Origin of the sequence: Enterobacter sp. 237C8 (assembly GCF_034106865.1) — a bacterium.
GTDB lineage: Bacteria > Pseudomonadota > Gammaproteobacteria > Enterobacterales > Enterobacteriaceae > Enterobacter > Enterobacter asburiae_B.
Genome location: NZ_JAWNDF010000001.1, coordinates 2000208 through 2057878, shown reverse-complemented (window position 1 = coordinate 2057878; position 57671 = coordinate 2000208). Strand labels below are relative to the sequence as shown.

Here is a 57671-nt window from a genome sequence, read left to right as displayed (position 1 = left end):
CACAATTCGATATATCTTTTATAGGGACTGTGCATTCATCGAGATACGAACAAGTAAAAAAAATATGTTGTGGCTTTAGGTGTTATGTATTTTTCTATTGCCCGAGTTATATCGTTTTCTTATTTAAAAAATATATAACTCGTGAGATTAAAAGAGTTTCGCTTAAAGATGTTTCATTTAGCTCTCTGAGTAAAAAAGATGTTGTTTCGGTAGTTATCAATTCCAGATGTATTCTTGATATATCTCACCCATTACAACAAGGACTTACCATGCGCTCTATAGAAACATTGGGGGCTAAGCGCAAACTAATCACAACTAATAAGAATATCTGTGATTATGATTTTTATAACGAAGACAATATACTTGTAATTGATGGTTCGGTTACAAAAAAACAAATTCAAAACTTCCTGCAAAAAAACTATAAAGCATTAACGGCAGAGTTGTATAATAAATATTCTGTTGATTACTGGGTTAAAGATTTCTTGAGAGATAATTAATGAAAATTATTCCTATAATTATGGCTGGCGGCAGCGGTTCGCGGCTGTGGCCACTTTCGCGTTTGACTTATCCCAAGCAGTTCTTAACGCTTGAAGGTGAGCAAACTATGCTTCAGCAAACAATTTCACGACTAAATAAGCTTGAAATTGAATGTCCAGTTATTATTTGTAATGAAGAACATCGATTTATTGTTGCTGAACAGCTTAGGCAAATAAATGCTCTCAACGAAATCATTCTTGAACCCATAGGCCGCAATACTGCTCCTGCAGTTGCGTTAGCTGCAATTCAGTGTTTAAAAGAACTTGCTGATAATGAAGACGCCCTTTTATTAATTTTAGCGGCAGATCATATTATTAAAGATAACGCTGCCTTTATTAACGCCATTAAGATTTCCACATCCTATGCTATAGATGGTAATTTAGTTACTTTCGGTATTGAGCCTTCCTCGCCAGAAACAGGTTTTGGTTATATTCAGGCTGGTGATGAAATAAGCGTTGATGGAGTTTCTGGTGCCTTCAAAGTTAATGCATTCGTTGAAAAACCAGAACGGATAGTAGCAGAAAGTTTTTTATCTGACGGCGGTTATTATTGGAATAGTGGTATGTTTATGTTTGGTGCTCGGAAGTATCTCTCTGAGCTGCATAAATTCTGCCCTGATATTTATGATTCTTGTAGTAAAGCGATACAATCGCCTGACAAGGATCTGTGCTTTATCCGCATTGATCACGAGATCTTTTCTCGTTGCCCTGATCTTTCTATTGACTACGCCGTGATGGAACATACAGCTAATGCCGTTGTTGTACCGATGAGTGCGGGTTGGAGTGATGTGGGATCATGGTCTTCATTATGGGACATTAGTGATAAAGATGAACGAGGAAATGTTTTAATTGGTGATGTCATAACTCATAATAGTTCAAACAATTATGTCCATGCACAATCTGGACTTGTGACTATGCTTGGTGTTGAAGATTTAATTGTTGTCCAAACTAAAGATGCCATCTTAGTAACCAAACACAATGCCGTCCAGGATGTTAAAAAAATTGTTGAAGAGTTGAAAACGACCGGTCGTAGTGAATACAGAGTCCATCGAGAAGTTTATCGACCATGGGGGAGGTGTGATTCTATTGATACTGGTAAGCGGTATGAAGTTAAAAGAATCGAAGTAAATCCAGGTGAAGGTATCTCACTTCAAACACATTTCCATCGATCGGAGCATTGGGTTGTCGTTGCTGGTACTGCGAAAGTAACTCTACAGGAAAAACAATTCTTATTAGGTGAAAATGAATCGGTGTATATTCCGGTAGGAGCGGAGCATTGCCTTGAAAATCCAGGCAAAATTCCACTAGAAATTATTGAGGTTCGCTCTGGTCCTTACCTTGGGGACGATGACATCGTTCGGATAGCTGATCGATATGGCCGAGTTTAATATATATACCATGAATACATTATCTTGTTTTAAAGCCTACGATATTCGCGGCAAGCTGGGCGAAGAGCTGAATGAAGACATCGCGTGGCGCATTGGCCGCGCGTACGGCGAATATTTAAAACCGCAGACCATCGTGCTGGGCGGCGACGTGCGTCTGACCAGTGAATCCCTCAAGCTGGCCCTGGCGAAAGGGCTGCAGGACGCGGGCGTGGACGTGCTGGATATCGGCCTTTCCGGGACCGAAGAGATTTACTTTGCCACCTTCCACCTGGGCGTGGACGGCGGTATCGAAGTGACGGCCAGCCACAACCCGATGGACTACAACGGGATGAAGCTGGTGCGCAAGGGCGCCCGCCCTATCAGCGGCGACACGGGCCTGCGCGACGTGCAGCGCCTGGCGGAAGCCAACGATTTCCCGCCGGTGAACGACGCGAAGCGCGGCAGCTACAAAAAAATCAACCTGCAGAAAGAGTACATCGACCACCTGCTGGGCTACATCAACGTGGCGAACCTCAAGCCGCTGAAGCTGGTCATCAACTCCGGTAACGGCGCGGCCGGTCCGGTTGTGGATGCGCTGGAAGCCCGCTTTAAGGCGCTGAACGTGCCGGTGACCTTCGTCAAGGTGCACAACACCCCGGACGGCAACTTCCCGAACGGTATTCCTAACCCGCTGCTGCCGGAGTGCCGCGACGACACCCGCAACGCGGTGATTGAGCACGGTGCGGACATGGGCATCGCCTTTGACGGCGACTTCGACCGCTGCTTCCTGTTCGACGAGAAAGGGCAGTTCATCGAGGGCTACTACATTGTCGGCCTGCTGGCGGAAGCGTTCCTTGAGAAAAACCCGGGTGCGAAAATCATTCATGACCCGCGCCTTTCCTGGAACACCGTCGACGTGGTGTCAGCGGCGGGCGGCACGCCGGTGATGTCCAAAACCGGCCACGCCTTCATCAAAGAGCGCATGCGCGAAGAAGACGCCATCTACGGCGGCGAGATGAGCGCCCACCACTACTTCCGTGACTTTGCCTACTGCGACAGCGGGATGATCCCGTGGCTGCTGGTGACCGAGCTGCTGTGCCTGAAGGGACAGACGCTGGGCGAGCTGGTGAGCGACCGTATGGCGGCGTTCCCGGCGAGCGGGGAGATCAACAGCAAGCTGGCGCAGCCGGCCGAGGCCATTGCCCGCGTGGAGCAGCACTTTGCGATCCACGCGCTGGAAATTGACCGTACGGACGGCATCAGCATGGCGTTCCCGCAGTGGCGCTTCAACCTGCGCTCGTCCAACACCGAGCCGGTGGTGCGCCTGAACGTGGAGTCCCGTGCTGACACGGCGCTGATGGAAGAGAAAACGCAAGAAATTCTGGCTTTGCTCAGGAAGTGAGGGTCTGCCGCCAGCGTATTTCTGGCGGCTTGACTGTACCTGGATTGTGCAATCAGTGTGACATAGATCAGCAAAAGCTATTCATGTCACCTAATACTGAGTTAACATCTCAACCACATTTCAAGCCGCGCATAAGCCGTGGTGACCACACCTGACAGGAGTATGTAATGTCCAAGCAACAGATCGGCGTTGTCGGTATGGCAGTGATGGGGCGCAACCTGGCGCTGAACATCGAAAGCCGTGGTTATACCGTCTCCGTTTTCAACCGCTCCCGTGATAAGACCGAAGAAGTCATTGCCGAGAACCCTGGCAAGAAACTGGTTCCTTTCTATACGGTGAAAGAGTTCGTTGAGTCTCTGGAAACGCCTCGTCGTATCCTGTTAATGGTGAAAGCTGGCGCAGGTACCGATGCAGCTATCGACTCCCTGAAGCCTTACCTCGAAAAAGGTGACATCATCATTGATGGCGGTAATACCTTCTTCCAGGACACCATTCGTCGTAATCGTGAACTTTCTGCTGAAGGCTTTAACTTCATCGGTACCGGTGTTTCCGGTGGTGAAGAGGGCGCACTGAAGGGCCCATCCATCATGCCTGGTGGACAGAAAGAAGCATACGAACTGGTTGCGCCTATTCTGACTAAAATCGCTGCCGTTGCCGAAGATGGCGAGCCGTGTGTGACTTATATCGGTCCGGACGGTGCTGGTCACTATGTCAAAATGGTGCACAACGGCATCGAATACGGCGACATGCAGCTGATTGCTGAGGCTTATTCCCTGCTGAAAGGCGGTCTGAACCTCTCTAATGAAGAGCTGGCTGAAACCTTTACCGAGTGGAACAAAGGCGAGCTGAACAGCTATCTGATCGACATCACCAAAGATATCTTCACAAAGAAAGATGAAGAGGGTAAATACCTGGTTGATGTGATTCTGGATGAAGCTGCGAACAAAGGTACCGGTAAATGGACCAGCCAGAGCTCTCTGGATTTGGGCGAACCGCTGTCTCTGATCACCGAATCCGTCTTCGCGCGTTACATTTCTTCTCTGAAAGAGCAGCGCGTCGCGGCATCTAAAGTGCTGTCTGGCCCGCAGGCTAAACCAACGGGTGATAAAGCCGAATTCGTTGAGAAAGTGCGCCGTGCACTGTACCTGGGTAAAATCGTTTCTTACGCGCAGGGCTTCTCTCAGCTGCGTGCAGCGTCAGACGAGAACAACTGGGATCTGAACTACGGTGAGATCGCGAAGATCTTCCGCGCGGGTTGCATCATTCGTGCGCAATTCCTGCAGAAAATCACCGATGCCTATGCTGAAAACGCCGGTATCGCCAACCTGCTGCTGGCACCGTACTTCAAGAAAATTGCGGATGAATATCAGCAGGCGCTGCGTGACGTGGTTGCCTACGCTGTCCAGAACGGTATCCCGGTTCCGACCTTCTCTGCTGCAGTAGCCTACTACGACAGCTACCGTGCTGCTGTGCTGCCAGCTAACCTGATTCAGGCACAGCGTGACTACTTCGGTGCGCATACTTACAAACGTACCGATAAAGAAGGCGTGTTCCATACCGAATGGATGGAATAAGTTAACTTACTCGCTGTAATCAAAACCCGGAGCTTGTCTCCGGGTTTTTTTATGCAAAAAGTGTCGCCTGTTATTCGAAGTAGTCTGAATCTCGCCCCGCTCGTAGTGATTACTCCTGGTTTGCCTTGACAGTTCAGTTTGCCAGGAGGTACAAAGCCCAACAGTTATGTTTATCGCGATGGTCTGGCGGCCATCAGTACAGTTAACTCACAGAAGTCATTAGCGAATGAAAATAACAATCTCCGGAACAGGGTATGTCGGTCTTTCTAACGGCATTCTGATTGCCCAGAATCATGAAGTGGTTGCGCTGGATATCGTGCAGGCCAAAGTGGATATGCTCAATCAGAAAAAATCGCCGATTGTGGATAAAGAAATTCAGGACTATCTCAGCAATAAATCGCTGAATTTCCGCGCCACGACAGATAAAGAAGATGCATACCGCGATGCTGATTACGTCATCATTGCGACGCCTACTGACTACGATCCTAAAACCAATTACTTCAACACCTCAACTGTAGAGGCGGTGATCAAGGACGTTATCGCGATCAACCCTGATGCGGTGATGGTTATTAAATCGACCATTCCTGTTGGGTTTACCAAATCTATTAAAGAAAAGTTCGGTATTGATAATATCTTCTTCTCGCCTGAATTCCTGCGTGAGGGGAGAGCGCTTTACGATAACCTGCATCCTTCGCGTATCGTCATTGGCGAACGTTCAGAGCGCGCTGAACGCTTTGCTGCGCTGCTTCAGGAAGGCGCAGTGAAGAAAGATATTCAGGTGCTGTTCACAGACTCCACCGAAGCTGAGGCGATTAAGCTCTTCGCGAATACCTACCTGGCAATGCGAGTGGCTTATTTCAATGAGCTGGACAGCTATGCAGAGAGTCTTGGCCTGAATACCCGCCAGATTATTGAAGGTGTGTGTCTCGACCCGCGTATTGGCAACCACTACAACAACCCGTCATTTGGCTACGGCGGCTATTGCCTGCCAAAAGATACTAAACAATTGCTGGCAAACTATCAGGCTGTGCCGAACAACCTCATTTCGGCGATTGTTGACGCTAACCGTACACGTAAAGATTTCATCTCCGATTCCATCCTTGCGCGTCAACCGAAAGTGGTCGGCGTATACCGTCTGATCATGAAGAGTGGCTCCGATAATTTCCGCGCCTCTTCCATTCAGGGGATCATGAAGCGCATTAAGGCGAAAGGGGTTGAGGTTGTTATCTATGAGCCTGCCATGCCGGACGATCAGTTCTTCAATTCCCGGGTGATCCGCGATCTGGATGCCTTTAAGAAAGAAGCCGATGTCATCATTTCAAACCGCATGGCGGAAGAGCTGGCTGACGTGGCGGATAAGGTTTATACCCGCGATCTGTTTGGTAGCGACTAATTCTCTGCGTTATTTTGTAAAAAACCCGGCTGAATTGCCGGGTTTTTTATTTTCAAACCTTGTAGAAATCGCGGTACCAGCCGACGAAGTTCTTCACCCCATCTTTAACCGAGGTTTGAGGTTTAAATCCGATCACCTCATAAAGCGCCTGGGTATCGGCACTGGTTTCCAGAACATCGCCTGGCTGAAGAGGTAGCATGTTTTTCTCTGCTTTTTTACCCAGCGCGTCTTCCAGGGCGGTAATGTAATCCATCAGTTCGACTGGCGAGCTGTTACCGATGTTGTAGACCCGGTAAGGCGCTGAGCTGGTCGCCGGGGAGCCGGTCTCAACGCTCCAGTTTGTGTCTGATTGAGGAATAACATCCTGCAGACGAATAATTGCTTCAGCGATGTCATCAATGTACGTGAAGTCGCGCTTCATCTTACCGTAGTTATAGACTTCGATGCTTTTGCCTTCAATGATCGCCTTAGTAAACTTAAACAACGCCATGTCCGGGCGTCCCCACGGACCGTACACGGTGAAGAAGCGCAGGCCGGTGGTCGGCAAGTTGTACAGATGCGAATAGGTGTGCGACATCAGCTCATTGGCTTTCTTGGTCGCGGCATAGAGTGAGACCGGGTGATCCACGGAATCGTCAGTGGAGAAGGGCATCTTGCGGTTGAGGCCGTATACTGAGCTGGACGAGGCATAAAGCAGGTGCTGCACGTTATTATGGCGGCAGCCTTCCAGCACGTTGAGATGGCCGATAAGGTTGGCATCTGCATACGCGTGAGGGTTTTCAAGAGAGTAGCGTACACCCGCCTGCGCGGCCAGATGAATCACACGATCAAACTTCTCACTGGCGAAAAGCGTGGCCATACCTTCCCGGTCAGCTAATTCCAGCTTGTGGAAGGTGAAACGCTCAGATTTTAACAGTTCCAGGCGCGCCAGCTTCAGGTTGACATCGTAGTATTCATTGAGGTTATCGATACCAACAACCTGATGACCAGCCTCAAGGAGGCGTTTACTGACATTCGCACCGATAAAACCTGCAGCGCCCGTGACTAAAAATTTCATAGCTTCCCTCATAAACCCTATTCTATAGATGCCGTAACGCATCACATGGCGTCTATGATAGCGCGAAGGGTGTAAGTTACATAACCCATCTTTCCGATATTACTCATCGGATTCTTATAGAAAAATCGCCAATAATAGATAAACTATACAAACTTAATTATGTTTGCCCTTTTTTTATCAGTTAGGGATTGTATGACGCAAAATAACAATAGCCAGGTCAGCCGAAGCAATGACCCGGAGCAAATTGATTTACTTGATTTAGTGCTGCAGCTGTGGCGTGGGAAGTGGGTGGTAGCAGCCTTTGTTGTTGTTTGTATCGCCCTGGCAATTGGATATTTATCCGTTGCTAAAGAAAAGTGGACCTCTAGTGCAATCATTGCACAACCTGACGCAGCTCAGATTGCCACCTATTCTAATGCGTTGAATATTCTGTACGGTACCGCCGCACCTACAATGACTGACAACCAAACGCGCGCTATCGGCCGTTTTAGCGCCTCATTCTCGGCATTGTCACAGGCGCTTGAAAATCAGGCTGAGCCTGAAAAACTGACGATTGAGCCCAAGGTTAAAGATCAGCCGCTCCCGTTAATTGTATCGTATACCAGTACATCGGCAGAAGCCGCGCAAAAGCAGCTAGCGCAGTACATTCAGCAGGTTGATGAGCAAACGGCTAAAGAACTCGCCGCTGACCTTAATGACAATATTAAGGAGCAGATAAAGACCCTGAACGATTCTCTGAAAAACCAGGAGAAGGTCGCTCAGGAACAGAAAGATCTGCGTATCAAACAGATTGCTGAGGCACTCAAGAACGCTGAAGCAGCGAAAATTACCTCGCCGCGCCTCCAGCAAACCCAGGAGGTGACTCAGGAAACCATGTTCCTGCTGGGAAGTGAGGGGCTGAAATCAATGATTGACAACGAAGCTTCTCTCCCGTTGGTCTTTCCCAGAGCTTATTACCAGACCAGGCGAAATCTGCTGGACATCCAGAATCTGAGCGTTAACCCGGACACGATCCACGTTTACCGTTATGTCATGAAGCCGGAACTCCCTGTGCGTCGTGACAGCCCGAAAAAAGCAATTACTCTTATTCTTGCTGTACTGCTGGGCGGGTTGCTTGGTTCCGGTTTTGTGCTTGGCCGCAACGCATTGCGCAACTACAAACCAAAAGCCTGATTTGCAGATAAAAAAAACCGGGGATATCCCCGGTTTTTTTATTTGTGCCGTTTGCGAAGATTTTCAATCACCGCCGTCAAATCCAGCTCCTGATCCTGCAGCAGCACCAGCAGGTGATACATCAGGTCCGACGCTTCATTCGTCAGCTCCTCGCGGTCATGCACCGTTGCGGCCAGCGCGGTTTCAACGCCTTCTTCTCCCACCTTCTGTGCGATGCGCTTGGTTCCGCTGGCGTACAGTTTCGCGGTATAGGAACTCTCGGGATCCGCAGTCTTACGCTCTGCCAGCAGCTGTTCCAGTTGATACAGGAACAACCACTGGTGGCTCGCCTCGCCGAAGCAACTGCTGGTACCTTTATGGCAGGTTGGACCGATTGGGTTTGCCAGCACCAGCAGGGTATCGTTATCGCAGTCAGGCGCCATGCTGACCACGTTCAGGAAATGACCCGAGGTCTCGCCTTTGGTCCACAGGCGTTGTTTGGTGCGCGAGAAAAAGGTGACTTTACCGCTGTCGAGCGTTTTTGCCAGCGCGTCCTGGTTCATATATCCCAGCATCAGCACTTCACCTGAAACAGCATGCTGTACAACTACCGGCAATAATCCGTCAGTCTTTTCCCAGTCCAGCTGCGCCTGTTGTTGCTCTGTTAACATACCCTGATCTCCACGCCCTGGTCGGCCAGGTACGTTTTTAACTCACCAATATTAATAATTTGTTTGTGGAACACGGACGCGGCCAGCGCGCCGTCCACGTTTGCATCGCGGAAGGCTTCAAGGAAATGCGCCATTGTGCCCGCGCCGCCGGAGGCGATCAGCGGCACATGGCACACGTCGCGCACTTTTTTCAACTGCTCGAGGTCATACCCGTTACGCACGCCGTCCTGGTTCATCATGTTGAGGACAATCTCGCCAGCGCCACGCTTCTGCACTTCCTGTACCCAGTCGAGCGTTTCCCACTGCGTCACGCGCGTGCGGTTTTCATCCCCGGTGTACTGGTTCACGTGGTACTTGCCCGTTGCGGCGTCATACCAGGTGTCGATCCCAACCACAATACACTGCACGCCAAAACGATCGGCGAGGCGGGTGATCAGCTCCGGGTCGGCCAGGGCAGGGGAGTTAATCGAAATCTTGTCGGCGCCAAACGAGAGAATTTTGGCGGCGTCGTCAGCGGACTTAATCCCGCCCGCCACGCAGAACGGAATGTCGATCACTTCCGCCACGCGTGCCACCCAGCTTTTATCGACCACGCGGCCATCGCTGGAGGCGGTGATGTCGTAAAAGACCAGCTCGTCGGCGCCTTCATCGGCATAGCGTTTTGCCAGCGGAACGATGTCGCCAATGATCTCGTGGTTGCGGAACTGCACGCCTTTCACGACCTGACCATCGCGTACGTCCAGGCAGGGGATTATCCGTTTTGCCAGCATTGAATCGCCTCCGTCACAGTAAATTTACCTTCCAGCAGGGCCCGGCCCACAATCACGCCCTGCACACCGGTACCGCGCAGCGCGGCCACGTCGCCGATATCACCGATACCGCCCGAAGACTGGAACGCTACCTGCGGATAACGCGCACAGACCTCTTCATACAGCGAGACGTTGGAGCCCGCCAGCGTCCCGTCGCGGGAGATGTCCGTACACAACACGTGCTTCAGGCCAACGGGCAGATAGATATCGACCAGCTCTTCCAGCGTCACGCCGGAGTTTTCCTGCCAGCCGCTAACGGCCACCTGCTTATTACCCTGTTCGTCAATACGTACGTCCAGCGCCAGCACCAGGGCATCGGCACCAAAGCGGCGGAACCAGCCTTTCACCGTCTCAGGATCTTTCACGGCGGTTGAGCCCACCACCACGCGGGCCACGCCAGCGTCCAGCAGCGCCGCGACGTCATCTTCCGTACGCACGCCGCCGCCGACCTGGACGGGCACATCAACGCCCGCAACAAGTTGTTTAAGCAGCGGGATCTGGCGTTTCGCCGGGTCTTTCGCGCCCGTCAAATCCACCAGGTGCAGTACCTGCGCACCCTGAGCGGCATAATCCTGCAGACGCGGCAGCGGGTCGTTTCCGTAGTCGCGCTGCTGGCCGTAATCGCCCTGATGCAGACGGACAACTGTACCGTCAATTAAATCTAACGCGGGAATAATCATCACATCTCCAGGAAGTTTTTCAGCAGCTGCGCGCCAGCGGCGCCAGAGCGCTCCGGGTGAAACTGCACGCCGAAGAAATTATCTTTCTGTACGGCCGCCGTAAACGCCTCGCCGTAGGTGCACTGGGCGATCGTATTCACGTTCACCGGCATGGCGTAGCTGTGCACGAAGTAAAAATACGCGCCGTCTTCGATGCCGCGAAACAGCCGGTCGCCCGCTTTGGCGTAGACGCGGTTCCAGCCCATATGCGGCAGAGGCAGGCCGCGATCGGTCATTTTCGGCACGTCTTCATCAATAATGCCCAGCAGGTCAACGCCGTTGCTCTCTTCGCTGCGGCGGCCCAGGATCTGCATGCCCAGACAAATGCCCAGCACCGGCTGGGTACAGGCTTTGATCAGGCCGACCAGCTCTCGTTCGCGAATCTGATCCATCGCCGCCTGCGCGGTGCCCACGCCCGGTAAAAAGAGTTTGTCGGCGCGCAGCACCACGTCCGGGTCACGGCTTACCACCGGCTCATAGCCGTGGCGCGCAATGGCCGATTTCACGGAGTTCAGGTTGGCGCATCCGGTATCCAGAATGACCACGTTCATTACAGCACTCCTTTCGATGAAGGCAGGGCGTCACCTTCCACGCGAATTGCCTGGCGCAGGGTACGGCCAAAGGCTTTAAAGAGACTCTCCACGCGGTGGTGGTCGTTCTTGCCCTTGGTCTTCAGGTGCAGCGTCAGGCCCATGGTGTAGGACAAGGAGCGGAAGAAATGCTCCACCATTTCGGTGCTCAGATCGCCCACGCGCTGGTAGGTGAAATCAGCTTTGTATTCCAGGTGCGGACGGCCGGAGATGTCCATCGCGCAGCGCGCCAGACACTCGTCCATCGGCAGGACAAAGCCGAAACGGTTAATGCCGCGCTTGTCGCCGAGCGCCAGCTTCAGGGCTTCACCCAGCGCCAGGCCGGTATCTTCCACGGTGTGGTGATCGTCTATGTAGAGATCGCCTTTTACCGTAATTTCCATGCGGAAACCGCCGTGGGTGGCAATCTGGTCCAGCATGTGATCGAAGAAACCGACGCCGGTGTGGATCTTGCTGCCGCCTTCACGGTCCAGCCAGACCTTCACATCAATCTGCGTCTCTTTGGTGTTGCGCTCTACGTGGGAATAGCGGTCGCGTTTTGTCAGCTGCTCGCCAATCTTCGCCCAGTTCAGGTTGTTGCGGTCGTAGCGCAGCCCCGCGATGCCCATGTTTTCCGCCAGCGTGATATCGGTGATGCGATCGCCGATGACATAGCTGTTGGTTTTATCCAGCGCATCTTCAGCCAGGTAGCGCTCTACCAGCTTCACCTTTGGCTTACGGCAGTCACACTCGTCGGCCGGCATGTGCGGGCAAATCAGCACTTCATCAAATACCACGCCCTGAGAGGTTAGCACCTGCATCATCAGATTATGCGGGCCGTCAAAGTCCGCCTGCGGGAAGCTGTCGGTACCCAGACCATCCTGGTTGGTGATCATCACCAGCTTAAAGCCTGCTTTTTGCAGCTTGAGCAGCACCGGGATCACGTCCGGTTCAAAAGCCAGCTTGTCGAATCGGTCGACCTGAAAATCGGCTGGTGGCTCCGAAATAAGGGTGCCGTCACGATCGATGAAAAGGATCTTCTGGGTCATACTTTCTCCGCTTTCAGGGCGTCAATCACGCGCTGGCTCTCTGCACGGGTGCCTACGGTAATGCGCAGGCACCCGCTCAGAGAAGGTTGTTTATTCTGGTCTCGTAAGATAATGCCCTGATCCCATAAAGATTTAAATACGGCACTCGATGCGGTGAAGCGCACCAGGATGTAGTTAGTTTCCGAGTCGAATACCTGCTCCACGCAAGGGATATCCTTCAGGGCGGTCACCAGATACTGACGTTCCTCCAGGATTTGCGCCACGCGCTCGCGCATCGCGTTGATCCCCTGAGGCGTCAGCGCCTGTGCCGCAATATCGGCAACCGGCGTCGAGAGCGGGTACGGGGCGATCACTTTCAGCAGCAGGTCGATGACCTCTTTATTCGCCAGGGTGAATCCGCAGCGCAGACCCGCAAGGGCAAAGGCTTTTGACAGCGTACGCAGCACCACCAGGTGTGGATATTCTTCCAGCCAGCCAGCCAGCGTCGCCTGCGGGCAAAACTCGATGTAGGCTTCGTCTGCCACCACCAGAGCTTTACCGCGCGTCATCTCCAGCAGGGTGCGGATATCCTGCGGGTTGATAATCTGTCCGGTCGGGTTGTTCGGGCTACAGACAAATACCACTTTTACCCCATCGAGATTGTCGGCGATCCCCTGAAGATCCAGCTGCCAGTTCTCCAGCGCCTGCACGTTGCGACACGCTACGCCGAAGGTTTCCGCGCTGACGCTGTACATGCCGTAGGTAGGCTGGCAGTACATCACCGCGTCTTTGCCCGGCTCGCAGAAGGCGCGGATCAGCAGTTCAATGCCCTCATCCGCGCCGCGGCTGACCAGCACCTGCTCTGGCTTCACGCCCGCGTAATGCGCGTAGTTTTCAATAACGGCCTTTGGCTGACACTCCGGATAGCGGTTCAGCGTTTGCTGCGACAGTTCAAACTGCACCGCCGTCGGGAATTCGTTGGCGTTCAGCCAGACATCCCCTTTACCGCCCAGACGACGCGCCGACTGGTAAGGCGTCAGACGACGGACATTTTCGCGGGCTAACTCTTCAATGTTCATGCTTGCTCCTTCAGGGCTGCAACGCGCAGCGTAACGGCATTTTTGTGGGCGGTCAGCCGCTCGGCGGCGGCCAGGGTTTCAATAGTAGACGCCAGTGACGCAAACCCTTCGCGGGAGAGCTCCTGCACGGTCATGCGTTTCTGGAAATCCGCCAGGCCCAGGCTCGAACAGGTAGAGGTGTAGCCATACGTGGGCAGCACGTGGTTGGTGCCGGAGGCGTAATCGCCCGCGGACTCCGGTGACCAGTCGCCGAGGAACACCGAGCCCGCGCTGGTAATGCTGTCAACCAGATCGCGCGCGTTGCGGGTCTGAATGATCAGGTGTTCCGGGCCGTACTGGTTGGAGATGGTAATACACTGGTCCAGGTCGCGCGCCACAATCAGGCGGCTGGCCGCTAGCGCCTGACGTGCCGTGTCGGCGCGGGGCAGGTCGGCAAGCTGGCGCTCAACGGCTTCGCCCACGCGTTTCGCCATATCGGCGTCCGGCGTTAGCAGGATGACCTGCGAGTCCGGGCCGTGTTCCGCCTGAGAAAGCAGGTCGGAGGCCACGAAGTCCGGCGTTGCGCCGCTGTCGGCAATCACCAGCACTTCAGACGGGCCGGCAGGCATATCGATGGCCGCGCCGTCCAGACGCTGGCTGACCTGTCGCTTGGCTTCGGTCACGTACGCATTGCCCGGGCCAAAAATTTTGTCGACCTTCGGAATGGATTCCGTGCCGAACGCCAGTGCCGAAATCGCCTGCGCGCCGCCCACTTTATAGACCGCCTGCACGCCGCAGAGCTTCGCCGCATAGAGGATCTCGTCGGCAATCGGTGGCGGTGAGCACAGCACCACTTTCTGACACCCGGCAATTCGCGCGGGTGTCGCCAGCATCAGTACGGTGGAGAAAAGCGGGGCAGAGCCGCCAGGGATATAGAGGCCAACGGACGCAACCGGGCGCGTGACCTGCTGGCAACGCACGCCGGGCAGGGTTTCGACATCCACGGTCTGCAGCTTTTGCGCGGTGTGGAAGGTATCAATGTTTTTCACCGCGATGGCCATCGCCTGCTTGATATCGTCACCCAGACGATTGCTGGCATCAATGATTTCCTGCTCGGTAACCTGTAATGCACCGACTTCCGTCTTGTCAAACTTCGCGCTGTATTCACGCAGCGCGTCATCGCCACGGGCTTTGACGTTATCCAGGATCTCCGCCACGGTGCGTGAGATGCTCTCAGAGGCGGAAATCGCCGGGCGCATCAGTAGCTCGCGCTGCTGTGCGTCGCTACAGGTATTCCAGTCGATGATTGTGTTAAAGCTCATGGCCATTACTCCATCATCTTCTCAATAGGCAGCACCAGGATGGAGCTTGCGCCCAGCGCCTTCAGTTTTTCCATGGTTTCCCAGAACAGGGTTTCGCTGCTCACCATGTGCATCGCCACGCGCTGCTGATCGCCCGCCAGCGGCAGGATGGTTGGACGCTCAGCGCCCGGCAGCAGGGCAATCACTTCATCCAGACGCTCGGTTGGGGCGTGCATCATGATGTATTTGGACTCACGAGCCTGAATCACGCCCTGAATGCGGGTCAGCAGCTTGTCGATCAGCTGCTGCTTGGCGTCGGCCATGTCGCCGTCGCGCTGAATCAGGCACGCTTTAGAGCGGTAGATCACTTCCACTTCGCGCAGACCGTTGGCTTCCAGCGTCGCGCCGGTAGAGACGAGGTCACAGATGGCGTCCGCCAGACCCGCACGCGGCGCCACTTCAACGGAGCCGTTCAGCAGGCAGGATTTAAACTGCACGCCTTTCTGGTCGAGATAACGCTTTAACAGGTGAGGGTAAGAGGTGGCGATACGTTTGCCGTTCAGCGCGGCCGGGCCGTCCCACGCTTCGTCAACCGGCGTAGCCAGCGACAGGCGGCAGCCGCCGAAGTCCAGACGACGCAGGGTGAAATAACGCGGATCTTCGCCCTGCGCGCGGCGGGTCAGAAGCTCTTCTTCCAGCACGTTTTCCCCGATAATGCCGAGGTCAACGACGCCATCCATGACCAGGCCGGGAATATCGTCATCACGCACGCGCAGAATGTCGATGGGCATGTTTTCAGCCAGAGCAATCAGGCGCTGGGTGTGCAGGTTAATTTTAATCCCGCAGCGGGCCAGCAGTTCGCGTGAGTCATCGCTCAAACGGCCTGATTTTTGAATAGCTATGCGTAAGCGTGAGTTATCTAACATTCTTTATTCCTCGTTAACCTGTTTTAACCTGTCTGAATTTGGTCCAAAAAAAAGCCCCCGGAAGAAGATCTTCCGGGGGCTTTTTCATGCGTTCATGCACCACTGGAAGATCCAAACGTCTTCCAGCACACATCGCCTGAAAGACTAGTCAGGATGATGGTGATGATGGTGGTGTTTAAATTGAACGCGTGTCATATAAATTCTCGATGAATGCTTATTCATTTGATGTCTTTTAACCTAAACCAGTTGTACGACATATTGCAAGGGCTTTTTTTGATCATTAATTCATTTCATATTGATGCTATGAATTGTGTGTTCTGCCGGGCTGGCGTAGCCTTATAAAAGACGAGTGAGAGTCAGGAGAATTCGCATGAAAAAGGTCGCAATTGTCGGTTTAGGGTGGCTGGGAATGCCGCTGGCGATGTCATTAGCCGCGAAAGGCTGGCAGGTGACCGGGAGCAAAACCACGGCGGATGGGGTAGAGGCAGCGCGCATGTGCGGTATTGATGGCGTTGAGCTGCGCCTTGAACCGGAGCTGGTGTGTGATGCTGACGATCTGGACACGCTGATGAACGTCGATGTGCTGGTGATCACGCTCCCCGCGCGGCGCAGTGGCCCGGGCGAGTCGTTTTATCTGCAGGCGATGCAGGAGATCGTCGACAGCGCGCTGGCGCACCATGTTCCGCGCATCATTTTTACCAGCTCGACGTCGGTGTATGGCGAAGTTGAGGGCGTGGTGAAAGAGAGTTCCGAGCGCCGTCCCGTGACGGCGAGCGGTCAGGTTCTGAAAGAGCTGGAAGACTGGCTGCATAATCTTCCCGGCACGCAGGTCGATATTGTCCGTCTGGCGGGGCTGGTGGGCCCTGGCCGCCATCCGGGACGCTTTTTTGCCGGTAAGTCTGCGCCAGACGGCCAGCATGTCGTCAATCTTGTTCATCTTGACGATGTTGTTGCTGCGATTGAGCTACTCTTACAGGCTCCGAAAGGTGGACACATCTATAATATATGTGCACCTTCTCATCCGGCACGCAGCACGTTTTACCCGCTGATGGCACGTCAGCTGGGCCTGGCTCCGCCGGTTTTTGGTGAGGCAAAGGATGACAGCAAAGGCAAAATTGTTGATGGCAATCGCATTTGTCATAAGCTGGGGTTTGAGTATCAGTATCCCGATCCGCTGGTGATGCCCATGGAATAAGACCCGCAGCGGAGACGATCGCGCACCAGAAGGGGGCGAGCATGAAACCGCTGCTGGATGTTCTTATTATTCTGGATGCTCTGGAAAAAGAGGGGAGCTTTGCCGCTGCGTCAGCAAAGCTCTACAAAACCCCATCTGCGTTGAGCTATACCGTTCAAAAACTGGAAAGCGATCTCAATATCCAGATCCTCGATCGCACCGGGCACCGCGCACGTTTCACCCGTACCGGACAGATGCTGCTGGAAAAAGGCCGTGAAGTCCTCCATACCGTTCGTGAACTCGAAAAGCAGGCCGTAAAACTCCATCAGGGGTGGGAAAACGAGCTGGTTATTGGCGTGGATGATACCTTTCCGTTTTCTCTCCTGACGCCGCTGATTGAAGCCTTTTATCAACACCACAGCGTGACCCGGCTTATTTTTATCAACGGCGTGCTGGGGGGCTCCTGGGATGCCTTAACGCAGGGCAGGGCGGATATCTTTGTCGGTGCGCTCCATGAGCCTCCCCAGCTGAGTGATTTTGGTTTTGCCCGGCTGGGCGTGCTGGAGCAGGTATTTGCCGTGGCGCCCCATCACCCGCTGGCTCAGGAACCCGAGCCGCTTAACCGTCGCGTGATTAAAGGCTATCGCGCCATCGTGGTCGGGGACAGCTCTCGTCCGGAATGCTCGGTCTCCTCGCAGCTGCTTGATGAGCAGGAGGCCATTACCGTTTTCGACTTTAAAACCAAGCTGGAACTGCAAATAAGCGGCCTGGGCTGCGGCTATTTACCGCGCTATCTGGCGCAGCGGTTTATTGACAGCGGCGCGCTTGTTGAAAAACAGGTACTTGCTCAAAGCAGTAATGAATCGGTGTGGGTAGGCTGGAATGAACAAACTGCCGGGCTTGCAAGCGCCTGGTGGCGAGACGAGATTTTAGCAAATAGTGCTATCGCCGCCGTTTACTCTCAGCCCGACGTCCAGAAATCAGCCAGTTAGTAAAAAGAAAATTGTCCCATGCTTTGCAAAGTATTGCCTTTTGTATCCGATGTGGGGCAAAATGCGGCCGCTGCAACCAAATGAATAATCGACGATATAAAAGGCGTCGGTTATTTTTTTTTGCATGTACGAAACGAAACTAAAAACCAAGAGGCCGGGCTTCGTACCGGATAGATATTTACTAAAATCCGACAGTTGTTGTCGCTGAGGAAGAAAGAAATGGGGCAATTTTTCGCTTACGTGGCGGTTATCACCGTAAAGGAGAATAACTATGTCGCATAACGCAACTCCAAACACCTCTCGCGTGGAATTACGTAAAACGCTTACGTTGATTCCGGTTGTTATGATGGGCCTTGCCTATATGCAACCGATGACGCTGTTCGATACATTCGGTATCGTATCAGGCCTCACAGACGGTCATGTGCCGACGGCTTATGGCTTCGCGCTGATTGCGATCCTCTTTACCGCGCTGAGCTATGGTAAACTGGTGCGTCGCTATCCGTCTGCTGGTTCCGCCTACACCTATGCCCAGAAATCCATCAGCCCGACTGTTGGCTTTATGGTGGGCTGGTCTTCGCTGCTCGACTACCTGTTCGCGCCGATGATCAACATTCTGCTGGCAAAAATTTATTTTGAAGCGCTGGTGCCGTCGATTCCATCCTGGATGTTCGTCGTGGCGCTGGTGGCCTTTATGACCGCCTTTAACCTGCGCAGCATTAAGTCCGTTGCCAACTTTAACTCCGTTATCGTTGTGCTTCAGGTTGTCCTGATTGCCGTTATTCTTGGCATGGTGATTTACGGCGTGTTCCACGGCGAAGGCGCCGGCACTCTGGCGAGCAGCAAGCCGTTCTGGTCTGGTGATGCCCATGTGATCCCGATGATTACCGGGGCAACCATTCTGTGCTTCTCCTTTACCGGTTTTGACGGCATCAGCAACCTGTCTGAAGAAACGAAAGACGCAGAGCGCGTGATCCCTCGCGCCATCTTCCTGACGGCGCTGATTGGCGGTCTGATCTTTATTTTCTCGACCTATTTCCTGCAGCTGTACTTCCCGGATATCTCTCGCTTTAAGGATCCGGATGCATCTCAGCCGGAAATCATGCTCTATGTGGCGGGTAAAGCGTTCCAGGTTGGCGCGCTGATCTTCTCCACCATTACCGTACTGGCGTCCGGTATGGCCGCGCATGCAGGCGTTGCGCGTCTGATGTACGTGATGGGCCGCGATGGCGTATTCCCGAAAAGCTTCTTCGGTTACGTTCATCCAACCTGGCGTACTCCGGCGATGAACATCATTCTGGTCGGTGCCATTGCGCTTCTGGCGATTAACTTTGACCTGGTGATGGCAACGGCGCTGATTAACTTCGGTGCGCTGGTGGCGTTCACCTTTGTTAACCTGTCGGTTATCTCTCAGTTCTGGATCCGTGAAAAGCGTAACAAGACGCTGAAAGATCACTTCCAGTATCTGTTCCTGCCGATGTGCGGTGCCCTGACCGTGGGCGCGCTGTGGGTTAACCTGGAAGAGAGCTCTATGGTGCTTGGCCTGATTTGGGCGGGTATCGGCCTGATTTACCTGGCCTGCGTCACGAAGAGCTTCCGTAACCCGGTTCCTCAGTACGAAGACGTCGCGTAATGACTCGCCGGGTGGCGCTTGCCCGGCCTACAAAACGACACACCCGTTGGCCTGTGCCAGCGGGCAAAAAAAAGCCGGAGACATCGCCTCCGGCTTTTTTTATACCGCTCGCTCAGACAATCTCTTGAGCGTACTGGAACAGGGATTTCAACAGCGCCTGTTTCTCAGCATTCCCCTCATACTGGCCATAAAGCATTTCCAGCTCCTGGGCATAGCTATTAAGGAACTCAGGGGTAAAGACATTGCGACGGTGCTGCAGCCAGCGTTCCTGCTCTGCCTCGTCCAGCGTGCCGGGGAAATTACGTGCGCGGTAGTTAAACATCAGCTTTTCGATGCGTTTATCGGCGAAAGTAATATCCAGCGCCGGTAAGTTACGCGGCTCGGTTTGCAGAACGATATTCATCGCCGCGCGGTCGGCATCGCTGAAGAAGCCGTTGTAGAGCTGGGCATCCACGTTTTCAGACGGCACGAACGGCTCCGCCTCGGCAAAGATAGCAACTACTTTCTCGCGCACCTGCGGGTTATCGCGCAGCACTTTCAGGTTATCGAGGCAGCGCTGACGGTTAATGCCCAGTCTGTCCGCATCTTCCGGGCGCAGCGTATTCGCCTGCGCGAGTACCGGACATTTATTGATATGCACCAGTTTGACCGGCACCGCGGGCAGATCGCCGAGTTCATTTTTCGGGGTATAGAGCCGTTCGCGCAGGGTATCGCTGTCGAGCTCCAGCAGCGGCGAAATATCGCCAGCTAAATCCACCATGATGACCGCATTACGGTTGTCCGGATGCCAGGCCAGCGGGGCGACCCAGCTGGTATTACCGCGCCAGGCGCCAAACATGCCGGAGATATGCACCAGGGGTTTCATCTGCGGTACGTCGATAAGGGTCATGAGCTTCTGCTTGCTGCGGTGGCTCAGCAGATACTCAAACAGCCGGGGCTGCGCGTTTTTCACCAGCTTCGCCATGGCAATGGTGGCATAGACGTCCGCCATCGCGTCGTGGGCATTGCTGTGCTCGATGCCGTTGGCGCGCGTCAGGTGTTCTAGCCGGAAGCTGGTCAGCCCTTCCTCGTTTTCCGGCCAGTTAATGCCCTCAGGACGCAGGGCATAACAGGCGCGCATGATGTCGAGCAAATCCCAGCGTGAATTGCGGTTCTGCCAGCTCCAGGCATAGGGATCGTAGAAGTTGCGATAGAAGATGTTGCGCGTTACTTCGTCATCGAAGCGGATGTTGTTGTAACCGACCACGCAGGTATTGGGGACGGTAAACAGATCGTGGATGCGTCGGGCGAATTCTGCCTCGTTAACGCCTTTCTCGCGCGCTTCCTGAGGCGTGATCCCGGTGACCATGACCGCCCCGGGCTGCGGCAGGTAGTCATCAGCCGGTTTGCAGTAAAAGACCTCAGGCTCGCCAATAATGTTGAATTCGTCGTCGGTACGGATGGCGGCAAACTGCGCCGGTCGGTCCAGCGCCGGGTGCGTGCCAAAGGTTTCGTAGTCATGGAATAAAAAAGTCGGGCGAGCGGCAGAGTCAGACACCAGTAATACCATCCTGTTAAAAAATGACGTCACTATGGTAAACGATCGTGCGGTTCAGACCGAATAAAAAGCACCGCCGTCGAGCAAATTTGCGCGCCAGCTTCAGAGAAAAATCTGTGCTCTGTCACATTTTTTTGCAATTAAGCCAGGTAACGACATCAGAACTCCCGTAAAAAGGTCATCGATTTTTAATGACCTGAGGATATACCGTTGAAACGCCGTCTGTTTATTGCTGTTTCTTTACTCGCTTCGAGTGTCTCATCTGCTTTTGCGGCCGAACCACTGGATTTTTCGCCGCAGCCTCCGGCCATTCAGGCTGGCTCCTGGGTGCTGATGGACTACACGACTGGTCAGATCTTAACGGCGGGCAACGAACATCAACAACGTAATCCGGCGAGCCTGACCAAGCTGATGACGGGGTATGTGGTTGATCGGGCCATTGATAGCCATCGCATTACGCCGGACGACATTGTCACCGTCGGGCGTGACGCGTGGGCAAAAGGCAACCCGGTTTTTGACGGCTCATCGCTGATGTTCCTGAAAGAGGGCGATCGCGTCTCCGTGCGTGATTTAAGCCGCGGTCTGATTGTCGATTCCGGCAACGACGCCTGCGTGGCGCTGGCCGATCACGTGGCGGGCGGTCAGCCGCAGTTTGTGAAGATGATGAACGACTACGTGCAGAAGCTGAACCTGCGCGATACGCACTTTGAAACCGTCCACGGGCTGGACGCGCCGGGCCAGCACAGCTCGGCCTATGACCTGGCCGTACTCTCCCGGGCCATCATTCACGGCGAGCCTGAGTTTTATCATATGTACAGCGAAAAGAGCCTGACCTGGAACGGGATCACCCAGCAAAACCGTAACGGCCTGCTGTGGGATAAAACCATGAACGTGGACGGGCTTAAAACGGGGCACACCTCGGGGGCGGGCTTTAACCTGATTGCGTCCGCCGTTGACGGCCAGCGCCGTTTAATCGCGGTGGTGATGGGGGCGGACAGCCCGAAAGGCCGTGAGGACCAGGCCCGAAAACTGCTGCACTGGGGGCAGCAGAACTTCGATACGGTGCAAATCCTGCATAGCGGTAAAAAAGTGGGGACAGAGCGTATCTGGTACGGCGATAAGGAGCAGGTGAAACTGGGCACCGACCAGGACTTCTGGCTGGCCTTGCCGAAAGCGGAAGTGCCGAACATCAAAGCCAAATACGTGCTGGATAAAAAAGAGCTGGAAGCGCCGATTGCTGCGCATCAGCGGGTCGGGGAGATCCAGCTCTATGACCGTGACAAGGTGGTGGCGCACTGGCCGCTGGTGACGCTGGAAGCCGTTGATAAGGGCGGACTGTTCTCTCGCATGAGCGATTATCTCCACCACACGCTTTAACTGCTGATGGGCGGACTGGCAGGGTTGCGAGTCTGCTCACATAATAAACACTCCTCGTTTGCCGATAATAGTAATCCAGCTTTATAGTGTATAAATATACAGTAATAAATGGAGGCAGCATGGACTACAGCATCAAGCAGCAACAGAAACGTAAGATTGCCGGTTTTCATTTGGTCGGACCGTGGGAACAAACGGTTAAACAGGGCTTTGAACAGCTAGTGATGTGGGTGGACGGGCGCCACATTGAGCCGCTGGAGTGGGTTGCGGTCTACTACGATAACCCCGATGAGGTCCCGGCAGAAAAACTGCGCTGCGATACGGCCGTTACGGTGCCGGACGATTTCGTTATTCCGGAAAACAGCGAAGGCGTCATGATGACGGAAATCGCGGCCGGGGATTATGCCGTGGCGACGGCGCGCGTGGAAAACTACGACTTCGCCACGCCGTGGTATCAGTTCTTCAACTCTCTGCAGCAGGACAATAAGTACCAGATGGCGCTTAAACCCTGCTTCGAACGCTATCTCAATGACGGTAATGCAGACGGCTACTGGGATATCGAAATGTATATTGCGGTAGAGCATAAAACGGCTTAAGCCTGCTAAATGAAGGGTTTTTCAGCCGGGAGCGAGCCGCCCGGCTGAAAACACAGTACAATTGTGATTTGCCGTGTAGCTGGAGAGCGGGTGTGCGTCCCGACAAATCATTAACCCCTTTTGAAATTCGCTTGTACAAACATTACCGCGTGGTGCACGGGTGCCGCATCGCGCTGGCGTTCGTATTGACGTTTGTACTGGTCCGTTTGCTTGATGTTCCGGAAGGGACGTGGCCGCTGATCACCCTGGTGGTGGTGATGGGGCCCATCTCGTTTTGGGGGAACGTTGTTCCGCGCGCCTTTGAGCGAATTGGCGGGACGGTTTTAGGCTCGGCCCTTGGGCTTATTGCCCTGAAGCTGGAGCTCATCTCATTTCCCGTGATGCTGGCATGGTGCGGGGCCGCCATGTTCCTGTGCGGCTGGCTGGCGTTGGGCAAAAGACCGTATCAGGCCTTGCTGATTGGGATTACTCTCGCGGTAGTTGTCGGTGCGCCCGCCGGGGATATGACCACGGCGCTGTGGCGAAGCGGGGATGTTATCCTGGGGTCACTGCTGGCCATGCTCTTCACCGGTATCTGGCCGCAGCGCGCTTTTCTGCACTGGCGTATTCAGATGGCGAACTACGTCACCGCCTTTAACCGCGTCTATCAGGCCGGTTTTTCTCCGAATCTGGTCGAGCGTCCCCGGCTGGAAAAGCATCTGCAAACGATCCTCAACGACGTGGTCAAAATGCGCGGCCTGATCACGCCCGCCAGCAAAGAAACCCGTATTCAGAAATCGATTTTCGAAGCCATCCAGACGGTAAGCCGCAATCTGGTCTGCATGCTTGAACTGCAAATCAACGCCCACTGGGCCTCGCGTCCCAGCCATCTGTTGATGCTTAACGCGCAGACTCTCAAAGAGACTCAGCAGATGACGCAGCAAACGCTGTTGACCATTGCCCATGCGCTCTATGAAGGGAATCCGCAGCCGATACTGGCCAACAGCGAGCGGCTGAATGAGATCGTTGCGGAGCTGAAGCAGTTAATCAATGAACGCCAGAGCGATAACGTTGCGGAAACGCCTATTCATGGCTACGTCTGGCTGAGCATGGAACTGGCGCGGCAGCTTGAGCTGTTATCGCACCTTATTTGCCGGGCGCTGCGCAAATAAAAGGCGTATGTGACGGCTGCTGCTTCGATTCAGCAGCAATTGGGGTTATGATAGCTTTAAACGATATACTCATTGTCATTCGCAGCCGCTGTCAGTAAGGTTATTGTTACAACGGTTGCCTTAACGAATCCGAATCTCACATTATCAGGGGTGTAAAAATGGAAACTACCAAGCCTTCGTTCCAGGATGTTCTGGAATTCGTCCGCCTGTTCCGGCGCAAAAACAAGCTGCAGCGTGAAATCCAGGACGTTGAGAAGAAGATCCGTGACAACCAGAAACGTGTTCTGCTGCTCGACAACCTGAGCGACTACATCAAGCCAGGTATGAGCGTTGAAGCTATTCAGGGCATCATCGCCAGCATGAAGAGCGACTATGAAGACCGCGTTGATGACTACATCATCAAAAACGCTGAGCTGTCCAAAGAGCGTCGTGACATCTCTAAAAAGCTGAAAGTGATGGGCGAAATCAAAAACGGCGAAGCAAAAAGCGAGTAATCGCAGCGAATAGTGAAAAAGGCTCTCTGGTGACAGAGAGCCTTTTTTTATGACTCAGAACGCGGCTGTAGCTGATAAATCCAGGCCTGAACCTGCTTGCCTTCAAGGGTGGTCACCGTGACCTCAACCCGATCGTAGCCGTCTTCAAATTCGTCCAGCATTTGCCAGTGTGCGGCAAGGTTATCTGAGATAAACAGATAGCCTTCGACGCGGGGGCCGTCAGGGTGGAGCACAATTCCCGGGAAGTCCGCCGCGGCGCCCCAGCCGCGTTCGTAAAACGTGCCGGATACGGAACCGGCCAGCCATTCGCCGCCGATGTTTTCAAGAATATGCGCATTAGCGTGGCCCGGGCGCAGCGTGCCGTAGACAAACAGAGCGTTCATTTTCCCTCATCCGCAAAGCAAAAAGCCTGCTTTAAAAGCAGGCTTTTTAAATTTGGCTCCTCTGACTGGACTCGAACCAGTGACATACGGATTAACAGTCCGCCGTTCTACCGACTGAACTACAGAGGAATCGTTGTGGAGGCTTATCTTAGCGGCGAAAAAACTTTTGTCAAACCTGATCTTAGGGAAAACCGACTGGTTGCTGATTCTGTCATCAGTTTGTTGTAAATCCACACATCTTTTTCTGGAAAATACTTTGCAGGATTAGCATTTGTCCCCCATCATTTGAAATGGAGTTTCAACTTTTCTCGCTAAGGTCCATTTTGAACGTCACTGCCTCCTTACGCCAGGCGATAACGCGCACGCCGTGGTATGCAAAACGTAAAAGCTATCGTGTCCTGTTCTGGCGTGAAATCACCCCTCTTGCCGTGCCTATCTTCCTGGAAAATACCTGCGTTCTGTTGATGGGGGTCCTGAGCACCTTCCTGGTGAGCTGGCTGGGGAAAGAGGCGATGGCAGGGGTTGGGCTGGCGGACAGCTTTAACATGGTGGTGATCTCGTTCTTTGCCGCCATAGACCTCGGGACGACGGTGGTGGTGGCCTTTAGCCTCGGCAAGCTTGATCCCAAACGTGCACGCGAGGCGGCCCGCCAGTCGCTGATGATCATGACCATTTTTTCGATCGTTCTGGCGGCGGTGATCCACTATTTCGGTAAAGAGATTATCGATTTTGTCGCCGGAGAGGCCACTAACGAGGTTAAAGACCTGGCGCTGACCTACCTGGAAATGACCGTCTTAAGCTATCCGGCGGCGGCCATTGCGCTGATTGGCAGCGGTGCGCTGCGCGGGGCGGGCAACACCAAAATTCCGCTGCTGATCAACGGCGGGATGAATATCCTGAATATCATTATCAGCAGCGTGCTGATCTACGGCGTGTTCTCGTGGGAGGGGTTGGGGTTCGTCGGTGCCGGACTGGGGTTAACCATTTCACGCTATATCGGTGCGGCAGCCATCATCGGGGTGCTGATGGCGGGGATTACCCCCTCGCTGCGTCTGACGCTAAAAAGCTATTTCCGCCCCTTTAATTTCGCCATTATCTGGGAAGTGATGGGCATCGGCATTCCCGCGAGCATTGAATCGGTATTGTTCAACGGCGGGAAGCTGCTCACGCAGATGTTTGTCGCCGGGATGGGCACCGACGTTATCGCCGGTAACTTTATCGCCTTCTCTATTGCCTCGCTGATTAACCTGCCGGGTAACGCGCTGGGTTCAGCATCCACCATTATTACGGGTAAGCGGCTCGGGAAAGGGCAGATAGGCCAGGCGGAGCGGCAGCTGCGGCACGTGTTCTGGCTGTCGACCATTGGGCTGACGCTGATCGCCTGGGGAACCGCGCCGTTTGCCGGGCTGATGGCCTCGTTCTATACCCACGAAGACGACGTTAAAGAGGTTGTTAAGATCCTCATCTGGCTCAACGCGGCCTTTATGCCCATCTGGGCAGCCTCATGGGTATTACCCGCCGGGCTGAAAGGGGCGCGCGATGCCCGCTTTGCGATGTGGGTATCGATGCTCGGCATGTGGGGATGTCGCGTTGTCGCGGGGTATACGCTCGGGGTGATGCTCGGATGGGGGGTGATCGGCGTCTGGCTGGGGATGTTCCTCGACTGGGCCGTGCGGGGTGCGCTGTTCTACTGGCGGATGGTCAGCGGACGCTGGCTGTGGAAATATCCGCGAAAAAATGCCTGACAATTGCGCGAAGTGGAGAATAATTCGGCAAACGATCGGAAATGTGCATTCTGCCTTTGACATCCCGGGGGAGCATCGATAATATGCGCCCCGTTCACACGATTCCTCTGTAGTTCAGTCGGTAGAACGGCGGACTGTTAATCCGTATGTCACTGGTTCGAGTCCAGTCAGAGGAGCCAAATTTAAAAAGCCTGCTTTTAAAGCAGGCTTTTTGCTTTTCTGCATCTGGTAAAATTGTCGGGTGGCGGCTTCGCCTTACCCGACCTACGGGATTGTAGGCCCGGTAAGCGCAGCGCCACCGGGCAACCAACAAGCCGCACTATCGATCCAAACCAATCGGCGCCGTCGCCTCAACCAGCCACTCACGCGCATCGCTATTCACCAGAGGTGAAAGCACCTCGCGAACCTGCCGGTGATACGCATCCAGCCACTGCTTTTCCTGCTCGCTCAGCAGATGCAGCTCAACCTGACTTAAGTCGATCGGGATCAGCGTCAGCGAGGCAAATTTGCAGAAACCCGGACGGCTCTCCACAATCTCCACCTGGTTTTCAATACGAATACCGTGGCTGTCGCCCAGATAGTAGCCCGGCTCGATAGTCATGATATTGCCCGCCACCAGCGGCCACGGGTTAACCTTTTTGGCGATGCGATGCGGGTTCTCGTGGATCAGCAGCTGGTGCCCCACGCCGTGTCCCGTGCCGTGATCGTAATCCAGCCCCATCTCCCACAGCGGGCGACGCGCAAACGCATCCAGCTGATGCCCCTGAGTCCCAGAAGGGAACTGCAGGGTAATGAGCGACAGGAAGCCTCTCAGCACGGCAGTGTAGTGCAGGCGCTGCTGCGGATCGACGTTACCCCACGCCAGCGTGCGCGTGGCATCGGTGGTGCCATTAGCATACTGACCTCCGGAATCGTTCAGGTAAAAATGGTCATGGCCGATGGGCTTATTGCTGGCCTCGCTCGAATGGTAGTGGCACATCGCCGCATTGCTCGAAGAGGCGGAGATGGTTGCAAAACTCTGCTCGATGAACCCGGGCTGCTGTTGACGGAACGCAAGCTGCTGCGCCTGCGCGTCCAGCTCGGTGAGCGGTTGTCCTGCCGCCTCGCGCCGCGGCACTTCGCGGCTCAGCCAGGCGAGGAAGTTGACCCACGCGGCCCCGTCCCGGTGATGGCACTCGCGATAACCTGCCAGCTCGACCGGGTTTTTAGTCGCTTTCATCAGGGTGATGGGATCGGTCCGCCAGACAATTTCTCCCCGTGGTTCAACGGCGAAGCGCAGGGCAACCGGCGCGGAATCGGCATCAATCATCACCCGTTTGCCTACGGCAATCTGCTGGCAGCGTTCAATAAAGGTATCCTGCGGCGCAATGGTGAACGCATTGCGCACACCGTCAGGCAGGGCGCTGAGCTTATTGTCGTTAACAAACCACTCAACGTGACCGTCACGACCGAGAAGGGCAAAGGAGAGCGGTACCGGGCTGTAAGGGATATCCGCACCGCGGACGTTTAACAGCCAGGCGATGTTATCCGGCAGGGTGACGGCGAGATAATCGGCATTGTTTGCGGCCAGCACGGCGGCGACGCGCTGACGTTTGTCCGCGCTGCGTTCACCGCTGTGTTCAACCGGCATCTCACGGATAAGCCCCGCCGGTGCGGCAGGGCGATCGGTCCACAAGGTGTCAAACTGCGAGACCTTCAGCGGCACCAGCTCGCACGGCGTGGCAGACAGTTGCTCAAACTCCGCGTTGGTCATCAGCAGCGCGTCAAAACCGATGCGCGTTCCTGCCTCAACGTTTTCTGCCAGCCATTCCGCCAGCGGCTCGTTGTGCAGGTGGTGGATCTCAACCTCATCCGTATTGACCTGAACGCGCGCCTGAACCTGATAGCGCCCGTCGACGAACAGCAGCGCTTTGTTTTTCAGCACCAGCGCCACGCCGGCCGAACCGTCAAAGCCCGTCAGCCAGGCCAGCTTTTCGTCGTAAGGCGCGCAGTATTCGCTCTGCCAGGCATCCGCCCGCGGGACGATCATCCCGTCGAGATGGCTGGCCTCAAGCCAGTGGCGCAGGGCAGAGAGCGGTGATGTGCTGGACATTGTTTTTCCTTATCGTGATTAGCGGAACGGCGGCTCGTTGAAGGTGCGCAGCTTGCGCGAATGCAGCTTGTCGCCCTCCGCGCGAAGTAAATCAATCGCACGAATACCAATCTGCAGATGCTCAGAGATAGCCCCTTCGTAGAAACGGTTGGCCTGGCCCGGCAGCTTAATTTCACCGTGCAGCGGCTTATCGGAGACGCACAGCAGCGTGCCGTAAGGAACGCGGAAGCGATATCCCTGCGCGGCAATGGTGGCGCTCTCCATATCGATCGCCACCGCGCGGCTCAGGTTGAACCGCAGCGCGGAGGCGGAGTAGCGCAGCTCCCAGTTGCGGTCATCCGTTGTGACGACCGTACCGGTGCGCAGGCGCTGTTTAACCTCTTCGCCCGGCATGCCGCTGACCTCTTTGGTGGCGTCATACAGCGCGCGCTGTACTTCGGCGATGCTCGGGATTGGGATATCCGGCGGCAGGACCGCATCAAGCACGTGATCATCGCGCAGATAGGCGTGGGCCAGCACGTAGTCGCCAATCAGCTGGCTTTCACGCAGGCCGCCGCAGTGGCCAATCATCAGCCACACGTCCGGGCGCAGTACCGCCAGATGGTCGCAGATGGTCTTGGCATTTGACGGGCCAACGCCGATGTTAATCAGCGTGATGCCCTGACCGTCGGCGGTGATCAGGTGCCAGGCGGGCATCTGGTGTTTTTTCCACGCCAGGTCGGAAATGGCCTGCTCGGGCGCTTCGGTTTCAGCGGTGATCCAGATCCCGCCCGCGCAGGACAGCGCGATATACGGGCTCTCCGGGTCGAGGATCTGGCTGCAGCCCCAGCGGACAAACTCGTCGACGTAGCGGGTATAGTTGGTAAAGAGCACGAACGGCTGGAAATGTTCGACTGGCGTACCGGTGTAGTGGCGCAGGCGCGCCAGAGAGAAATCGACCCGTCGGGCATCAAAGTGCGACAGGGGAGAAAATTCTGCCGGGTGATAAATCCCGTCGGCCGTCTCATCGCCAATCTGTGAAAGTTCCGTCGTCGGGAAGTGGCGGGTCAGCCCCGCGCTCATGGAGCGGTCGAGGGTTAACGCCGAACCGTCAATCACGTACGGATACGGGATCTCATGCTGCGAGGGCTCAACGGCAATGTGCGCGCCGTAATCCTGGTACAGCAGCGTGAGTTGTTCTTCAAGATACGGGCGGAACAGCGCAGGGCGGGTGACGGTGGTGCTGTAGCAGCCGGAGTGGGTAAAGCGCGCGTAGGCGCGGGTTTTGGGATTACTGCTGGCGCTGCCGTCCCAGGTCACAGAGAGCGATGGATAAACAAAAAGGCCCTCTGTTCTGGCCTTTTGGTCGGGAAGTTTCCCTGTTTCGATATATTCGCTGATGGCGCCGCGCAGCGCGTTGACGGACTGTTCATACAGCGCGTCGAGTTTTTCCAGCGCCTGAGCCGGGGTCAGGCTGGAGCCCTTATTATTCATCTCTGTCTCCTTGTTCCACAGGTGTGCGACTCTACCCGATAGTATGTCACACGCCTGTGAAACAAAAGGGAGATCAGCCGTGGCTTGTCTCTTTCATCAGCAGCGCCGTCGTCGCCGACAGCAGGCAACCGGCCAGCAGATAAATCGCCACGCTGTGCCAGTTGCCGCCGGAGAAGGTCACCAGCGCGGCGGCAATAAACGGCGTAAATCCGCCGCCGACCACGCTTGCCACCTGGTAGCCCACGCCCGCGCCGCTGTAGCGGTAGCTTGCGCCAAACAGCTCGGTGAACATCGGCTGCTGCACGCAGACCACCATATCGTGAGCGATGTTGGCGAGCATGATGGCGAAGAAGACAATCCAGAAGATCGACTGCGCCTCGAGCGCCATAAAGAATGGCCAGGCACTGAGGGTGCCAATCAGCGCCCCGGTGATGTAAACGCGACGGCGGCCAAACCTGTCCGCCAGCCAGGCGAAGCAGGGGATAGTCAGACAGCTGATCCCGCCGACCAGCAGGCCAATATTCAGGAACAGCTCGCGCGGCAGACCAAGGTTCTGCGTCGAGTAGTTCAGGGCAAACGCGGTGACGATATACATCGTCAGCAGCTCGCACAGGCGCAGGGCGATAATTTTCAGAAAAGCGCCAGGATGCCGGACGAGGGCTTCCATGACCGGAAGACGTCTGTTCTTGGCCGGTTTTTCCTGCTGCTTTTCGAACTCAGCCGACTCCTCCATCCCGTTACGGATCCACAGCGCGGTAATGACCAGCACGATGCTGAAGATGAACGGAATGCGCCAGCCCCAGCTCAGGAACTGCTCGTCGGTGGTGAGCTGGCTGATTAGCGATACCAGACCGGTGGAAAGCAGCAGGCCCACGCCGTACCCCACCTGTACGCCGCTGCTGTAAAACGCTTTCTTATTTTTCGGCGCGCTCTCTACGGACAGCAGCGCCGCACCGCCCCATTCGCCGCCTACGGCGAAGCCCTGGATGGCGCGCAGGGTGACCAGCAGTACCGGCGCCCACCAGCCGATAGAGGCAAACGAGGGGAGAATACCGATCAGCGCGGTGGCGATCCCCATCATCCAGACGGTGAGCATCAGCATGCGCTTGCGGCCGAGTCGGTCACCGAAGTGGCCGAAGATCACACCGCCCAGTGGGCGAAACAGAAAGCCGACCCCGAAGGTGGCAAACGCGGCGAGCGTGCCCATCGCGGGGCTGACCTGGGGAAAAAACTCGCGGTTAAACACCAGGGCGGCAGTGATGCCGTAAAGTAGAAAATCATACCAGTCGACGACGGCACCCGCGAAGCTGCCTAAGGCTGCGCGGCGGGCACGATTGAGCGAAGGTGTCTCCTCGTTGGGACGATCGGAGATGAGGGTGGAGTCCATAGTTGTCCTGTCCGTACTGATTTTTTAATTATTGGTATAAGAAAAGGTCACTCACATAGCGGCCGTCATATAAACGGAACCTATGAGACTACCGCGACAGAACGCCTGAGAAAACGTTTTTATCTTTCCGGATGGTGCTGAATAAATAAATTTCATCCCCACCTGCAGCGAGATAATTGTGTCTTCTGGCTCCGTTAAAGGCTGAATGGTTTACAGTAATAGTGACCGCTGCGTAAGTTAAGCTGAGGGAATAACGATGCAACGCACCTTTTCGGCATTCTGGATGGTCCTGTTTTTATTCGTCGCACCGCTTCATGCGGAGCCCAACGTCTATGGTGAACAGCGTATCAGCGGCTGGTGGAATGCGCTGACGGATGATATTTCGCAAACCTGGGAAGAGCCCCAACGTTACGACCTGTACCTGCCGTTTCTGAGCTGGCACGCTCGCTTTATGTACGACAAAGAAAAAACCGACAATTACAATGAAATGCCGTGGGGCGGCGGGCTGGGCGTTTCCCGCTATAACGAAGAGGGCAACTGGAGCGCGCTGTTCGCAATGATGTTCAAGGACTCGCACAACGAATGGCAGCCCGCGATGGGCTATGGCTGGGAGAAGGGCTGGTATCTGGATGATGCCAAAGATTTCCGTCTTGGGCTCGGTGCCGCAGCTGGCATCACGGCGCGAGATGATTTTGCAAACTATGTCCCGCTACCGTTCATCTTCCCGCTGTTTTCGGCCGGGTATAAGCGCGTTACCGTCCAGTTCACCTATATTCCAGGAACCTATAACAACGGCAACGTGCTCTTTGCCTGGCTGCGCTTAGGCTTTTAAAGGGTGATCACCTTTTTTGCCACGGCGTTAGACAATACCAGCATGGAGAACAGAACTGAGGTGACGAAGGTGAGCACAATCAACGCCAGCTTCATACCGAGAGAGGTCACCGGTATCAGCGCCGTCAGCAGATGAAACACCGAGTAGTGCACAATATACACGCCGGTCATCGTTTTGCTGATGGCGGCCAGAATGGACTCCTTAAATTCAGCATTGCGGCGAAAGCGCACGCCGTTCGCCGCAATCACCAGCGCGATGATTAAAATGTAAATCTGCGAGCCGGTGAGAATAAAGGCGTTTCTGTCCGCCTTGAACAGCGCGAAGAAGAAGTGGCGCTCGTAAAACCAGGTGAAGAGGTAGATAAACGGGATGGCGACAACCGCCGCCCTGACGACATTTTTGCGGCTAATCCACTCGGCAATTTTCGGGTCGCAAAAGAGTTGCCCCGTCAGATAAAACAGCAGCCATGTCCACAGCCGATACTGCGGTGAAAGAGAAAGGACGTGCGTTCCAGGATAGAGCGCTGACAGCAGATCGTATCCGTAGGAAAAGAGCAGCAGGGCAGCGATCGCGCCGCAGAACAGCCTTCGCCGCTGGCTGAGCCACTCCACCACCGGGTGGAAGGTGTAAATCACCACAAACGCAAACACGAACCAGGGCTGGATTAAATACCCGCGCTGATAGGGCTCCCACAGGTAGTAGATCGTTATCCAGAACAGAAAAACAATCACCAGACTTTTAATTTTACCGAGCTGCCAGCGGGTGCCGTGCCGTGATTGTCCGTCGAGATAGCCCGCAACGACAAAAAACAGCGGTGTGGCGATCGTCGAAATAAAGGTTAAAAACCCCAGGATCCAGTGATAGTCATAATCATAATGATCCCAGGTGTTGTAGATGGTAAAGAAGGTCACCGCCGTCATACAGCCCAGCGTCTTGATAATGTTCAGCCCTGTCGCATTCATTGTTGTTTGGCTTCGTCCTTACGATGGAAACACGCATAGATCACGGGGAGTACCAGCAGCGTCAGGATTGTAGCAAACCCCAGTCCAAACATAATCACAACGGCCATGCTCTGGAAGAAAACGTCCAGCAGCAGCGGAGCCAGGCCAAGTACGGTCGTGAACGCGGTGAGCAGGATGGGGCGCAGACGTGAGGTCGCGGCGTACACGATCGCGCTGTGCTGATCCTGTTGCGTTTTCTGCTGTTCGATCTCTTCCACCAGCACGATGCCGTTGCGGATGAGCATTCCGCTCAGGCTCAGCAGACCAATCAGCGCCATAAAGCCAAAGGGAATGCCGGTAAGTAAAAATCCCGGCGTCACGCCAATCAGCGCCAGCGGTACGGTCAGCCAGATAGCGACCGCATTTTTTACCGAGCTGAACATCAGCACCGTAATGACAAACATCACCAGATACCCGAGAGGTAGCGTAGTGAATAGCCCCTGCTGCGCTTCGCTGGAGTTTTCCGCGTCGCCCCCCCACTCGATGCTGTAGCCGTGTGGCAGGGGAAGGGCATCTACTTGCGGCTTCACCCGGGCGAGAATGTCCCCGGAGGTTTGCTGGCTCAGCGGGTCCGGGTCCGTCTGCACCGTCAGCACCCGCGAGCGGTCGCGTCGAAGGATGAGCGGATCTTCCCACTCCAGCGAGAAGCGGCTGACGACGTTACTCAGCGGGATATACTGCTGCCGCGTCTGGCTCCAGACCAGCACGTTGTTCAGGTGACTGGCGTCCAGCCGTTCGCTCTCAGGCGGGCGCACCACGACCGGAAGCAGGTCACTGCCTTCCCGATACAGCCCCGCCCGGCTGCCGGAGAAGTTCATCTCCAGCGCGTTGTCGACGTCCTGCTTATCTACGCCAAGCTCGCGGCCCAGGGCGGCAACGTACTGTGGGCGGATCACCTTGCTGCGGTTTTGCCAGTCGTTCCTGACGCTGCCCGTAGCAGGATCGCGGGTGAGGATGTCGTCCACCTGGCTGGCAATCAGGCGCAGCCGGTCAGGGTCGGGGCCTTTAATGCGCACCTCAATGGCGCTGTCGCCGGAGGGGCCAAACATCACGCGTTTGGTGCTGGCGTTGACCTGCGGATAGTTTCGCGCGATGTACTCGTCCACGTGGCGCGTCAGGGCGGAGATGTTGCGCTGGTCGTCCATCCGCACCATGATCTGCGCATAGTTGCTGTACTGGCGCTGTCCGCTGTAGGTCAGAATAAAGCGCATACTTCCCTGACCAATGGTTGAGACGGTGGTCTCCACGCCAGGCTGGCCGTTAATGGTTTTTTCGATATCGCTGGTCATTTTCTCAGTCCACCTGATATCGGTACCGTAGGGTAACCACAGGTCGACAAAGAAAATGGGCGTATTAGACGACGGGAAAAAGTTTTGCCGTACGGCGCCGAAGCCCCAGACAGACGCTGCCAGCAGCGCAGCCATCACAATGAGCGTCGGTGCCTTATGGCTCAGCAGCATGTTAAGCAGGCGCTGGTAGGCGCGGTAGAGTCGTTTATCGTAAGGATCTGACTCGTCGGTTTTATCGGGCGCGCTGTCGTTTTTAAACAACCACCACTTAATCAGCACCGGGGTGAGGGTGAGCGCAGAGAACCAGCTCAGCATCAGGGAAATCAGCAGCACCTGGAACAGGGATTTACAATATTCCCCGGTGGAATCCTGCGACAGGCCGATAGGAGCAAACGCCAGGATGGCAATCACCGTCGCCCCCAGCAGCGGCAGGGCGGAGCGGCGGATGATGTAGTTTACGGCAGTCAGCAGAGGCGAGCCCTGCTGTCGGGCAATCAGCACCCCTTCGACAATCACGATGGCGTTATCCACCAGCATGCTGAGGGCAATAATCAGTGCCCCGAGCGAGATGCGCTGTAGCTCAATGCCACACAGATACATAATCAGCAGCGTGCCCAGCACGTTAAGGGCGAGAGAAACCGCAATGATGATCCCGCTGCGTACGCCCATAAAGATCAGCAGCACGCCGATGACAATCGCCAGCGCCATCAGGAAGTTAATAATAAAACCGTTAACAGAGTGGCCCACTTCGGCTGCCTGATCGTAAAACAGGTCTATCCGTATGCCTGCCGGTTTTTCCGCCGACATCTGGTTTAGCTTCGCCTCCAGCGCGTGGCCCACGTCGATCACGTTCACCCCGGGAATAAACGAGACGCCCATGGTGACGGCTTTTTTGCCGTTGGCATGGTAGATACTGGCTGGCGATTCGTTCAGCCCGCGCGACAGCGTGGCGATATCCCGCAGACGCGTCGCCGCCCCGATGCCGGAAGGCGTGATGATGAGATCCGCCAGTTCATCAAGATTCCCGAACTCGCCGGTCGGGTGCAGGCGAATGGATTCGCTGCCGGAGGTGATTTCTCCTGCGCTGGAAACAACGTTAAGTCTGCTGAGCAGGGCGGAAAGCTGGTTCAGCGTAATGCCGCGCGCGGCCATTTTGCTCAGGGAGATATCAATGTTGACCTGCTGGCTAATCGCCCCACCGATGGCGACCTTCGCAACCCCGGGGACCAGAATTAACTCGCGGCGAAGCTGCTCCGCGTATCTCACCAGTTCAGGGTTACTGAATTCATTCCCGGAAATGGCGAAGAAGAAGCCGAACACATCGCCGAAATCGTCATTTACAAAGGGCGTGACGACGCCGGGCGGGAACTGACGCGAGGCATCGCCCACGCGGCGGCGCAGTTCATCCCAAATCTGCGGCAGCTCGTTCGAGTGATAGCGTGACGCGATGTTAACGGTGATTTGCGACAGACCGTTTGACGAGATAGAGCTGACGTTATCCAGATAAGGCAGCTGCTGAAGGGCATTCTCCAGCGGAAGCGTCACCTCTTCTTCAACCTGCTGAGCGGATGCGCCGGGGTAGTGGGTGACCACCACTGCGGTTTTGATGGTAAAGGCGGGATCTTCCAGCCTGCCGATATTCAACAGGGCAAAAATCCCCCCGATGCCCAGCAGCAGGATCGTTAGCCAGACGCGAACAGGGTTATTGATAAATTGACGAGAGATATCCATTACAGTCCCCGTTCACGCGTCCAGATACGCACCGGCTGGTTAGCATGGAGCTCCCCAACGCCCGCAGCCACCACGCGTTCGCCCGCCTTAAGCCCGCTGGTGATCTCCACGCCTTCAGTACTCACTTGTCCCACGCTGACCTTGCGGTCTTCAAGATGGAGCGCGTCGCCTTCGCCCGTTACGACCCAGACGTGCGGCTCATTGCGCGGGCTGTTGTCCGGGTTAAAGACTGCCTCAACCGGTACGACCAGCGCCTGAGCGCCCGCGCCCGCCGGGAGGTTGGTTAAATTGATGGTCACCGTACCGCTTACGCCACCGACGGCGGGAAAATCATCTGGCCGCGGCATGGTGAGTATCACCTGCCAGGTCAGGGTATTGCTGTCGCTGCTGCCCGAATGCTCTTTGTAGACGGCGGTAAATTCACGATCCGGAATGGCGTTAATTCGCACCACGGGGCGATACTGCGCGTTGCGGATATCAAAGGTCTTAAACAGGTTTTCGGGGATACTGAACACCACGTCAAGCAGGTCGGTGCGGGTTAACGTGGCAATGGGCTGTCCGGGGGACACCACCTGATGATTTCGGACATGTACGCTGGCCACCGTCCCGCTGAAGGGGGCGACGAGCGTCATCTGATTCAGCTCTTCTCGGGCAATCTGCAGCGCCGCATTCGCCGAATCTCGGTTCGCACGCTGCACGTCCATTTCCGCTTTCGAAATCGCCTGCCGGCCCGCCAGCGTCTGGAAACGATCGAACTGCCTCTGGGCCAGCGTCGCCGCCGTTTGTCTGTCGTTAACCCGCTGCTGGGCTTCACGGGCGTTCAGTCTGGCAAGCTGTTGCCCCTGCTTGATGGCTGCGCCCTGACGCACATCCAGCGCTTCAATTTGACCTGCGCGCTTGAAGGAAAGGTCTGTGGCATCGCCCGATTCAATGCGGGCGGGGAAAACGCGCTGCTGGGCGTGACCGGGAACCGTCACCTCCGCCACTTTTACCATCCTGGGAAGGGGAGAGTCTTGCTTCGGTTTCGGGTCGCACGCCGTGAGCGTTAACAAAACGAACGGTAAAAGAGAGAGGTAGCGGTTCACTGTATTCCCCTAATAAATAACTGTTTTATTTATTCCATAACCTGGACAGGGGTGACACTATTCTGCCAGAACAGTGACGACCATATAGGTAAATAAACCAATCGCCGTGCTGGCGATAATGGCAAGCGCAATAAACATACCCAGACGGATCAGGCTTAAACCATACATACATTCCTCCATGAGCCGGAAGCGGTAGCTGACTATGAGCATAGTCGGCGAAAAGATAAATGTTAAATAACCATTATCAGTGGGGAAGCGCTAAACCTGATATTCCTGTGCTACGTTTAATGTTAATCATCTTTTTTTACCGTAACTGGCATTAAGGGCAACCCCCTGCATTTAATGCGTTTTTTTGCTTCATTCACTCTCGTGTTGGTTATAAAAAGGATGCTCGATATGTATAAAAACATTCTCGTTCCGGTGGATGTCTACGAGACAAGCCTTGCGGATAAAGCGTTGCAGCATGCACAGTTTCTGGCGCAAAGCGCATCGGGTGACATTCATTTGCTGCACGTCATGCCCAAATTTTCAGCCGAACTGACGCGTGGTTTTATTTCAGATGCGCGCAAAATGGATGAATATATGATTAATAATTCGAAAGAAAAGCTGTCTGACCTGGTCAAAAAAGTAAATTTGCCAGAAGAGCGTGTTCATCTCCACGTCCGTAGCGGGAATGTTCGTGATGAGGTTATTAAGCTGGCGGATGAACTTACCGTCGGCGCGATTATTGTCGGCTCGCGAAATCCAAATATTCAAACCCATTTGTTAGGATCGGAGGCGGCAAGTATTGTTCGTTACGCACATGTTCCTGTTTTCGTTATTCGTTAATTACAGAGAAGCAAGGTGATTTCTGAATAGAACCTGAGGAAGGAACGATGAAAACAGGAAAACCTGAACGTCCGTATTATCAACAAACCGTTGATGAAACCCTGTCGAATATTCACTCCACCCTGGAAGGCCTTAGCGGCACAGAGGCATCAGCCCGACTTCAGCAGCATGGTGAGAATGCGTTACCGCAAAAAAAGGGCAAACCTGCCTGGCTGCGCTTCCTGGCGCATTTTAACGACGTATTGATTTACGTTCTGCTGGTGGCCGCGTTGCTTAAGCTCTTCATGGGCCACTGGGTAGACATGTTTGTGATCCTTGGGGTTGCCATCATTAACGCGCTGATTGGCCATATCCAGGAGAGCAATGCTGAAAAATCGCTGCAGAGTATTCGCAATATGCTCTCCAGCGAAGCCGTGGTGGTACGACAGGGGAATCACGAAACGATCCCCACCACGGCGCTGGTTCCGGGAGATATCGTGGTGATCCGCGCCGGGGATCGTATCCCTGCGGACCTGCGCGTGATTGAAGCGCATAACCTTCGCGTGGAGGAGGCCATCCTGACCGGCGAATCCACCGTTGTTGAGAAAAACAGCGATGCGTTAAGCGGGGAACTGCCTTTAGGTGACCGGTATAATCTGCTCTACTCAGGCACTACCGTTAGCTCCGGCGGCGGTAAAGGCGTGGTGGTGGCAACCGGGGGCGAGACCGAACTGGGCCACATCAATCAGATGATGTCCGACATTGAAAAACACCGCACGCCGCTGATGGTGCAGATGGATAAGCTCGGTAAGACCATCTTCATCACTATCCTGGTGATGATGGTGGCGCTGTTTGTCTTTAGCCTCCTGTTCCGGGATATGCCGGTTTCTGAACTGGTGCTGTCGCTTATTAGCCTCGCCGTTGCCGCCGTGCCGGAAGGCCTGCCGGCCATCATTTCCATCATCCTTTCGCTTGGCGTACAGGCCATGGCGCGTCGCAAGGCTATCATTCGCAAGCTGCCTACGGTGGAAACGCTGGGGGCGATGACGGTCATCTGCTCGGATAAAACCGGCACCCTGACGATGAATGAAATGACGGTCAAAGCGGTGATTACCGCTGACACGACCTATCGCGTAGAGGGCGACAGCTACGAACCGGTGGGGAATATTCACCCCGTAGATGACCCGACGCCCGTCAGCGTGACGCAGGGTTCCCTGCTGGAACGCTATCTGCGCACCATTGATCTCTGTAATGACAGCCAGCTGATCAAAGACGAGCAGGGGCTGTGGAAAATCACCGGGGGCCCAACCGAGGGCGCGCTGAAGGTGCTGGCGGCGAAAATCCCGCTCCCACCGCTCGATACCGAAATGCGCAGTAAAATCCCGTTTGATTCGCAGTATAAATACATGTCCACGCTGTACCGGCTGGGCGATGAAGAGGTGATTTTAATCACCGGCGCGCCGGACGTCCTGTTCCGCCTCTGCCAGTACCAGCAGACGAATGACGGGCTGCAGCCGTTCGATCAGCCTTACTGGGAAGGGAAGATTGAAGAGTATGCCCGTGAGGGGCTGCGCATGGTGGCTGCGGCCTGGAAACCTGCCCACGAGGGACAACGCGAGCTGGATCATCCGGACCTGCATGACGGCGTGATCCTGCTGGGTATCGCAGGAATGATGGATCCGCCGCGTCCGGAGGCCATTACCGCCATTGCCGACTGTCTGCAGGCCGGGATCCGCGTGAAAATGATCACCGGCGACCACCCGCAAACGGCCATGAGCATTGGGCAAATGTTGGGGATTGGTAACGCCGCAAGCGCTATCACCGGACGTGAGCTGGAGGCGATGGACGATCGTCAGCTGAGCGACGCCGCACAGCAGTACGATATTTTCGCCCGAACCAGCCCGGAGGATAAATTCCGCCTTGTGCAGGCTCTGCAAAGTAAACAGGAAGTCGTGGGCATGACCGGGGATGGCGTAAATGATGCCCCCGCGCTCAAGCGGGCGGATGTGGGTATCGCCATGGGGATTAAGGGGACGGAAGTGACCAAGGAAGCCGCCGACATGGTGTTAACGGATGACAACTTTGCCACCATTGCCAGCGCGGTGCACGAGGGACGCCGGGTTTACGACAACCTGAAAAAGACCATTCTGTTCGTTATCCCCAGCAACATCGCGCAGGCCCTGCTGATTATCATCGCGCTGCTGGCGGGGAACCTGATCCCGCTGACGCCGGTCCTGATCCTGTGGATGAACATGGCGACGTCGGCAACGCTGTCGTTTGGCCTGGCGTTTGAAGCGGGTGAGAAGGACATCATGAACCGGCCACCGCGCAAGGCGAATCTCCATGTGATGGACGGCTATGCCATCTGGCGCGTGGTGTTTGTCGGTCTGATGATTGCCATCAGCGCCTTCGTGCTGGAAGCCTGGCTACAGCCGCGCGGCTACTCGGCAGAATTTATCCGCACCGTGCTGCTGCAAACCCTGGTCACTGCGCAGTGGTTCTACATGCTCAACTGTCGCGTGAATGACGGCTTCTCGCTGAGCAAAGGCCTGCTGGCGAACAAAGGAATTTGGATCGTGAGCGGCGTACTGCTGGCGTTGCAGCTTCTTATCATTTACGCACCGTTCATGCAGATGCTGTTTGGCACCGAAGCGCTGCCGTTCCGCTACTGGGTCATCACCTTCCTGATTGGTTTTGTGATGTTCCTTATTGTCGAGGCGGAGAAAGTGCTGACGCGCAGGTGGCGCAAAACCGAGGCGTGATAGCGTAAACTGAGAAAGCCTGCCTGAGTCCGGGCTTTCTCTTTTTTGAGCGCAGAAAACTATGATTCGACTTACCTGGTTCGTCCTTACGCTGTGTGCCGCTGTACCCGGTGCGTTTGCCGTAACCTATACGCTCCCGCCGGAAGGCAGTCGTCTGGTGGGCACCCCGATTATCATCACCGTTCCCGAAGGCAATACGCTGCCTCTGGAAGCCTTTGCCGCGCAGCACGGGCAGGGGCTGAGCAACCTGCTGGAAGCAAACCCGGGCGTGGATCCTTTTTTGCCCAAACCTGGCACCCGGCTGGTGATACCCCAGCAGCTGATTTTGCCTGACACCGTCCGCGAGGGCATTATCGTCAATGCGGCGGAGATGCGTCTCTACTACTACCCGCCCGGCGGTAACACCGTTGAAGTGCTGCCCATCGGTATCGGTCAGGCCGGGCGTGAAACCCCGCGTAACTGGGTGACGGCCGTTGAGCGTAAGCAGGAGGGGCCAACCTGGTCTCCAACGCCGAACACGCGCCGTGCCTATGCGGCAGAAGGGAAAACGCTGCCGGCATTCGTGCCCGCCGGGCCGGATAACCCGATGGGGCTGTATGCGATTTATATCGGCAGGCTGTATGCCATTCACGGCACAAACTCGAATTTCGGCATCGGGCTGCGGGTAAGTCAGGGCTGTATTCGTCTGCGTAATAACGACATCAAATACCTTTTCGATAACGTTCCCGTGGGAACCCGCGTGCAGCTTATCGATCGGCCCGTAAAGATGACCACGGAGCCGGACGGCAGCCGCTGGGTGGAAGTTCACGAGCCATTATCACGTAACCGTGCGGAATTTGAGTCAACCCGGAAAGTGCCGCTGCCTATTTCAGCCGCGCAGCGAACGCAGTTGATAAACGAGGGCGCGGGCGCTGAACTGGAACGGCGGTCGGGAATGCCGGTTAAGATTGGCATGTGAAGGGATAGCGCGGGCTGGTGCCCTCACCCCAGCCCTCTCCCGCGGGAGAGGGTGCACACACGAGCCCCGTAGGTCGGGTAAGGCGCAGCCGCCACCCGACAATTTTACCAGATGCAGAAAAGCAAAAAGCCTGCTTTAAAAGCAGGCTTTTCAAATTTGGCTCCTCTGACTGGACTCGAACCAGTGACATACGGATTAACAGTCCGCCGTTCTACCGACTGAACTACAGAGGAATCGTGTGAACGGGGCGCATATTATCGACCTGCGTTCGCCTTGTCAAAGGGTGGATCAACGCCTTTTGATCGTTTGCTGACAAAATCGGCAAAGTGATGTTTTTGGCAGCGGAATGCACCGTCATGGTGCGGGTATACCCCTAATGGGGCAGATCATAAACTGCTGTTTCGGTAATAAAACCCCCCTCCATGATTAGGTTTCCTTATTTTCAGGCGCTTAGCGAACAATTTAGACCGCCTGGTAAAAGTGGCATTCATATTGCAAAACCTGTTCAACAACGACAGCCGGTTCCGGCACAGCATTTCGAACAGGGGGCAAAATGAACTTAAGACGACTGAAATACTTCGTAAAAATCGTCGATATCGGCAGCCTGACTCAAGCGGCAGAAGTGCTGCATATCGCGCAGCCTGCGCTGAGCCAGCAGGTGGCTACTCTGGAAGGCGAGATGGATCAGCAGCTGTTGATCCGCACCAAACGCGGCGTCACGCCAACGGAAGCAGGCAAAATCCTGTATACCCATGCGCGCACCATCCTCCGCCAGTGTGAACAGGCGCAGCTGGCGGTGAATAACGTGGGACAGACCCTGAGCGGGCACGTGTCTATCGGCCTGGCGCCGGGAACGGCCGCGTCCTCTATTACTATGCCGCTGCTGCAGGCCGTCCGCGCCGAGCTGCCAGAAGTGCTGGTGTACCTGCACGAAAACAGCGGCTCCGTGCTGAATGACAAACTGCTCAACGGCCAGCTGGATATGGCGGTCCTTTACGATCGCTCCCCGGTCGCCGGCATCACCAGCCAGCCGCTGCTGAAAGAAGATCTCTACCTCGTGGGCACCCGCGACTGTCCGGGCCAGAGCGTAGACCTTACCGCCGTGGCAGAAATGAACCTTTATCTGCCGCGCGACTACAGCGCCGTGCGCGTGCGCGTGGACGAAGCGTTCTCCCTGCGCCGCCTGACGGCCAAAATCATCGGTGAAATTGACTCAATCTCCACGCTCACCGCGGCCATTGCCAGCGGAATGGGGGTGACGGTTCTGCCGGAATCCGCAGCCCGCTCGCTGTGCAGCGCGGCAAACGGCTGGATGGCGCGGATCACCACGCCTTCGATGAGCCTGCCGCTGTCGCTGAACATGTCTGCACGCGGTTCGCTGACGCCGCAGGCACAGGCGGTAAAAGAGATTTTGATGTCGCTGGTCAGCAAGCCGTCGCTTGAGAACCGTGAACTCCAGCTCGTGAGCTGATATTCCATAAAAGCATAAGATGCTGGTTTTTATTATTTGTTCTGCAGCGCGGCTGACTCTAACAATAGAGCTATGTCAGATGCGCCGGAGTGAACCGTGAATTTCCAGCAACTTAAAATTATCCGTGAGGCGGCCAGGCGGGACTACAACCTGACCGAGGTCGCCAATATGCTTTATACCTCTCAGTCCGGCGTCAGCCGCCACATCCGCGAGCTGGAAGAGGAGCTGGGCATAGAGATCTTTATCCGTCGCGGCAAGCGGCTGCTCGGCATGACGGAGCCGGGTAAGGCTTTGCTCACCATCGCTGAGCGGATCCTCAACGAGGCAAGCAACGTGCGTCGTCTGGCGGATCTCTTTACCAATGACGCCTCGGGCGTACTCACCATCGCCACCACCCACACCCAGGCGCGCTACAGCCTGCCGCCGGTGATTAAAGCGTTCCGCGAACTTTTCCCCGACGTCCGTCTGGAGCTCATCCAGGGCACGCCGCAGGAAATTGAAGTGCTGCTGCAAAACGGTGGGGCGGATATCGGCATTGCCAGCGAACGCCTGAGCAACGACCCGCTGCTGGTGGCCTTTCCCTGGTTCCGCTGGTACCACAGCCTGTTACTCCCGGTCGATCATCCGCTGAATCAGGTTTCCCCTCTGACGCTGGAAGACGTTGCGAAATGGCCGCTGATCACCTACCGCCAGGGGATCACCGGACGCTCGCGCATAGACGAGGCCTTCAACCGCAAAGGGCTAACGCCGGACGTGGTGCTGAGCGCGCAGGATTCTGACGTGATCAAAACCTACGTCGAGCTGGGTCTGGGCATTGGTCTGGTGGCGGAACAGTCCAGCGGAGAACGCGAGGACGGGAACCTGGTGCGTCTTGATACGCGTCATCTGTTCGACGCAAACACCGTATGGCTTGGCCTGAAGCGCGGGCAGCTGCAGCGCAACTACGTGTGGCGCTTTATCGAACTCTGTAACGCCGGGCTGTCGGTGGATGAGATTAAACGTCAGGTGATGGAGCCGGAAGAAGTGGCGATTGATTATCAGATTTAGGTGCGGGTTTGCCCGGTGGCGCTGCGCTGGCCGAATCAGGGGGCAGGGATGTCGTCACTTGTTGTAAGTAGTGGGGACATGCTGCTGCATCAATTCAACGATCCAATCAATAAAAACGCGCAGTTTGGCGTTAACGTGGCGGTTCGGCGGAAAGGCCAGGTACAGGGGCATTGGGTTAATACGCCAGTCTTCAAATAGCGGAATCAAGGAGCCACAAGCCTGATGTGCTGCCGCCATATAAACGGGTAGCGCAATCACGCCTAATCCCGCGAGCCCGGCTTCGAGGTAGGCATTACCATCATCCACTGCAAGCACGTAGCTGCCCGTGATTTCAATATGTTCGCTCTCACCGTGCAGTACCAGAGGATCAACCTTACCGGTGCGTGAGGACAAGAATCCCACTATGCGATGGTCCGTGTTTTCCAGCTCTCGCGGATGCGCAGGTGCGCCGAGGCGTTCCACATAGCTCGGTGCGACGTAAACACCGATTTGTAAATCACCGACATGGCGTGCGATCAGGGACTGGTCGTTGATTTCGCCGCCCCGCACGACGCAGTCCACGTTGTCGCCGATCAAATCCACCACCCGGTCACTCACGCCCATGTCGAACTGGATATCAGGGTAGCGCGCGTGAAAAGCCGGTAGCGCGGGCACCAGCACCAGGCGGGCGAGAGGAGTGGGCACGTCCACCCGTAGTCGCCCCCGGGGCATCATCGTTGCACTGGACAGGCTGTTTTCAGCATCTTCCATGTCCGCCAGCAGGCGGATGACGCGCTCGTAGTAGACCGCGCCATCAGGAGTCACACCGAGCCTGCGGGTGGTGCGGTGGAGCAGCTTGACGCGCAGGCGCGCTTCCAGCTGTTGAATAAGCTGCGTCACCGTGGTTTTGCTCATATGAAGCGTTTGGGCAGCCTTGGTGAAACTGCCTGCCTCCACCACGCGAGCAAAGGCGCGCATCGCATCGAAACGATCCATCCGTTGTTCTCTCTTTTCACCGATTGTTTGGATATTACAAACAATGATGGACAAAGTCGCTTGTTTATCCGCCCGCTACAGCACCTGTAAAGTGTCTTTATGTTCACCGGGCAGATTTCGCCCCATTACAGAGGCACAAACATGACAACACGCGAAGCCGTTTTTCCCTTCGGTCGGCAGGCGCTCTACGAGCGCAACCGGTATTCACCCGCCATCAAATCTAACGGCTTCCTGTTTGTTTCGGGACAGGTTGGTAGCCGGGAGGATGGTTCGCCTGAAGAGGATCTCAACGCGCAGATCCGGCTGGCATTCGATAACCTTAATGCTGTTCTCGCTGCTGCGGGCTGCACGTTCGGTGACGTGGTTGACGTTACCCTCTTTGTCGTCGATCCCGAGTCAAACCTCGACGCAATCTGGAGTATCCTGCCAGAATATTGGGGGGAAGCGCCTTACCCGACGTTGACCGGGATCGGCGTGACGTGGCTGTACGGATTCCAGTTTGAGATTAAGGTGATTGCCAGGCTGCCCTGAGCGTTACGGGTCTTTCCGACGGTCAAAAGACAATACAGCGGGCGCAGCTCCGATCCGGAAGCCGCCTCGCATTTCGTTTATCCAATTCGCCATAATCCTTTGAACCGCAAAAAGAGTTTTCTATTATCAGCCTTCTTAGTTCCGCGCTTCGTTCCCGCCTGCACTGTCCTTCGATGGATTACGGCTTTATGGACACCTAAATACGAAAAGGAAATCACCATGAATCTGATGAATAATTGTGCACTTCCCGTCATGAATGTTATATTAAAATATAATATCCGGAGGTGCGCTATGTATACAACTCGTCTGAAAAAGGTCGGCGGATCCATCATGCTGGCGGTTCCTCCCGCTATGCTGAAAACGCTGGAACTGTCGACGGACAGCGAAGTCGGCATGACCATTAATAATGGCTGCCTGATTATTGAACCCCAGAAGCGGCCTCACTATTCGCTTGAGGAGCTGCTGGCGCAGTGCGATCCGCACGCTGAAATGAGCGAAGAGGAGCGGGAGTGGATCGATGCGCCTGCGGTGGGCAGGGAGATCCTGTAAATGGACAGAGGGGAAATCTGGCTTGTTTCACTGGATCCGATTGCTGGCCACGAGCAAAGTGGAAAACGTCCGGTTCTTATCGTATCGAAGGCATCGTTTAACAAGCTGACCCGGTTACCGGTAGTGGTTCCCGTCACCAGCGGCGGAAACTTTGCACGTACAGCAGGTTTCACCGTTTCACTGGAAGGGGCGGGGACAACAACAACGGGCGTTATTCGCTGCGATCAGCCCAGAACCATTGATATGTCTGCCCGGAACGGCATGCGGCTGGAACGCATACCTGACGCCGTTGTAAATGAAGTGCTTGCCAGGCTGGATGCGATTCTGAATTAACATCAGTGACGCAGAAAAGCAAAAAGCCTGCTTCAAAAGCAGGCTTTTCAAATTTGGCTCCTCTGACTGGACTCGAACCAGTGACATACGGATTAACAGTCCGCCGTTCTACCGACTGAACTACAGAGGAATCGTGTGAACGAGGCGCATAGTAGCGACCTCAGTACGCCTTGTCAAAGGGTGAAAACGCACTTTTCGTTTGTTTGCCGACAATTTCAGCAAATCGCTGATTTTATAGCAAATTCGCGTTGAAATTACACAGCAAAATGCGCCGCCCGCAGGCGGCGCGCAGGATCAGAACAATACGGAGTAGTTCAGACCAAAGGTACGTCCACGGCCTTTATAGGTATACAGGCCCGGTGCGCCGTAGGTTGGGCTATACAGCCCCGGCGCGCGCTGGCCCCATGCGGTGGTGTAGTCTTTGTCCAGCAGGTTTTCCACGCTGAAGCTGACCTTACCCACCGGCAGGGCGTAGCTGCCCAGGAAGTCGACGGTGTTATAGCCATCGATCTTCTTGCCGTCGGAGTCTGACACGTCAAAGGTCTGCGTGCTCTGTACGCGCAGGGTCCAGTCGCCCGGCGCCCAGTTGACCCATGCGCTGGCTTTCGACGGGCTGGCGCTGTCGACCGTCAGCTTCTCCCATTTCCCGTTTTCGCGGGTTTCAGACTTGATAGCGTTGAAGTTCGCACCGGTGCTCCAGTCGCTGTCGGTGAAGAAATAGTCCACCTGACCTTCCACCCCGTAGATACGACGCTTGTCGTCTTCCAGGTTGATGGTCATATCCGTCTTGTTGATGGTGATGGTTTTATCCGAGAGCGAGTAATACGCCGCGACCTGCGTGCGCAGGTTATCGCCGGTGTAGCGCCAGCCCAGCTCATAAGCGTTGACCTTGATACCGTCCAGCGTCGAATCGTTCACGTTGACGCTGTTCAGCAGGCGATAGTGACCGTTGCTGAGCTGATAGGTGCCGGAGCCGTAGTACTTCGCCAGGTCCGGAATTTCGAAGCCCTGTGAGAAGTTAAACCATACCTGCTGCTGTTCGGTCAGGCGACCAAGGATCCCGGCGTTAAACAGGAAGTTGTTGTAATCGGTTTTCCCGCCCGGCACCGCGTCGGCGGAGGTGGCTTTCCCGGTGGCGATGGCCTGCTGCTGGGTATAACCGACAAAGTTGTCCACCTTGTTTTCGGTGTACTGATAACGCACGCCGCCGCTCAGGGTGATGGCGTCAATGTCGTAGCTGGCCTGCAGGAACGGGGCGAGGTTGGTGATGCTGTAGCCCGGGTAACGGCCCACGTTGTAGGCGTTATCCAGCTCCATGCCGCCGCTCGCCGCGGCCTTGCTCAGGTTGAAGAACTGCTGGTTGGCATCGAAGGTTTCGTGGTCGGCATCCACACCCCAGGTCAGCGTTAAATCGTCCACCGGCTTGCTGTTCAGCGTCAGCTTGCCGCCGTAAAAATCGGTTTTCTGCTGGGACGCGCCGATGCTGCTCACCACGCCTTTGGTCAGGGTCGGGAACGGATAATAGGTCAGGCTCTCGTCGCGATAGTAAATCTGTGCGACCAGATCCTGGCCCCAGAAATCGGTATTGGAGTACTGCAGGTTAATCAGATGGCGCTCGGTGCCCGGTACGCGGTCAGAATCAAGATTATCTTTGTTGTACGCGGTCGCATCGCCTGTTACCGCCGAGAAGTTCTTCCCGAGATACAGGCCATGCTTGCCGTCGGACTCGCTCTTGTAGTACTGGGTCGTCAGCTGCAGCTGCTGACGATCGTCAATGTTGATGGTGCCTGTGCCCATCACATCTATACGGTCGGAATACTGGAGGCCGGTCTGGGTGTTATCGATAATCACCTCGTTGCCTTTGCCGTCATACCAGCCGCCGTAGCGCTGATACGACACCGACAGACGACCGGAGGCATTGTCGTTGCCGCCGCTTACGGCTGCCGACACGTTCTCATCGCGATCGTTGTGGCTGTTAAACCCGCTCTTTGCCCCGGTCTGGAACTCAACTTCGGTATCCGGCTGGCCCTTTTTGGTGACGATGTTCACCAGGCCGCCGGTGCTGCCGCCGCCGTAGAGCGAGGTGGCGCCGGAGATCACTTCGATACGGTCAATGTTGAACGGATCGATAGAGTCCAGCTGGCGGCTGTCGCTGCGGGACGAGTTCAGGCGAACGCCGTCCACCATCACCATCATGGAGCGGCCGCGCAGGTTCATGCCGTAGTTGGTACGGCCCTGGCTGCTGACGTCCATACCTGGGATCAGCTGTGCCAGCACTTCTTTAATCTCTTTCCCGCCCTGAACCTGCTGCTCAATTTCAGCACGTTCAATGACCCAGGTGGTCTGCGCCATCTCCGCCACGCTGCGGTGCGCGCGGCTGGCGGAGACCACGATATTTTCTTCCTTTTGTTCTTCCGCCCACGCAGAGGTAGAAAGCATTGCAAGCAAGCAAGGATTTAAAACCCAAAGATGAGAACGTTTCATTGTTATGTTGATCCTGATTGTGTGTGTCAGTACTCGGTGGTTTTTGCTAATGATTTAAAAACCGGGCTGTTCTCCGGGCTGGTGGTGCTGCGCCAGTGGATAACGCCGGGTGTGGTGGCCAGCTCAAACGGCTCGTCGGCGTGCGCGCGATTGAGAATTCGCGCCGCGCGCCAGGCCATCAGGCTGAGCTGGGGTTCGGCAATGCCGAGACGGTGCATCCCGGCGTTCACGGCGAACAGGTGGTTGCTCTGCGGGCCGTCCCATTCGAGGGTGAAATCGTTGTTAATGCAGAAGGCTTCGTCCGTATCCAGATGCAGGCGGTGAGACAGCGGCGCGAGGAACGCGGGCTGCACGGCGCGGTAGCCGGTGGCGAAAATCACCACGTCGCTCTCCAGCTGCTCGCGGCCGCCGTCGAGGTGATGCTGAATGCTCAGGCGATGGCCGTTTTCCTGGCGCGTCAGCGCCGTCACCGAGCGGGACGGCAGGAGATGCGCCCAGGGTTTTTCACGCAGCACTTCGAAGCGGTGGTACATGGCGCGGTAAATCGCCAGCAGGGACTCGGTGGTGATCCCGTCGGACGTCATCTTCTGCTCGTGCAGCATCTGCCGACGGGCCTCTTCACCCAGCGTGGAGAAGCTGTCCACGTACTCCGGCGTGAAATACTCGTTGGCAAAGGCGGCTTCATCCAGCGCATTATAGTTATTGCGGCGCGATACCCAGTTCAGGCTCAGCGGCTGGCCCCATTCGCCGCGGAAGATATTCAAAAACAGGTCGGCGCCGCTCTGGCCGCCGCCGACGACGGTGACGCGCTTGCCCGCGAGATCCGGCGTGCGCAGCATCATCTCGCTGGCGTGGAAGCAGGTATCGTCCTGCGCGGTGACGCAGTCAGGCAGGTTGATCTGCTTGCCAATCCCCACGCAGACGTGGCGCGCCAGGAAACGGTCGCGCTGGGTCACCACCTCAAACAGGCCGCTTTTCTCATCAAAGCTCACCTGCTGTACCTGCTGGCTGAAGGCGAGATTGGTGAGGTTTTCCGCCGCCCAGCACAGGTAGTCCGCAAACTCTTCGCGGGAGACGGTGCGCTGCTCGGTGGTCAGGAAGCGGTAGAACTTTTTGCGCTGCACCAGGTAGTTCAGGAAGCTGTGGCGGTTGGTTGGCTCCACGGCGCTGACCAGATCCTTCAGGAAGCTGGTCTGCATGTGGCAGTCCGGCACCATCATTCCCGGGTGCCAGGAGAAGTGCGGTTTACGCTCAAGGAACAGCGAGCTAAAGCCGTCCAGCCCTTCGGCCAGAGCGGCGATGCTGAGGTTAAACGGGCCAATACCAATGCCGATGAAATCAAAGGTTTTCATTGCGCTGACTCCCGGGAGGCGAGAAAAAGAGGGTTATCAAGGTCGGTGACGTAGTTAGGCAGCATGCGGCTGCCGCCGTCGTGTTCGGAGAAGGTCAGTTTGACCGGGTTGAGGATCACGCGAATAATCTGCGGCTTGAAGAGATCGAATTTGGCGAAGCGCTCTGCCAGATCCGGGTGCGCCGCCATATACTCCCGTAAAACTCCGGCCAGAAGCTGGTAGAAACGCGTTTCGCTCACGCCGCATTGCAGCGTGAGGCGCGAGATAAAGCGCAGCACCGTCACAAAGTTACCGGTTTGCAGGTCGTGAATAATGTAATCCGCGCTCAGGCGCGCCGTGACGGCCTTCACCTGCTCCGGCAGGCTCTGGGCCTGCGGGAAATCCTCATCCACCAGGCGCATATCGCCCTGGAAATCTTTCAGCAGGATGCGCTGCGGGACGTAATCCTTCATCACCAGCGTCACGTTCTGGCCGTGGGCGATCAGCGCCACGCCGTAGCGGCAGAGCAGGTGATAGAACGGGATCACCGTTGCCTCGAACAGCTTTTCAAGCCACGCGTCGGCGCTTAGCCCCGAGCGTTTAATCCACGCGTCGATCAGCGGGCGCCCGGCGTTATCGGTTTCCATCAGCGCTGCCATCAGCACCGCCTGTTCACCGTCTTCTACATAACAGGACGGATTCTCGCGCCAGATCACCCCCAGCATCTCCTGATAGCGGTAGGGCGCTTTCGGCAATGCGGCATAGCCCTGATGCGACAGATAACCGGCTGCGGGTTCGCCAAGCACCTGAGCACCGGAGCGGATCAGCGTGGCGTCGGTAGCGAACTGCTGCTGCAGCCAGCGCGAAGCCAGCGGCCCGGCGGCAATGTACTTGCCCGGAATGCCGCGATAGCAGGAAGTGTTGTAGATGGTCAGCGGAAGCTTGATGTCATACGGCGCGCGACGGCTGGCGTTAGTGAGCGTGCGCAGGGACTGCTGCGCCAGATACTCGTCGCCAAACTCGCCCAGCTCAACCATCTCACCGCGCGCCAGCTGCGCCAGGAAATGAACGGCGATCTTCTGCTGCCACTGCCACGGGTGCAGCGGCACCGGCAGCCAGCCGTCGTTGAGACCCAGCGCCTGCCAGCGGGCGTTGAAGCGGGCGAGCTCGGCGTTGTCCATGGCGCTGGCCAGCAGAGCGTTGATATCGCAATCGGCGTCGCTGCTCCAGACCAGATGCTCTCGCTGAACGGCAACCCAGTGCAGACGAAAACGTCCGCGATACTCAGGCGCGTACTGACGCAGCGCGTCCAGGCCCCAGCCGCGGCGACCTTTGTTGAAAATAAACTTCGGGTGACCGCTCATCAGACACTGTAATTCGTCCGGGTCGAGGTGGATCAGCGCGTCCGCGTCCAGCGCTTCACGCGCCTGCAGCAGCTGCATGTCGCCGCGCAGCGTAGCGTAGAGATCTTCCATATGCTCTGCCGTTTGCGCGTCGCTCATCTCCAGCACTTTCGCCAGCTGCAGCAGCGCGCGTTCCGCTTCGACGGCATCGCCGCTGGCGGCGATCAGGCTGTCCGGGTCGATATGCAGCCAGCCCCAGATCCCGCGCGTGGCGCGAAACTGCCAGGACTCGTTGCCCATGGCGATGCGCCAGCCGTCCGACGAAACTGGCTCAGCGCGCAGGGTGCGTTCGTATTCCAGCTCGGCGAGGATCTTCGCTACCATCTCGCGGTTCACTTTCTGCCAGAGCGCGTTCACAGTTCCACCTCGCTGAAGAAGCGGTGGCGCTGGCTCATGATGAGGCGCGAGCGCTTGTGCGGGAAGTCGAACTCTTTCACCGTCTCGAAACCGGCGGAGGCCAGATGGCGGAACAGGCGCTGGTTGTCGAAGCGCGGCTCGGCCACGATGCGCGCGGTGCGCGGTTCATCGAGATACAGATAGTGGCTCAGGCCGCGCAGCCAGCTGCGGATGTACTGCGCGCCGCGCCAGTTCTCTTCGCCCACCAGCATGTGCAGCCCGCGGTCAAACGGCTGCCAGCGGTAGTGGCGGCCAATGCGGTCTTCTGGCGCCCAGTAGAGCTCAAAATAACCGAACGGCTGGTCGTCGAAGCAGCCGATAACCGGGTAGCAGTAGGTCGAGTCAAGCTGACGGCGCAGGTAGTTTTCCTGCTCGACCTGCGGGCCCGCCATCTCCCAGAAGGCGTTCACGCGCGGGTTGTTCATCCAGCGCGTAAAGCGCTCGCCGTCCAGCGCCACGTCGGCCACGCGGAAGCTGAGGGTGCGCTTAATTTGCGGATCGTAACGACGGTACACTTCGCCCTGCGGGCGGTGAGGACGCAGCGGGAAGTACAGCTGACGGCTTTCATCAAACTGCATCCCGCCGCTGGCCTGCGGCCGTTCGCCTTTCAGCCACAGCGGCAGCTGCCAGAAGGTTTCGCGTGCCAGATAGTCCCCGTGGGCCAGGCTAAACAGCGCCTGCGCCTGGGGGGCATCCTGCCAGGCTGCCCAGGGCAGGGTAATGCCGGTCAGCGCGGGCGCGGCAACAAACAGCTGATCGAGTGCTTCGACCAGCCAGCCGTCCGGGATCCCATTCAGACGCTCCAGCACCGTGCTGCCGTCGAGACCCAACGTCAGCGGCAGCGCGCGATCCGTTGCGGTGCAGCGAAAGCCGTAGCCGGAATGGACGATATTCGCGATTGCCATTACGCCTTCTCCTTGTAAAACGGGTTGCTAAAGTCGAAATAGATCACCGCCGGATCGACGATGGTGTTTTCATTGCGATCGTGCAGGTAGCAGAAGAAGTTGCCTTTGCAGTTCCAGGTCGGGCTGTCGAGCACGTAGTCGAGGCAGCGGGTCTGCTTCGCCGTGCGGCGCAGTTCGGCCAGCGCGTCGCGCACGCGGGACATCAGGCTCTCCTCACTGTCGAAACCGGCGGCGGCGAGGGCGGCGGTGACGGCAAGGGTAGAGTTCAGCAGCAGGTAATAAGGGAAGTAGCGCAGCAGCTGGCTCTCACCGAAGCGGTTTTCCACCTCGGTTTCGCCCGCTGAATTCAGCCACGCGTCGGCCCCTTCGGTCCACGCGCTGCCCTGGCAGTCGCGGTAGATCAGCCCGACGGGGAAATCCTGCTGCATCTCAACGAGGATATTTTGCTGGTGCGCCAGCAGGACCAGGCCGTAGTCCGCCTCGGCGCTGAACAGCGGGAGCAACACGCGGTCGCAATAGGCGTCCAGCCAGCAGCGGGCGGCCTTGGCGAGGGGTAAATCCAGACGCTGGCTCAGACGGCGCACCGCGGAGGCCAGCAGGCTGTCGCCGCCGTCCGGCGCGGCCTGGGTCAGGCTCACCAGCACGTTGGTCTGGGTGTCTGGCGTATCGAACAGCAGATTGACGCGCAGGGCCATCAGGCTCTCTTCCTGAATAACGCCGCTTTCGTCACGCAGCCCCGCCCAGCCGTCCTCCTGCATCACGCGCATGGTCGGGTAGCGGGCCTGTAAATCTTGCCAGCGTTCCGTTTTCGCCAGACGCGCCAGGCGCATTCCGCGCTTAACTTCTTTGACCGACAGCGTGCGCACGGAGTTGGTCAGCCGCACGCTGAGGGAGAACTTAATCATGTCGCTGTTGGTTTCGCTGTACAGCGAGCGGGACGAGCTGGTAGGCAGCCACTGCGCGCCCGCTTCGCCCAGGTCCTGCAATGCACCGTTTTCCGCCAGACGCTGGCACCAGTCCTGCTCCAGCAGAAAGTCGGCCTGCCACGGATGCATCGGCAGCAGCCAGCGGGTGTCGGTGAAGTGGCCGAGCAGCTCAGGCGCGCTCTGGGCCGCGAAGCGCAGCAGACGCTCGCGCAGGGAGACGTTCAGGCTGTCGCCGGCGACGAGCGCGCTCTCAACGGCAAACCAGCGCAGCGGGAAGCGGGAGGCGAAATCAGGAAGATAGCGACGCGCCTCTGTTTCGTTGAACGGCTCGTGCGACTTCGGCGCCGGATGAAACGCGTGGCCGACCAGCAGCGCCTGTTCCGCTTCAGCAAACGTCAGCGGCTTATCGCGCAGGTTTACCCAGCCGTGGCGCAGATCGATCGCCTGCCAGGTGTGGGCATGGCTTTCAAGAACGCGTTGCTTAAAACGCGCCAGCGTATCGGCATCTAGCGAGCCTTTTACTGACTGTTTTTCAAGAATTAAATCAACCAGTTGATCAAATGTGACGGCGTCACCGCCATCACTGTTGCTCTGAATAAGCGTTGCCGGGAAACGGTACTGATGATGCTGGGTGGAAGAGAAATAGCGTACCGGAACCCGAAGCGCCTGGGTTTGGGACAGCGGGATATGAATGTTCGGTAACGCATCCGCAGCGGTAGCGGGGAGATAGCGCCAGTCCTTCGTTTCGCGCAACAGGGCGTTCAAAAAACACTGGGCTGCAACGTCTGTACCGGCAGAGCGGGGCAGAGCACGCATAGATGTACCTCATTCCATGATTGATAATAATTCTCGTTATGATATTCATTCTGTTTACAGTCGCAACCATTTTTGCAATATTTGTTTTCATAAACTTCATGATTTCCACACATTTATTGACACTATGTTCACATTCTCATGCGCACTGACTCAGAAACATTGACCGAAAAGGTCATCTCAAAAGCCAACTGGCCCCTGGCGCTATGTGCGGGTTTATTAGGTATCGGGCAAAACGGCCTGCTGGTGATGCTCCCGCAGCTGGTGACCCTGACCGGGCTGTCGCTCTCGGTCTGGGCCGGTCTGCTGATGTTCGGATCCATGCTCTTTTTACCGGCCTCGCCCTGGTGGGGACGCCAGAGCGAGCGGCGGGGATGTAAGGCCGTGATGGTGGCCTCGCTGAGCGGCTATCTGGCCAGTTTCGCCGTCATGGCGCTGGTGGTCTGGGCGATGGCGGCCGGAAGGCTGGATACCGTCTGGGGACTGGCGGGACTGATTCTTTCACGTCTGCTTTACGGACTGACGGTCTCGGGGCTGGTACCTGCAGCCCAGACGTGGGCTATTCAGCGTGCGGGGCTGGAGAAGAGAATGGCGGCGCTGGCGACGATAAGCTCCGGCCTCAGCTGCGGACGTTTGCTCGGCCCGCCGCTGGCGGCGCTGATGCTCAGCGTCAGCCCGGTGGCGCCGCTCTGGCTGATGGCGGTCGCGCCGTTTATCGCCCTGCTGCTGGTGCTTCGCGAAGCCGCGGACCCGCCGCTGCCGCCGGTGGCGCACCAGGCGACCCGCCTGCAGGCCTCGATGCTGCCGTTCCTGCTGCTGGCGCTGCTGCTGGCGTCGTTGGTCAGCCTGATGCAGCTTGGCCTGTCACCGCATCTTAGCCCTCTGCTGGAGGGCAACGCCCGGGAAATCAGCCATCATGTTGCGCTTCTGCTGAGCCTGGCCGCGCTGGCCACGCTCGCGGCGCAGTTTCTGGTGGTCCGCCCGCAGCATTTCACTCCGGTGACGTTGCTCTGCATCGCGGCGGTGTTAATGGTCGCAGGGCTTGGGCTGATGACCGTCGCCGGTTTAACGCTGTTCTACGTGGGAATTGTTATCACTTCACTCGGGGCGGCGATGGCCACGCCGGGCTACCAGCTGCTGCTGAACGACAGGCTGACCACCGGGAAAGGCGCGGGCGTTATCGCCACCAGCCACACGTTAGGCTACGGCGTCAGCGCGCTGCTGGTGCCTGTGGTGACGCGCTTTTACGGCGAGCAGTCTTTGACGGTGGCCGCATGGGGAATGGCAGTGCTGTTTTTAGCGTTGAGCATAGGGATACGCTCAACCGAGCGGACCCCTGCTGAAAAGCCTTAATGGATCTGGCGGGAGGAATGGCCGCCAGACTCCTCATTTTGCCGCAGACGCTGGAGCGGATCCTGCTGATAAAACTGACAGAAACGCTGCCACAGCGCCGGGAAGCGGGGCGCGAAGAGCTCGGGCGCGCTGAAGAAATACTCCGAGAGCACCGCAAAGCACTCGGCCGGGTCGGTTGCCGCATAGGCGTCAATGCTGGCCGCGCTTTCGCCCACCAGGTCTATTTCATCCTGGATGTTATCCATCGCCGCGTGCAGATCGTGCTCCCAGCCCGCCACCTCGCGAAGCGGGATCAGCGGTACTCCGCTGGCGCGATCGCCGTTGCGGGTATCGAGCTTATGCGCCACTTCATGGATAACCAGATTAAAACCGGACGCATCGAACGAGTCCTGAATGTCGAGCCAGTTGAGGATAATCGGCCCCTGCTGCCAGCTTTGTCCGGACTGCACCACGCGCTGGTTGTGCACCAGCCCGATGTCATCTTCCCACTCGTCATCGACGATAAAGGGGGCCGGATAGATCAGCACCTCGTGGAAACCGTCCAGCCACTCAATGCCGAGCTCAAGCACCGGCAGACAGAAAAGCAGGGCGATGCGCGCGTTTTTCAGGGGATCGAGTTCGAAACCCTGCAGTGGAACCAGGCGTTTTTGCTGTAAAAAACGATCCGCCAGCTGAACCAGTTTCGCTTGTTCATCCGGCTTAAGATTAGCCAGAACAGGGATCGTCAGCGCGTCATCCCATGGCAGCGCCATATCCCGGCCAGCTTCATTCGTTTTCCAGGGCCACTTTATCATCGCTTTGCTCGCAAACTCGTCACTTGAACAAAAATGGGAAAGTCAGGTTTGGTTAAGATGCCAGAAAATCGCTCACTGCGACAATTCCAGCCTGAATAAACTATCATTCGTACGTAGCGGTGGGTAGCGGTTTACGGGCATCACCTTCATTTTGTGAAGTCTGTCGTAGCCTGCATCCACCGGTCTGGTGAAGAAATCAGTACGGTATTGAAAAGATGAGCGATTTCAAAGGTAACAAGCAGAACCTGCCCAGCCGGGCGTGCGCGCACTGCCAGCGGCCCATGACGTGGCGCAAGAAGTGGGCG

At 56.2% G+C, this 57671-nt stretch carries 50 protein-coding genes, 4 tRNA genes, 1 pseudogene and 1 other annotated feature (2 of these 56 cut by a window edge); of the genes and pseudogenes, 27 read left to right on the top strand and 28 right to left on the bottom strand.

Going from position 1 to position 57671, the window contains the following annotated elements; translation table 11 throughout:
- The 5 genes and pseudogenes from USF70_RS09965 to ugd all read left to right on the top strand — a co-directional run.
- Window positions 1-497 (top strand): annotated as a pseudogene (locus USF70_RS09965) (hypothetical protein) (its annotated part extends 14 nt beyond the left edge of the window); the annotation flags it as partial.
- Entirely contained in the window at window positions 497-1924 is a 1428-nt protein-coding gene (locus USF70_RS09960) for a mannose-1-phosphate guanylyltransferase/mannose-6-phosphate isomerase (protein ID WP_320735593.1), read from the top strand. The pseudogene USF70_RS09965 and the gene USF70_RS09960, both read left to right, overlap by 1 nt.
- A 10-nt stretch (window positions 1925-1934) precedes the next feature.
- Window positions 1935-3305: a colanic acid biosynthesis phosphomannomutase CpsG gene (gene cpsG / locus USF70_RS09955; RefSeq protein ID WP_320735592.1), complete on the top strand. Its 1371-nt coding sequence runs from the start codon at window positions 1935-1937 to the stop codon at window positions 3303-3305.
- A gap of 167 nt (window positions 3306-3472) precedes the next feature.
- Complete coding sequence (gene gndA / locus USF70_RS09950) at window positions 3473-4879, top strand: NADP-dependent phosphogluconate dehydrogenase (RefSeq protein ID WP_069303055.1); 1407 nt, start codon at window positions 3473-3475, stop codon at window positions 4877-4879.
- 226 nt (window positions 4880-5105) lie between these two features.
- Window positions 5106-6272 carry a UDP-glucose 6-dehydrogenase gene (gene ugd / locus USF70_RS09945; protein ID WP_033145958.1) on the top strand — a complete coding sequence of 389 codons (1167 nt, stop codon included), beginning with the start codon at window positions 5106-5108 and terminating at the stop codon, window positions 6270-6272.
- Between the two features lie 52 nt (window positions 6273-6324).
- On the opposite strand, the gene USF70_RS09940 is transcribed toward ugd, so the two are convergent.
- Window positions 6325-7329, bottom strand: coding sequence for an NAD-dependent epimerase (locus USF70_RS09940; protein ID WP_320735591.1), 1005 nt, complete (start codon window positions 7327-7329; stop codon window positions 6325-6327).
- A gap of 192 nt (window positions 7330-7521) precedes the next feature.
- Between USF70_RS09940 and wzzB the strand changes: the two genes are divergently transcribed.
- Window positions 7522-8502: an LPS O-antigen chain length determinant protein WzzB gene (gene wzzB, locus USF70_RS09935; RefSeq protein ID WP_320735590.1), complete on the top strand. Its 981-nt coding sequence runs from the start codon at window positions 7522-7524 to the stop codon at window positions 8500-8502.
- Window positions 8503-8540: 38 nt separating this feature from the next.
- Here the strand turns inward: wzzB and hisIE are convergent, their stop codons facing one another.
- From hisIE to hisL, 9 genes are all read right to left on the bottom strand, one after another.
- On the bottom strand, window positions 8541-9152 hold the full coding sequence (hisIE, locus tag USF70_RS09930; RefSeq protein ID WP_214576585.1) for a bifunctional phosphoribosyl-AMP cyclohydrolase/phosphoribosyl-ATP diphosphatase HisIE: 612 nt from the start codon (window positions 9150-9152) through the stop codon (window positions 8541-8543).
- Window positions 9146-9922, bottom strand: coding sequence for an imidazole glycerol phosphate synthase subunit HisF (hisF, locus tag USF70_RS09925; protein WP_320735589.1), 777 nt, complete (start codon window positions 9920-9922; stop codon window positions 9146-9148). The genes hisIE and hisF overlap by 7 nt, the downstream gene beginning before the upstream one ends.
- A complete protein-coding gene (gene hisA, locus USF70_RS09920) occupies window positions 9904-10641 on the bottom strand; it encodes a 1-(5-phosphoribosyl)-5-[(5-phosphoribosylamino)methylideneamino]imidazole-4-carboxamide isomerase (RefSeq protein ID WP_094934016.1) in 738 nt (245 codons plus the stop codon). Before hisA ends, hisF begins: the two co-directional genes overlap by 19 nt.
- On the bottom strand, window positions 10641-11231 hold the full coding sequence (hisH, locus tag USF70_RS09915) for an imidazole glycerol phosphate synthase subunit HisH (protein ID WP_217073189.1): 591 nt from the start codon (window positions 11229-11231) through the stop codon (window positions 10641-10643). The genes hisA and hisH overlap by 1 nt, the downstream gene beginning before the upstream one ends.
- The gene (gene hisB, locus USF70_RS09910) at window positions 11231-12298 is read right to left on the bottom strand and encodes a bifunctional histidinol-phosphatase/imidazoleglycerol-phosphate dehydratase HisB (RefSeq protein ID WP_032636078.1); all 1068 of its coding nucleotides are present in this window, start codon (window positions 12296-12298) and stop codon (window positions 11231-11233) included. Before hisB ends, hisH begins: the two co-directional genes overlap by 1 nt.
- Window positions 12295-13356 carry a histidinol-phosphate transaminase gene (gene hisC, locus USF70_RS09905; protein ID WP_320735588.1) on the bottom strand — a complete coding sequence of 354 codons (1062 nt, stop codon included), beginning with the start codon at window positions 13354-13356 and terminating at the stop codon, window positions 12295-12297. Before hisC ends, hisB begins: the two co-directional genes overlap by 4 nt.
- A complete protein-coding gene (gene hisD / locus USF70_RS09900; RefSeq protein ID WP_064672957.1) occupies window positions 13353-14657 on the bottom strand; it encodes a histidinol dehydrogenase in 1305 nt (434 codons plus the stop codon). The genes hisC and hisD overlap by 4 nt, the downstream gene beginning before the upstream one ends.
- A 5-nt stretch (window positions 14658-14662) precedes the next feature.
- Window positions 14663-15562, bottom strand: a complete 900-nt coding sequence (gene hisG / locus USF70_RS09895; protein WP_028018500.1) for an ATP phosphoribosyltransferase — start codon at window positions 15560-15562, stop codon at window positions 14663-14665.
- Window positions 15563-15607: 45 nt separating this feature from the next.
- Window positions 15608-15731 (bottom strand) — a sequence feature (His leader region).
- Window positions 15707-15757, bottom strand: a complete 51-nt coding sequence (hisL, locus tag USF70_RS09890) for a his operon leader peptide (protein ID WP_001364200.1) — start codon at window positions 15755-15757, stop codon at window positions 15707-15709. (Overlaps the previous feature by 25 nt.)
- Window positions 15758-15932: 175 nt before the next feature.
- On the opposite strand from hisL, the gene USF70_RS09885 reads away from it, so the two are divergent.
- The 4 genes from USF70_RS09885 (at window position 15933) to plaP (ending at window position 19358) form a co-directional block, all read left to right on the top strand.
- Window positions 15933-16757 (top strand): SDR family oxidoreductase, encoded by an 825-nt coding sequence (locus tag USF70_RS09885; protein ID WP_320735587.1) that lies wholly within the window; start codon window positions 15933-15935, stop codon window positions 16755-16757.
- 41 nt (window positions 16758-16798) lie between these two features.
- A complete protein-coding gene (locus USF70_RS09880) occupies window positions 16799-17728 on the top strand; it encodes a LysR substrate-binding domain-containing protein (RefSeq protein WP_096151385.1) in 930 nt (309 codons plus the stop codon).
- A 219-nt stretch (window positions 17729-17947) separates the two neighbouring features.
- A complete protein-coding gene (yoeI, locus tag USF70_RS09875; RefSeq protein ID WP_099458931.1) occupies window positions 17948-18010 on the top strand; it encodes a membrane protein YoeI in 63 nt (20 codons plus the stop codon).
- A complete protein-coding gene (gene plaP / locus USF70_RS09870) occupies window positions 18000-19358 on the top strand; it encodes a putrescine/proton symporter PlaP (RefSeq protein WP_023312362.1) in 1359 nt (452 codons plus the stop codon). The genes yoeI and plaP overlap by 11 nt, the downstream gene beginning before the upstream one ends.
- A 112-nt stretch (window positions 19359-19470) precedes the next feature.
- On the opposite strand, the gene sbcB is transcribed toward plaP, so the two are convergent.
- Window positions 19471-20907 (bottom strand): exodeoxyribonuclease I, encoded by a 1437-nt coding sequence (gene sbcB, locus USF70_RS09865; RefSeq protein ID WP_414464677.1) that lies wholly within the window; start codon window positions 20905-20907, stop codon window positions 19471-19473.
- 198 nt (window positions 20908-21105) lie between these two features.
- Here sbcB and dacD point away from each other — a divergent pair, with 198 nt between their 5' ends.
- From dacD to USF70_RS09845, 4 genes are all read left to right on the top strand, one after another.
- Complete coding sequence (dacD, locus tag USF70_RS09860) at window positions 21106-22272, top strand: serine-type D-Ala-D-Ala carboxypeptidase DacD (protein ID WP_032658759.1); 1167 nt, start codon at window positions 21106-21108, stop codon at window positions 22270-22272.
- Window positions 22273-22391: 119 nt separating this feature from the next.
- On the top strand, window positions 22392-22865 hold the full coding sequence (gene sbmC, locus USF70_RS09855; RefSeq protein WP_320735586.1) for a DNA gyrase inhibitor SbmC: 474 nt from the start codon (window positions 22392-22394) through the stop codon (window positions 22863-22865).
- A 92-nt stretch (window positions 22866-22957) separates the two neighbouring features.
- Window positions 22958-24016: an FUSC family protein gene (locus USF70_RS09850; protein ID WP_033145945.1), complete on the top strand. Its 1059-nt coding sequence runs from the start codon at window positions 22958-22960 to the stop codon at window positions 24014-24016.
- A 158-nt stretch (window positions 24017-24174) separates the two neighbouring features.
- Complete coding sequence (locus tag USF70_RS09845) at window positions 24175-24510, top strand: DUF496 family protein (RefSeq protein WP_008499467.1); 336 nt, start codon at window positions 24175-24177, stop codon at window positions 24508-24510.
- Between the two features lie 47 nt (window positions 24511-24557).
- Here the strand turns inward: USF70_RS09845 and USF70_RS09840 are convergent, their stop codons facing one another.
- Window positions 24558-24893 carry a gamma-glutamylcyclotransferase family protein gene (locus USF70_RS09840; RefSeq protein ID WP_096151388.1) on the bottom strand — a complete coding sequence of 112 codons (336 nt, stop codon included), beginning with the start codon at window positions 24891-24893 and terminating at the stop codon, window positions 24558-24560.
- Window positions 24894-24946: 53 nt separating this feature from the next.
- Window positions 24947-25022, bottom strand: a tRNA-Asn gene (locus tag USF70_RS09835).
- Between the two features lie 161 nt (window positions 25023-25183).
- Between USF70_RS09835 and emmdR the strand changes: the two genes are divergently transcribed.
- Window positions 25184-26638, top strand: coding sequence for a multidrug efflux MATE transporter EmmdR (gene emmdR, locus USF70_RS09830; protein ID WP_126796522.1), 1455 nt, complete (start codon window positions 25184-25186; stop codon window positions 26636-26638).
- 103 nt (window positions 26639-26741) lie between these two features.
- Window positions 26742-26817: transfer RNA gene (locus tag USF70_RS09825), tRNA-Asn, on the top strand.
- A gap of 140 nt (window positions 26818-26957) precedes the next feature.
- Here the strand turns inward: USF70_RS09825 and USF70_RS09820 are convergent.
- The 3 genes from USF70_RS09820 to shiA form a co-directional block, all read right to left on the bottom strand.
- Window positions 26958-28730 carry an aminopeptidase P family protein gene (locus tag USF70_RS09820; protein ID WP_320735585.1) on the bottom strand — a complete coding sequence of 591 codons (1773 nt, stop codon included), beginning with the start codon at window positions 28728-28730 and terminating at the stop codon, window positions 26958-26960.
- A gap of 18 nt (window positions 28731-28748) precedes the next feature.
- Window positions 28749-30203, bottom strand: a complete 1455-nt coding sequence (locus USF70_RS09815; protein WP_023312354.1) for an AMP nucleosidase — start codon at window positions 30201-30203, stop codon at window positions 28749-28751.
- Window positions 30204-30276: 73 nt separating this feature from the next.
- Window positions 30277-31590 (bottom strand): shikimate transporter, encoded by a 1314-nt coding sequence (gene shiA / locus USF70_RS09810; RefSeq protein ID WP_320735584.1) that lies wholly within the window; start codon window positions 31588-31590, stop codon window positions 30277-30279.
- A gap of 256 nt (window positions 31591-31846) precedes the next feature.
- Between shiA and pagP the strand changes: the two genes are divergently transcribed.
- Window positions 31847-32422 carry a lipid IV(A) palmitoyltransferase PagP gene (gene pagP / locus USF70_RS09805; RefSeq protein ID WP_033145939.1) on the top strand — a complete coding sequence of 192 codons (576 nt, stop codon included), beginning with the start codon at window positions 31847-31849 and terminating at the stop codon, window positions 32420-32422.
- Here pagP and USF70_RS09800 read toward each other — a convergent pair.
- From USF70_RS09800 to USF70_RS09790, 3 genes are read right to left on the bottom strand one after another with little or no spacing between them, the layout of a single operon-like run.
- Complete coding sequence (locus USF70_RS09800) at window positions 32419-33384, bottom strand: acyltransferase (RefSeq protein WP_033145938.1); 966 nt, start codon at window positions 33382-33384, stop codon at window positions 32419-32421. The two genes, pagP and USF70_RS09800, sit on opposite strands and share 4 nt — an antisense overlap.
- Window positions 33381-36443, bottom strand: a complete 3063-nt coding sequence (locus USF70_RS09795) for an efflux RND transporter permease subunit (RefSeq protein WP_320735583.1) — start codon at window positions 36441-36443, stop codon at window positions 33381-33383. Before USF70_RS09795 ends, USF70_RS09800 begins: the two co-directional genes overlap by 4 nt.
- Window positions 36443-37528: an efflux RND transporter periplasmic adaptor subunit gene (locus tag USF70_RS09790; RefSeq protein ID WP_320735582.1), complete on the bottom strand. Its 1086-nt coding sequence runs from the start codon at window positions 37526-37528 to the stop codon at window positions 36443-36445. The genes USF70_RS09795 and USF70_RS09790 overlap by 1 nt, the downstream gene beginning before the upstream one ends.
- A 396-nt stretch (window positions 37529-37924) precedes the next feature.
- Here USF70_RS09790 and USF70_RS09785 point away from each other — a divergent pair, with 396 nt between their 5' ends.
- From USF70_RS09785 to ldtA, 3 genes are all read left to right on the top strand, one after another.
- Window positions 37925-38356, top strand: coding sequence for a universal stress protein (locus USF70_RS09785; RefSeq protein ID WP_023312348.1), 432 nt, complete (start codon window positions 37925-37927; stop codon window positions 38354-38356).
- Window positions 38357-38403: 47 nt separating this feature from the next.
- Window positions 38404-41097 carry a cation-transporting P-type ATPase gene (locus USF70_RS09780; protein WP_196354214.1) on the top strand — a complete coding sequence of 898 codons (2694 nt, stop codon included), beginning with the start codon at window positions 38404-38406 and terminating at the stop codon, window positions 41095-41097.
- Window positions 41098-41158: 61 nt separating this feature from the next.
- Entirely contained in the window at window positions 41159-42055 is an 897-nt protein-coding gene (ldtA, locus tag USF70_RS09775; RefSeq protein WP_047061146.1) for a L,D-transpeptidase, read from the top strand.
- Window positions 42056-42212: 157 nt separating this feature from the next.
- On the opposite strand, the gene USF70_RS09770 is transcribed toward ldtA, so the two are convergent.
- Window positions 42213-42288 (bottom strand) — tRNA-Asn (locus USF70_RS09770).
- Window positions 42289-42608: 320 nt separating this feature from the next.
- Here USF70_RS09770 and nac point away from each other — a divergent pair.
- Window positions 42609-43526: a nitrogen assimilation transcriptional regulator NAC gene (gene nac, locus USF70_RS09765; protein WP_033145933.1), complete on the top strand. Its 918-nt coding sequence runs from the start codon at window positions 42609-42611 to the stop codon at window positions 43524-43526.
- A gap of 96 nt (window positions 43527-43622) precedes the next feature.
- A complete protein-coding gene (gene cbl, locus USF70_RS09760; RefSeq protein ID WP_023336219.1) occupies window positions 43623-44573 on the top strand; it encodes an HTH-type transcriptional regulator Cbl in 951 nt (316 codons plus the stop codon).
- Between the two features lie 54 nt (window positions 44574-44627).
- Here cbl and USF70_RS09755 read toward each other — a convergent pair whose 3' ends face one another.
- On the bottom strand, window positions 44628-45548 hold the full coding sequence (locus USF70_RS09755; RefSeq protein WP_320735581.1) for a LysR family transcriptional regulator: 921 nt from the start codon (window positions 45546-45548) through the stop codon (window positions 44628-44630).
- A 141-nt stretch (window positions 45549-45689) separates the two neighbouring features.
- Between USF70_RS09755 and USF70_RS09750 the strand changes: the two genes are divergently transcribed.
- The 3 genes from USF70_RS09750 (at window position 45690) to USF70_RS09740 (ending at window position 46961) form a co-directional block, all read left to right on the top strand.
- Window positions 45690-46079 carry a RidA family protein gene (locus USF70_RS09750; RefSeq protein ID WP_058841452.1) on the top strand — a complete coding sequence of 130 codons (390 nt, stop codon included), beginning with the start codon at window positions 45690-45692 and terminating at the stop codon, window positions 46077-46079.
- A gap of 291 nt (window positions 46080-46370) precedes the next feature.
- Window positions 46371-46628: an antitoxin gene (locus USF70_RS09745; protein WP_320735580.1), complete on the top strand. Its 258-nt coding sequence runs from the start codon at window positions 46371-46373 to the stop codon at window positions 46626-46628.
- Entirely contained in the window at window positions 46629-46961 is a 333-nt protein-coding gene (locus USF70_RS09740; protein ID WP_032658722.1) for a type II toxin-antitoxin system PemK/MazF family toxin, read from the top strand.
- A gap of 54 nt (window positions 46962-47015) precedes the next feature.
- Here the strand turns inward: USF70_RS09740 and USF70_RS09735 are convergent.
- The 6 genes from USF70_RS09735 to USF70_RS09710 form a co-directional block, all read right to left on the bottom strand.
- A tRNA-Asn gene (locus tag USF70_RS09735) sits at window positions 47016-47091 on the bottom strand.
- Window positions 47092-47255: 164 nt separating this feature from the next.
- Window positions 47256-49445 (bottom strand): TonB-dependent siderophore receptor, encoded by a 2190-nt coding sequence (locus tag USF70_RS09730; RefSeq protein WP_320735579.1) that lies wholly within the window; start codon window positions 49443-49445, stop codon window positions 47256-47258.
- 26 nt (window positions 49446-49471) lie between these two features.
- On the bottom strand, window positions 49472-50797 hold the full coding sequence (locus tag USF70_RS09725; RefSeq protein ID WP_320735578.1) for a lysine N(6)-hydroxylase/L-ornithine N(5)-oxygenase family protein: 1326 nt from the start codon (window positions 50795-50797) through the stop codon (window positions 49472-49474).
- Window positions 50794-52536, bottom strand: a complete 1743-nt coding sequence (gene iucC, locus USF70_RS09720) for an IucA/IucC family protein (RefSeq protein ID WP_087822826.1) — start codon at window positions 52534-52536, stop codon at window positions 50794-50796. Before iucC ends, USF70_RS09725 begins: the two co-directional genes overlap by 4 nt.
- The gene (locus USF70_RS09715) at window positions 52533-53480 is read right to left on the bottom strand and encodes a GNAT family N-acetyltransferase (RefSeq protein WP_320735577.1); all 948 of its coding nucleotides are present in this window, start codon (window positions 53478-53480) and stop codon (window positions 52533-52535) included. Before USF70_RS09715 ends, iucC begins: the two co-directional genes overlap by 4 nt.
- The gene (locus tag USF70_RS09710) at window positions 53480-55222 is read right to left on the bottom strand and encodes an IucA/IucC family protein (protein WP_320735576.1); all 1743 of its coding nucleotides are present in this window, start codon (window positions 55220-55222) and stop codon (window positions 53480-53482) included. Before USF70_RS09710 ends, USF70_RS09715 begins: the two co-directional genes overlap by 1 nt.
- 138 nt (window positions 55223-55360) lie before the next feature.
- Here USF70_RS09710 and USF70_RS09705 point away from each other — a divergent pair, with 138 nt between their 5' ends.
- The gene (locus USF70_RS09705) at window positions 55361-56572 is read left to right on the top strand and encodes an MFS transporter (RefSeq protein WP_320735575.1); all 1212 of its coding nucleotides are present in this window, start codon (window positions 55361-55363) and stop codon (window positions 56570-56572) included.
- Here USF70_RS09705 and mtfA read toward each other — a convergent pair.
- Complete coding sequence (mtfA, locus tag USF70_RS09700; protein WP_033145920.1) at window positions 56569-57366, bottom strand: DgsA anti-repressor MtfA; 798 nt, start codon at window positions 57364-57366, stop codon at window positions 56569-56571. The genes USF70_RS09705 and mtfA overlap by 4 nt on opposite strands.
- 215 nt (window positions 57367-57581) lie before the next feature.
- Between mtfA and USF70_RS09695 the strand changes: the two genes are divergently transcribed.
- Window positions 57582-57671, top strand: the 5' portion of a protein-coding gene (locus tag USF70_RS09695; protein WP_071789391.1) for a DUF2256 domain-containing protein. 57 nt of this gene lie beyond the right edge of the window; only the first 90 of its 147 coding nucleotides appear in the window; it begins with the start codon at window positions 57582-57584; its stop codon lies beyond the right edge, outside the window.

Coding starts and splice junctions, on each gene's coding strand:
- USF70_RS09960 (WP_320735593.1), top strand. CDS start 497: ATGAAAATTATTCCTATAATTATGGCTGGCGGCAGCGGTTCGCGGCTG.
- cpsG (WP_320735592.1), top strand. CDS start 1,935: ATGAATACATTATCTTGTTTTAAAGCCTACGATATTCGCGGCAAGCTG.
- gndA (WP_069303055.1), top strand. CDS start 3,473: ATGTCCAAGCAACAGATCGGCGTTGTCGGTATGGCAGTGATGGGGCGC.
- ugd (WP_033145958.1), top strand. CDS start 5,106: ATGAAAATAACAATCTCCGGAACAGGGTATGTCGGTCTTTCTAACGGC.
- USF70_RS09940 (WP_320735591.1), bottom strand. CDS start 7,329: ATGAAATTTTTAGTCACGGGCGCTGCAGGTTTTATCGGTGCGAATGTC.
- wzzB (WP_320735590.1), top strand. CDS start 7,522: ATGACGCAAAATAACAATAGCCAGGTCAGCCGAAGCAATGACCCGGAG.
- hisIE (WP_214576585.1), bottom strand. CDS start 9,152: ATGTTAACAGAGCAACAACAGGCGCAGCTGGACTGGGAAAAGACTGAC.
- hisF (WP_320735589.1), bottom strand. CDS start 9,922: ATGCTGGCAAAACGGATAATCCCCTGCCTGGACGTACGCGATGGTCAG.
- hisA (WP_094934016.1), bottom strand. CDS start 10,641: ATGATTATTCCCGCGTTAGATTTAATTGACGGTACAGTTGTCCGTCTG.
- hisH (WP_217073189.1), bottom strand. CDS start 11,231: ATGAACGTGGTCATTCTGGATACCGGATGCGCCAACCTGAACTCCGTG.
- hisB (WP_032636078.1), bottom strand. CDS start 12,298: ATGACCCAGAAGATCCTTTTCATCGATCGTGACGGCACCCTTATTTCG.
- hisC (WP_320735588.1), bottom strand. CDS start 13,356: ATGAACATTGAAGAGTTAGCCCGCGAAAATGTCCGTCGTCTGACGCCT.
- hisD (WP_064672957.1), bottom strand. CDS start 14,657: ATGAGCTTTAACACAATCATCGACTGGAATACCTGTAGCGACGCACAG.
- hisG (WP_028018500.1), bottom strand. CDS start 15,562: ATGTTAGATAACTCACGCTTACGCATAGCTATTCAAAAATCAGGCCGT.
- USF70_RS09885 (WP_320735587.1), top strand. CDS start 15,933: ATGAAAAAGGTCGCAATTGTCGGTTTAGGGTGGCTGGGAATGCCGCTG.
- USF70_RS09880 (WP_096151385.1), top strand. CDS start 16,799: ATGAAACCGCTGCTGGATGTTCTTATTATTCTGGATGCTCTGGAAAAA.
- plaP (WP_023312362.1), top strand. CDS start 18,000: ATGTCGCATAACGCAACTCCAAACACCTCTCGCGTGGAATTACGTAAA.
- sbcB (WP_414464677.1), bottom strand. CDS start 20,907: ATGGTATTACTGGTGTCTGACTCTGCCGCTCGCCCGACTTTTTTATTC.
- sbmC (WP_320735586.1), top strand. CDS start 22,392: ATGGACTACAGCATCAAGCAGCAACAGAAACGTAAGATTGCCGGTTTT.
- USF70_RS09845 (WP_008499467.1), top strand. CDS start 24,175: ATGGAAACTACCAAGCCTTCGTTCCAGGATGTTCTGGAATTCGTCCGC.
- USF70_RS09840 (WP_096151388.1), bottom strand. CDS start 24,893: ATGAACGCTCTGTTTGTCTACGGCACGCTGCGCCCGGGCCACGCTAAT.
- emmdR (WP_126796522.1), top strand. CDS start 25,184: ATGGAGTTTCAACTTTTCTCGCTAAGGTCCATTTTGAACGTCACTGCC.
- USF70_RS09820 (WP_320735585.1), bottom strand. CDS start 28,730: ATGTCCAGCACATCACCGCTCTCTGCCCTGCGCCACTGGCTTGAGGCC.
- USF70_RS09815 (WP_023312354.1), bottom strand. CDS start 30,203: ATGAATAATAAGGGCTCCAGCCTGACCCCGGCTCAGGCGCTGGAAAAA.
- shiA (WP_320735584.1), bottom strand. CDS start 31,590: ATGGACTCCACCCTCATCTCCGATCGTCCCAACGAGGAGACACCTTCG.
- pagP (WP_033145939.1), top strand. CDS start 31,847: ATGCAACGCACCTTTTCGGCATTCTGGATGGTCCTGTTTTTATTCGTC.
- USF70_RS09800 (WP_033145938.1), bottom strand. CDS start 33,384: ATGAATGCGACAGGGCTGAACATTATCAAGACGCTGGGCTGTATGACG.
- USF70_RS09795 (WP_320735583.1), bottom strand. CDS start 36,443: ATGGATATCTCTCGTCAATTTATCAATAACCCTGTTCGCGTCTGGCTA.
- USF70_RS09785 (WP_023312348.1), top strand. CDS start 37,925: ATGTATAAAAACATTCTCGTTCCGGTGGATGTCTACGAGACAAGCCTT.
- USF70_RS09780 (WP_196354214.1), top strand. CDS start 38,404: ATGAAAACAGGAAAACCTGAACGTCCGTATTATCAACAAACCGTTGAT.
- ldtA (WP_047061146.1), top strand. CDS start 41,159: ATGATTCGACTTACCTGGTTCGTCCTTACGCTGTGTGCCGCTGTACCC.
- nac (WP_033145933.1), top strand. CDS start 42,609: ATGAACTTAAGACGACTGAAATACTTCGTAAAAATCGTCGATATCGGC.
- USF70_RS09755 (WP_320735581.1), bottom strand. CDS start 45,548: ATGGATCGTTTCGATGCGATGCGCGCCTTTGCTCGCGTGGTGGAGGCA.
- USF70_RS09750 (WP_058841452.1), top strand. CDS start 45,690: ATGACAACACGCGAAGCCGTTTTTCCCTTCGGTCGGCAGGCGCTCTAC.
- USF70_RS09745 (WP_320735580.1), top strand. CDS start 46,371: ATGTATACAACTCGTCTGAAAAAGGTCGGCGGATCCATCATGCTGGCG.
- USF70_RS09740 (WP_032658722.1), top strand. CDS start 46,629: ATGGACAGAGGGGAAATCTGGCTTGTTTCACTGGATCCGATTGCTGGC.
- USF70_RS09730 (WP_320735579.1), bottom strand. CDS start 49,445: ATGAAACGTTCTCATCTTTGGGTTTTAAATCCTTGCTTGCTTGCAATG.
- USF70_RS09725 (WP_320735578.1), bottom strand. CDS start 50,797: ATGAAAACCTTTGATTTCATCGGCATTGGTATTGGCCCGTTTAACCTC.
- USF70_RS09715 (WP_320735577.1), bottom strand. CDS start 53,480: ATGGCAATCGCGAATATCGTCCATTCCGGCTACGGCTTTCGCTGCACC.
- USF70_RS09710 (WP_320735576.1), bottom strand. CDS start 55,222: ATGCGTGCTCTGCCCCGCTCTGCCGGTACAGACGTTGCAGCCCAGTGT.
- USF70_RS09705 (WP_320735575.1), top strand. CDS start 55,361: ATGCGCACTGACTCAGAAACATTGACCGAAAAGGTCATCTCAAAAGCC.
- mtfA (WP_033145920.1), bottom strand. CDS start 57,366: ATGATAAAGTGGCCCTGGAAAACGAATGAAGCTGGCCGGGATATGGCG.